Source organism: Marinobacter sp. EN3, assembly GCF_000475315.1.
GTDB lineage: Bacteria > Pseudomonadota > Gammaproteobacteria > Pseudomonadales > Oleiphilaceae > Marinobacter > Marinobacter nauticus.
The window spans coordinates 1-55,243 of sequence record NZ_AXCC01000024.1 but is presented as its reverse complement, the minus strand read 5'-3'; the positions used below and the strand labels follow the sequence as shown (position 1 = coordinate 55,243).

General features: G+C 58.8%; 58 protein-coding genes and 1 other RNA gene (1 of these 59 cut by a window edge). 25 read left to right on the top strand and 34 right to left on the bottom strand.

The window, feature by feature from the left end:
* The 9 genes from purH to Q675_RS28855 all read right to left on the bottom strand — a co-directional run.
* On the bottom strand, positions 1-930 hold the 5' portion of the coding sequence (purH, locus tag Q675_RS28895; protein ID WP_023011262.1) for a bifunctional phosphoribosylaminoimidazolecarboxamide formyltransferase/IMP cyclohydrolase. The gene continues 651 nt to the left of window position 1, outside the view; only the first 930 of its 1,581 coding nucleotides appear in the window; it begins with the start codon at positions 928-930; its stop codon lies off the left edge, out of view.
* Positions 931-1,034: 104 nt separating this feature from the next.
* On the bottom strand, positions 1,035-1,352 hold the full coding sequence (fis, locus tag Q675_RS28890) for a DNA-binding transcriptional regulator Fis (RefSeq protein WP_011786861.1): 318 nt from the start codon (positions 1,350-1,352) through the stop codon (positions 1,035-1,037).
* Positions 1,349-2,347 (bottom strand): tRNA dihydrouridine synthase DusB, encoded by a 999-nt coding sequence (gene dusB / locus Q675_RS28885; RefSeq protein ID WP_011786860.1) that lies wholly within the window; start codon positions 2,345-2,347, stop codon positions 1,349-1,351. Before dusB ends, fis begins: the two co-directional genes overlap by 4 nt.
* 208 nt (positions 2,348-2,555) lie before the next feature.
* Entirely contained in the window at positions 2,556-3,821 is a 1,266-nt protein-coding gene (locus tag Q675_RS28880) for a DUF3426 domain-containing protein (protein WP_023011261.1), read from the bottom strand.
* A gap of 73 nt (positions 3,822-3,894) precedes the next feature.
* Positions 3,895-4,791 carry a 50S ribosomal protein L11 methyltransferase gene (gene prmA / locus Q675_RS28875; RefSeq protein ID WP_023011260.1) on the bottom strand — a complete coding sequence of 299 codons (897 nt, stop codon included), beginning with the start codon at positions 4,789-4,791 and terminating at the stop codon, positions 3,895-3,897.
* A 2-nt stretch (positions 4,792-4,793) separates the two neighbouring features.
* Complete coding sequence (accC, locus tag Q675_RS28870; protein WP_011786857.1) at positions 4,794-6,140, bottom strand: acetyl-CoA carboxylase biotin carboxylase subunit; 1,347 nt, start codon at positions 6,138-6,140, stop codon at positions 4,794-4,796.
* Between the two features lie 18 nt (positions 6,141-6,158).
* A complete protein-coding gene (accB, locus tag Q675_RS28865; protein ID WP_023011259.1) occupies positions 6,159-6,629 on the bottom strand; it encodes an acetyl-CoA carboxylase biotin carboxyl carrier protein in 471 nt (156 codons plus the stop codon).
* A gap of 26 nt (positions 6,630-6,655) precedes the next feature.
* Positions 6,656-7,096 (bottom strand): type II 3-dehydroquinate dehydratase, encoded by a 441-nt coding sequence (gene aroQ / locus Q675_RS28860; RefSeq protein WP_011786855.1) that lies wholly within the window; start codon positions 7,094-7,096, stop codon positions 6,656-6,658.
* A gap of 255 nt (positions 7,097-7,351) precedes the next feature.
* The gene (locus Q675_RS28855) at positions 7,352-8,971 is read right to left on the bottom strand and encodes a diguanylate cyclase (protein WP_023011258.1); all 1,620 of its coding nucleotides are present in this window, start codon (positions 8,969-8,971) and stop codon (positions 7,352-7,354) included.
* A gap of 213 nt (positions 8,972-9,184) precedes the next feature.
* Here Q675_RS28855 and Q675_RS28850 point away from each other — a divergent pair, with 213 nt between their 5' ends.
* Positions 9,185-11,176 (top strand): EAL domain-containing protein, encoded by a 1,992-nt coding sequence (locus Q675_RS28850; RefSeq protein ID WP_023011257.1) that lies wholly within the window; start codon positions 9,185-9,187, stop codon positions 11,174-11,176.
* Positions 11,177-11,198: 22 nt separating this feature from the next.
* On the top strand, positions 11,199-12,251 hold the full coding sequence (locus Q675_RS28845) for a DUF2333 family protein (protein WP_011786852.1): 1,053 nt from the start codon (positions 11,199-11,201) through the stop codon (positions 12,249-12,251).
* 88 nt (positions 12,252-12,339) lie between these two features.
* On the opposite strand, the gene ppa is transcribed toward Q675_RS28845, so the two are convergent.
* From ppa to rpiA, 3 genes are all read right to left on the bottom strand, one after another.
* Positions 12,340-12,867, bottom strand: coding sequence for an inorganic diphosphatase (gene ppa / locus Q675_RS28840; protein WP_014422707.1), 528 nt, complete (start codon positions 12,865-12,867; stop codon positions 12,340-12,342).
* 97 nt (positions 12,868-12,964) lie between these two features.
* On the bottom strand, positions 12,965-14,104 hold the full coding sequence (locus tag Q675_RS28835) for an acyl-CoA dehydrogenase family protein (protein WP_014422706.1): 1,140 nt from the start codon (positions 14,102-14,104) through the stop codon (positions 12,965-12,967).
* Between the two features lie 146 nt (positions 14,105-14,250).
* Positions 14,251-14,928: a ribose-5-phosphate isomerase RpiA gene (gene rpiA, locus Q675_RS28830; RefSeq protein WP_011786849.1), complete on the bottom strand. Its 678-nt coding sequence runs from the start codon at positions 14,926-14,928 to the stop codon at positions 14,251-14,253.
* A gap of 134 nt (positions 14,929-15,062) precedes the next feature.
* Here rpiA and ilvA point away from each other — a divergent pair, with 134 nt between their 5' ends.
* Positions 15,063-16,598: a threonine ammonia-lyase, biosynthetic gene (ilvA, locus tag Q675_RS28825; protein ID WP_014422705.1), complete on the top strand. Its 1,536-nt coding sequence runs from the start codon at positions 15,063-15,065 to the stop codon at positions 16,596-16,598.
* Between the two features lie 150 nt (positions 16,599-16,748).
* On the top strand, positions 16,749-16,913 hold the full coding sequence (locus Q675_RS38305; RefSeq protein ID WP_022993092.1) for a hypothetical protein: 165 nt from the start codon (positions 16,749-16,751) through the stop codon (positions 16,911-16,913).
* Here the strand turns inward: Q675_RS38305 and Q675_RS28820 are convergent.
* The gene (locus Q675_RS28820; protein WP_023011256.1) at positions 16,895-17,530 is read right to left on the bottom strand and encodes a 5-formyltetrahydrofolate cyclo-ligase; all 636 of its coding nucleotides are present in this window, start codon (positions 17,528-17,530) and stop codon (positions 16,895-16,897) included. The genes Q675_RS38305 and Q675_RS28820 overlap by 19 nt on opposite strands.
* 117 nt (positions 17,531-17,647) lie before the next feature.
* Between Q675_RS28820 and Q675_RS28815 the strand changes: the two genes are divergently transcribed.
* Positions 17,648-19,432 (top strand): SEL1-like repeat protein, encoded by a 1,785-nt coding sequence (locus tag Q675_RS28815; protein WP_081698864.1) that lies wholly within the window; start codon positions 17,648-17,650, stop codon positions 19,430-19,432.
* A 7-nt stretch (positions 19,433-19,439) separates the two neighbouring features.
* On the opposite strand, the gene ssrS is transcribed toward Q675_RS28815, so the two are convergent.
* From ssrS to Q675_RS28800, 5 genes are all read right to left on the bottom strand, one after another.
* A non-coding RNA gene (gene ssrS, locus Q675_RS37875) (6S RNA) lies at positions 19,440-19,620 on the bottom strand.
* 61 nt (positions 19,621-19,681) lie between these two features.
* Positions 19,682-19,978, bottom strand: coding sequence for a cell division protein ZapA (locus tag Q675_RS28810; protein WP_011786846.1), 297 nt, complete (start codon positions 19,976-19,978; stop codon positions 19,682-19,684).
* A complete protein-coding gene (locus Q675_RS0119160) occupies positions 19,978-20,184 on the bottom strand; it encodes a TIGR02449 family protein (RefSeq protein WP_011786845.1) in 207 nt (68 codons plus the stop codon). Before Q675_RS0119160 ends, Q675_RS28810 begins: the two co-directional genes overlap by 1 nt.
* 118 nt (positions 20,185-20,302) lie before the next feature.
* Entirely contained in the window at positions 20,303-21,580 is a 1,278-nt protein-coding gene (locus Q675_RS28805) for an ABC transporter permease (RefSeq protein WP_022993088.1), read from the bottom strand.
* The gene (locus tag Q675_RS28800; protein WP_023011254.1) at positions 21,577-22,290 is read right to left on the bottom strand and encodes an ABC transporter ATP-binding protein; all 714 of its coding nucleotides are present in this window, start codon (positions 22,288-22,290) and stop codon (positions 21,577-21,579) included. Before Q675_RS28800 ends, Q675_RS28805 begins: the two co-directional genes overlap by 4 nt.
* Before the next feature lie 69 nt (positions 22,291-22,359).
* Here Q675_RS28800 and Q675_RS28795 point away from each other — a divergent pair, with 69 nt between their 5' ends.
* Positions 22,360-22,875 (top strand): DUF3299 domain-containing protein, encoded by a 516-nt coding sequence (locus tag Q675_RS28795; RefSeq protein WP_031211356.1) that lies wholly within the window; start codon positions 22,360-22,362, stop codon positions 22,873-22,875.
* A gap of 4 nt (positions 22,876-22,879) precedes the next feature.
* On the opposite strand, the gene Q675_RS28790 is transcribed toward Q675_RS28795, so the two are convergent.
* Positions 22,880-23,461, bottom strand: coding sequence for a ZrgA family zinc uptake protein (locus Q675_RS28790; RefSeq protein ID WP_023011252.1), 582 nt, complete (start codon positions 23,459-23,461; stop codon positions 22,880-22,882).
* 184 nt (positions 23,462-23,645) lie between these two features.
* Between Q675_RS28790 and Q675_RS28785 the strand changes: the two genes are divergently transcribed.
* From Q675_RS28785 to Q675_RS28765, 5 genes are all read left to right on the top strand, one after another.
* On the top strand, positions 23,646-24,242 hold the full coding sequence (locus tag Q675_RS28785) for a UPF0149 family protein (RefSeq protein ID WP_023011251.1): 597 nt from the start codon (positions 23,646-23,648) through the stop codon (positions 24,240-24,242).
* A gap of 12 nt (positions 24,243-24,254) precedes the next feature.
* Positions 24,255-25,574, top strand: coding sequence for a Xaa-Pro aminopeptidase (gene pepP, locus Q675_RS28780; protein ID WP_023011250.1), 1,320 nt, complete (start codon positions 24,255-24,257; stop codon positions 25,572-25,574).
* 4 nt (positions 25,575-25,578) lie between these two features.
* Entirely contained in the window at positions 25,579-26,865 is a 1,287-nt protein-coding gene (ubiH, locus tag Q675_RS28775) for a 2-octaprenyl-6-methoxyphenyl hydroxylase (protein ID WP_023011249.1), read from the top strand.
* The gene (locus Q675_RS28770) at positions 26,855-28,081 is read left to right on the top strand and encodes a UbiH/UbiF/VisC/COQ6 family ubiquinone biosynthesis hydroxylase (RefSeq protein WP_023011248.1); all 1,227 of its coding nucleotides are present in this window, start codon (positions 26,855-26,857) and stop codon (positions 28,079-28,081) included. Before ubiH ends, Q675_RS28770 begins: the two co-directional genes overlap by 11 nt.
* A 92-nt stretch (positions 28,082-28,173) precedes the next feature.
* The gene (locus Q675_RS28765) at positions 28,174-29,088 is read left to right on the top strand and encodes a DUF808 domain-containing protein (RefSeq protein ID WP_023011247.1); all 915 of its coding nucleotides are present in this window, start codon (positions 28,174-28,176) and stop codon (positions 29,086-29,088) included.
* Positions 29,089-29,109: 21 nt separating this feature from the next.
* Here the strand turns inward: Q675_RS28765 and Q675_RS28760 are convergent, their stop codons facing one another.
* The 9 genes from Q675_RS28760 to ubiE form a co-directional block, all read right to left on the bottom strand.
* Entirely contained in the window at positions 29,110-29,829 is a 720-nt protein-coding gene (locus Q675_RS28760; protein WP_023011246.1) for a 16S rRNA (uracil(1498)-N(3))-methyltransferase, read from the bottom strand.
* Positions 29,829-30,611: a twin-arginine translocase subunit TatC gene (gene tatC / locus Q675_RS28755; protein ID WP_023009606.1), complete on the bottom strand. Its 783-nt coding sequence runs from the start codon at positions 30,609-30,611 to the stop codon at positions 29,829-29,831. The genes Q675_RS28760 and tatC overlap by 1 nt, the downstream gene beginning before the upstream one ends.
* Positions 30,608-31,063, bottom strand: a complete 456-nt coding sequence (tatB, locus tag Q675_RS28750; RefSeq protein ID WP_023011245.1) for a Sec-independent protein translocase protein TatB — start codon at positions 31,061-31,063, stop codon at positions 30,608-30,610. Before tatB ends, tatC begins: the two co-directional genes overlap by 4 nt.
* An 11-nt stretch (positions 31,064-31,074) precedes the next feature.
* Positions 31,075-31,302: a Sec-independent protein translocase subunit TatA gene (gene tatA, locus Q675_RS28745; protein ID WP_011786832.1), complete on the bottom strand. Its 228-nt coding sequence runs from the start codon at positions 31,300-31,302 to the stop codon at positions 31,075-31,077.
* 86 nt (positions 31,303-31,388) lie between these two features.
* Positions 31,389-31,718, bottom strand: coding sequence for a phosphoribosyl-ATP diphosphatase (locus Q675_RS28740; protein WP_011786831.1), 330 nt, complete (start codon positions 31,716-31,718; stop codon positions 31,389-31,391).
* Between the two features lie 12 nt (positions 31,719-31,730).
* Positions 31,731-32,147: a phosphoribosyl-AMP cyclohydrolase gene (gene hisI, locus Q675_RS28735; RefSeq protein ID WP_023009608.1), complete on the bottom strand. Its 417-nt coding sequence runs from the start codon at positions 32,145-32,147 to the stop codon at positions 31,731-31,733.
* 27 nt (positions 32,148-32,174) lie between these two features.
* The gene (gene ubiB, locus Q675_RS28730) at positions 32,175-33,818 is read right to left on the bottom strand and encodes a ubiquinone biosynthesis regulatory protein kinase UbiB (protein WP_023011244.1); all 1,644 of its coding nucleotides are present in this window, start codon (positions 33,816-33,818) and stop codon (positions 32,175-32,177) included.
* Complete coding sequence (locus Q675_RS28725) at positions 33,815-34,456, bottom strand: SCP2 domain-containing protein (protein WP_023011243.1); 642 nt, start codon at positions 34,454-34,456, stop codon at positions 33,815-33,817. Before Q675_RS28725 ends, ubiB begins: the two co-directional genes overlap by 4 nt.
* Positions 34,456-35,238 (bottom strand): bifunctional demethylmenaquinone methyltransferase/2-methoxy-6-polyprenyl-1,4-benzoquinol methylase UbiE, encoded by a 783-nt coding sequence (gene ubiE, locus Q675_RS28720; RefSeq protein WP_014422685.1) that lies wholly within the window; start codon positions 35,236-35,238, stop codon positions 34,456-34,458. Before ubiE ends, Q675_RS28725 begins: the two co-directional genes overlap by 1 nt.
* A gap of 116 nt (positions 35,239-35,354) precedes the next feature.
* On the opposite strand from ubiE, the gene Q675_RS28715 reads away from it, so the two are divergent.
* Entirely contained in the window at positions 35,355-35,633 is a 279-nt protein-coding gene (locus Q675_RS28715; RefSeq protein WP_023011242.1) for a polyhydroxyalkanoic acid system family protein, read from the top strand.
* Between the two features lie 6 nt (positions 35,634-35,639).
* Here Q675_RS28715 and Q675_RS28710 read toward each other — a convergent pair whose 3' ends face one another.
* Complete coding sequence (locus Q675_RS28710; protein ID WP_023011241.1) at positions 35,640-36,389, bottom strand: FFLEELY motif protein; 750 nt, start codon at positions 36,387-36,389, stop codon at positions 35,640-35,642.
* 81 nt (positions 36,390-36,470) lie between these two features.
* A complete protein-coding gene (locus tag Q675_RS28705) occupies positions 36,471-37,394 on the bottom strand; it encodes a hypothetical protein (RefSeq protein ID WP_011786824.1) in 924 nt (307 codons plus the stop codon).
* Positions 37,395-37,741: 347 nt separating this feature from the next.
* Between Q675_RS28705 and Q675_RS28700 the strand changes: the two genes are divergently transcribed.
* The 8 genes from Q675_RS28700 (at position 37,742) to Q675_RS28665 (ending at position 45,507) form a co-directional block, all read left to right on the top strand.
* The gene (locus tag Q675_RS28700; protein ID WP_023011240.1) at positions 37,742-39,100 is read left to right on the top strand and encodes a WS/DGAT domain-containing protein; all 1,359 of its coding nucleotides are present in this window, start codon (positions 37,742-37,744) and stop codon (positions 39,098-39,100) included.
* A 130-nt stretch (positions 39,101-39,230) separates the two neighbouring features.
* Positions 39,231-40,751, top strand: a complete 1,521-nt coding sequence (locus Q675_RS28695) for an aldehyde dehydrogenase family protein (protein WP_011786822.1) — start codon at positions 39,231-39,233, stop codon at positions 40,749-40,751.
* Positions 40,752-40,896: 145 nt separating this feature from the next.
* On the top strand, positions 40,897-41,535 hold the full coding sequence (locus Q675_RS28690; RefSeq protein WP_023011239.1) for a TetR/AcrR family transcriptional regulator: 639 nt from the start codon (positions 40,897-40,899) through the stop codon (positions 41,533-41,535).
* Positions 41,536-41,577: 42 nt separating this feature from the next.
* On the top strand, positions 41,578-42,561 hold the full coding sequence (locus tag Q675_RS28685; protein WP_023011238.1) for an MDR family oxidoreductase: 984 nt from the start codon (positions 41,578-41,580) through the stop codon (positions 42,559-42,561).
* 45 nt (positions 42,562-42,606) lie between these two features.
* A complete protein-coding gene (locus tag Q675_RS28680) occupies positions 42,607-43,185 on the top strand; it encodes a peroxidase-related enzyme (protein ID WP_011786819.1) in 579 nt (192 codons plus the stop codon).
* A 100-nt stretch (positions 43,186-43,285) separates the two neighbouring features.
* Complete coding sequence (locus tag Q675_RS28675) at positions 43,286-43,573, top strand: hypothetical protein (RefSeq protein WP_011786818.1); 288 nt, start codon at positions 43,286-43,288, stop codon at positions 43,571-43,573.
* Between the two features lie 44 nt (positions 43,574-43,617).
* A complete protein-coding gene (locus Q675_RS28670; protein ID WP_023011237.1) occupies positions 43,618-44,994 on the top strand; it encodes a class II fumarate hydratase in 1,377 nt (458 codons plus the stop codon).
* A 30-nt stretch (positions 44,995-45,024) separates the two neighbouring features.
* The gene (locus Q675_RS28665; protein WP_023011236.1) at positions 45,025-45,507 is read left to right on the top strand and encodes a CDP-archaeol synthase; all 483 of its coding nucleotides are present in this window, start codon (positions 45,025-45,027) and stop codon (positions 45,505-45,507) included.
* 2 nt (positions 45,508-45,509) lie between these two features.
* Here the strand turns inward: Q675_RS28665 and Q675_RS28660 are convergent, their stop codons facing one another.
* Positions 45,510-46,481, bottom strand: coding sequence for a metallophosphoesterase (locus Q675_RS28660; protein ID WP_023011235.1), 972 nt, complete (start codon positions 46,479-46,481; stop codon positions 45,510-45,512).
* A gap of 161 nt (positions 46,482-46,642) precedes the next feature.
* On the opposite strand from Q675_RS28660, the gene msrA reads away from it, so the two are divergent.
* The 3 genes from msrA (at position 46,643) to Q675_RS28645 (ending at position 48,586) form a co-directional block, all read left to right on the top strand.
* On the top strand, positions 46,643-47,293 hold the full coding sequence (msrA, locus tag Q675_RS28655; protein ID WP_011786814.1) for a peptide-methionine (S)-S-oxide reductase MsrA: 651 nt from the start codon (positions 46,643-46,645) through the stop codon (positions 47,291-47,293).
* A gap of 10 nt (positions 47,294-47,303) precedes the next feature.
* The gene (msrB, locus tag Q675_RS28650; RefSeq protein WP_011786813.1) at positions 47,304-47,729 is read left to right on the top strand and encodes a peptide-methionine (R)-S-oxide reductase MsrB; all 426 of its coding nucleotides are present in this window, start codon (positions 47,304-47,306) and stop codon (positions 47,727-47,729) included.
* Positions 47,730-47,821: 92 nt separating this feature from the next.
* On the top strand, positions 47,822-48,586 hold the full coding sequence (locus Q675_RS28645) for a lysophospholipid acyltransferase family protein (RefSeq protein WP_011786812.1): 765 nt from the start codon (positions 47,822-47,824) through the stop codon (positions 48,584-48,586).
* 19 nt (positions 48,587-48,605) lie between these two features.
* On the opposite strand, the gene Q675_RS28640 is transcribed toward Q675_RS28645, so the two are convergent.
* Complete coding sequence (locus Q675_RS28640; protein WP_011786811.1) at positions 48,606-49,583, bottom strand: calcium/sodium antiporter; 978 nt, start codon at positions 49,581-49,583, stop codon at positions 48,606-48,608.
* A gap of 463 nt (positions 49,584-50,046) precedes the next feature.
* Here Q675_RS28640 and mqo point away from each other — a divergent pair, with 463 nt between their 5' ends.
* Positions 50,047-51,528, top strand: a complete 1,482-nt coding sequence (mqo, locus tag Q675_RS28635) for a malate dehydrogenase (quinone) (RefSeq protein WP_011786810.1) — start codon at positions 50,047-50,049, stop codon at positions 51,526-51,528.
* A gap of 44 nt (positions 51,529-51,572) precedes the next feature.
* Positions 51,573-53,243: an acetolactate synthase large subunit gene (locus Q675_RS28630; RefSeq protein ID WP_014422627.1), complete on the top strand. Its 1,671-nt coding sequence runs from the start codon at positions 51,573-51,575 to the stop codon at positions 53,241-53,243.
* Here Q675_RS28630 and Q675_RS28625 read toward each other — a convergent pair.
* Entirely contained in the window at positions 53,240-54,127 is an 888-nt protein-coding gene (locus Q675_RS28625) for a chemotaxis protein (protein ID WP_014422626.1), read from the bottom strand. The genes Q675_RS28630 and Q675_RS28625 overlap by 4 nt on opposite strands.
* Before the next feature lie 180 nt (positions 54,128-54,307).
* Entirely contained in the window at positions 54,308-54,904 is a 597-nt protein-coding gene (locus Q675_RS28620; RefSeq protein WP_023011234.1) for an exopolysaccharide biosynthesis protein, read from the bottom strand.
* Positions 54,905-55,243 lie beyond the last annotated feature (339 nt).

The window sequence follows — 55,243 nt, the reverse complement described above, 5'->3', positions numbered from 1 at the left end:
CGACGTCGGGTCGGTGGCAAAGGCCAGGTCATAGGCCTGCAGTATGTCGGTACCGATGGCCACGCCACAGGGGTTGGCGTGCTTGACGATGACACAGGCCGGGTCTGCGAAGGGTTTCACACATTCCAGCGCCGCATCGGTGTCGGCGACGTTGTTGTAGCTCAGTTCCTTGCCCTGAAGCTGTTTGGCGGTGGCGATACAGGCTTCCTTCGGGTAGCGCTCGGCGTAGAAGGCAGCGCGCTGATGCGGGTTTTCGCCATAGCGCATATCCTGAACCTTCACGAACTGGGCGTTGAAGGTGCGGGGGAAGTCGGCGTTGTCGTTATCCGGGGTACGCCCGCCCAGATAGTTGGCAATGGCACCGTCGTAGCCGGCGGTGTGCTCGAAGGCCTTCACGGCCAGGTCGAAGCGGGTGCTGTAGGTCAGCTCGCCGTCGTTGTCCGCCAGTTCTTTCAGAACGCGGTTGTAGTCGGAGGCGTTCACGACAATAGCAACATCGTTGTGGTTCTTGGCGGCGGAACGAACCATGGTGGGGCCGCCGATGTCGATGTTTTCAATGGCGGTGGCCAGGTCGCAGTCCGGGTTGGCCACGGTGTCCTCGAACGGGTACAGGTTCACCACCACCATGTCGATGGGATTGATTCCGTGCTTAGCCATGACGGCATCGTCGGTGCCACGCCGGCCCAGAATGCCGCCGTGGATTTTCGGGTGCAGGGTTTTGACCCGGCCATCCATCATTTCCGGGAAACCGGTGTAATCGGACACTTCGGTGACCGGTACGTTGTTTTCCTTGAGCAGGCGGAAGGTTCCGCCGGTGGAGAGCAGCTCGACGCCGCGTTCGGTGAGGGCACGGCCGAAATCGACGATGCCGGTTTTATCACTCACGCTGATCAGGGCGCGACGGACGGGGGTGTTTGCCTGGTTTGCCATGGGTCACTTTCTTCGCTGGTCAGATAAGCCGGATTGTAAGCCTGGGTGCAAATAACAAGGGCCTCGCGAACGCATCCGGGAGGCCCTTGTGGGGTCAGGTCTGATTATAGCAGACCGTATTGCTTGAGTTTCTTGCGCAGGGTGCCGCGATTCAGCCCGAGCATGGTGGAGGCCTTGGTCTGGTTGTTGCGGGTGTATTTCATCACCTGCTCCAGCAGCGGGGCTTCCACTTCTGACAGTACCAGTTGGTACACGTCGGTAACCGGCGCGCCATCGAGTTGCTCAAAGTAGTTCTTCAGGGCAACTTCTACGCTGTCACGCAGAGTGACGCTGTTGCCGCTGTGGTTTACCGTGTGCAACTGATGCAGATCATCGTTGGCCGGGGTGCTTAGGGATTGATTTGCCAAAGTCTCAGCGGTCATGCTGCGAATACCTCTCCATTTCGTAAGCCTGCAAAATACTGTGCGATGCTGTCTTTCTGCTCCAGCGCATCATCGATGGCGTTGAAGCGTTGTCGGAACTGTTTGCTGTCATCATGGGACTGCAGATACCAGCCCACGTGTTTTCTGGCGATACGCACGCCCATCAATTCGCCGTAGAAACGGTGCAGTTCTTCCAGGTGCCCGGCCAGAATCCGCTCCACTTCATCCATGGGCGGTTGTGGCAGGTGCTCTCCGGTTTCCAGATAATGAAGAATCTCCCGGAAAATCCAGGGCCGGCCCTGGGCACCCCGGCCAATCAGCAAGCCGTCGGCACCGGTATGGCTGAGTACCTGCCGGGCCTTCTCCGGCGTGGTAATGTCGCCGTTGGCGAATACCGGAATGCCAACGCTGGCCTTGACCTCTGCGATGGTGTCGTACTCCGCGTCGCCGTTGTATTTGTCTGCGCGGGTACGGCCGTGTACGGCCAGAGCCTGAATGCCGGCATCTTCCGCCATCCTGGCGATGACCGGAGCATTGCGGTTGTCTCTGTCCCAGCCGGTTCGCATTTTCAGGGTCACCGGCACATCCACCGCCTTCACCACGGCTTCCAGAATTTCCCGCACCAGCTTCTCGTCTTTCATCAGGGCCGAACCGGCGGCCTTGTTGCAGACTTTCTTGGCCGGACACCCCATGTTGATGTCGATGATCTGAGCGCCGAATTCAGCGTTTTGCCGGGCTGCATCGGCCAGCATCTCGGGGTCGCCGCCGGCGATCTGGACCGATCTGGGTTCCGGTTCGCCTTCGTGATTCAGGCGAGTCCGGGATTTACGCGTATGCCAGAGCTTGCTGTCCGCTATGACCATTTCCGATACCGCCAGCCCGGCCCCCATTCGCCGGCATAAAAGCCGGAAAGGGCGATCGGTTACACCGGCCATGGGTGCAACAATCAGCGGGTTGGGCAGGGTGTACGGCCCGATTTTTGCCGTTGGCAGCATGATCTGAGTCCGTGTCACAGCGGGTTAAGCAAAATTCGGCTGGAGCGGTTGTTTAATTTCTGACCGCTCCGGTCTCCGAAGGGCGGTAATGATACCGCCGGGGGCAAGCTGATTGAAGGGGCGAAAGCGTTAAAAAATTGATTATTTTTCGCGCTTTCTGGTTGACTTTTGCGCTGTCAACTGTCGGCCCGAAGGCTATTGATTCGCATCAAGGCGCCCAGGGACGAAAGCTCAGGTTGTAGTTGACGGCATCCCGTCCGGGGTCGCGTATCCGGATGGCGATCCGCACCGGCGTCTCTACCGGCATGCTGGCAAGTTCTGCGGCCTCACCGGCCAGGTACTCTTCTGGCGAAAAGGTGCTTTGGGCCACCACATCGCCATTGAGGTTGGAGAAGGTCAGAGCTATCGCCGGGAACGGCTGCTCAAAGCCGGCGCGGTTGAGAATCACGGCATCGACAATGAGTTGATCCCGGTTCTCCGGGTCGGTACGCACCACCAGTTTACGGCTCTGGATAGCCTCGACATTCACCAGGGGTTTGAGCTCGCATCCGGCAATCTCGCAGCCCTTCTCGTAGAACGGTCGGAGCTGGGGGATGGCAGAAAGCCGGTCAAACTGGTACCAGGTAACCTGGGCAATCAGTACGCCCAACAGGGACAGCACCGCCAGTGCCCAGAATACGGTTCTGAGCCGGCCTCTGCCGTTACCGACGGATACAGGATCCCGTCGCAGGTCATGGTAGAGGGTGTCTGGCGCCGCTTGCTTGCGGGTACGGCTGACAATCGGGTCGCCCACGCGATCGTCATCCGCCAGGCTGAGGTCCGTGATATCCGGTTCCGTGGACGGCTCCGCTGAAGAGGTCTCCTTGGCGGGTAGGGTTGTTTCATCGGACTCGCTGTCCTCACGGCGGAGCGGCTCCGGCCGTGTTTCGGCAGCAGGGGACGTCTGAGGCGATTCCTGTTCCGGTTCGGGCTGCGCCGGGGCAGGGCGCTGAGGCTTCGCTGATTCTGGCTGAGCCGATGGCTTCGCGGGCTCGTCGTCGTTGAGCATGGCTTCGGCCCAGCTCTCGTCGATATTCTGGTTTTCCGGCGTCAGGTCGTCGTCGCTGAAGCTGGATTCCTCGGGCTCGTCGAAATTGCGGAAGCTGTCGCTGAGCTCATCATCTGAGAACGTCAGTTTGCTGCCGGCATAGCGGCCTTCGGTGGCATCTTCCTCGGGGTTGTCCGCAAAGATCAGTTCCTCTTCATCGTCGAACCGGCCGGGCCTGGGTGCTCCGGTTTCAGAGCCAGATGATGAGGGCGACGGGCGGGCCCCGGCATTATCTTTGCCAGAGACCACCTGGTGTTCGACCGCATTGAAAATCTTCATGCAGTTCCCGCAGCGTACCTTGCCCCTGGCGACGCTCAGCTGTTCGTCTGTTACCCGAAAACGGGTCTCACAGTTGGGGCATTGGGTCTGCAGGCTGCTCTGGGTCATGCTTCGTTCCTGAAAGCTCGATCTCTGGTCGATCACTACGATGGAGGCAGTTTAGACATAAACGCCTGTGTCGTCATCCGTCCTTGCGCCGTCCTGTGAGGCGTATCCAGTCTTCTTTCTGTTCCGGTTCGTCCATGATGAACCAGGGCTCATAGGCTTCCATCACGTCACGGGCCTGATTGAACAGGATGCCGGACAGTACCAGATCCCCGCCGGGCTTGGTCAGTTCGGCCAGTCTCGGTGCCAGGCCGATCAGCGGCTGGGCAAGGATATTGGCCAACATGATATCGGCTCGGGTGTCCGGATCGTTGCCGGGCAGGTACAAATCCAGGCGGTTATCTTCAACGCCATTCCGGCGGGCGTTGTCACGGCTGGCTTCCAGGGCTTGGGGATCGGTATCGACGCCAACGACATGTTCTGCCCCCAGTAACAGGGCGGCCAGGCCCAGAATGCCGGAGCCACAACCGTAGTCGGTCACTTGCTTGCCCGCGACATCCTGGCCGTCAAGCCATTCCAGGCACAGCGCGGTGGTCGGGTGGGTGCCGGTGCCGAAAGCCAGGCCGGGGTCGAGCAACAGGTTGGCGGCGTCCGGGTCTGGCGCCTCGTGCCAGCTGGGCACAATCCACAGGCGTTCACCGAACTGCAGCGGGTGGAAGTCGTCCATCCAGGCCCGCTCCCAGTCCTTGTCTTCCACCAGGGTAACGTCAATGTCGGCCAAAGACTGTTGGGTCTGCTGGTGCCAGGCGTCGCGAATCTCCGCCAGTAACTGTTCGATATTGCGATCAGACTGGAACAGGCCAGTGACGGTGGTCTGGCTCCAGAGGGGGGTGGTGCCCGGGTCGGGCTCGTACAGCGGCTGGTCGGCGGCGTCTTCCATGGAAACGGCATCGGCGCCCATTTCCATTAACAGATCTTCCAGCTGATCCGCAGTGTCCGGATCAGCTGGAATCTGGAGTTGTATCCAGGGCATGGTTAATCCCGCATCAGTTTCTCAAGGTAGTGGATGGTGAAGTCTACCTGTTTAAAGCCACCATCGCGCACCAGTTTTCGATGCAGGGGTTGGTTGGTCTTGATGCCCTCGACCAGCATTTCGTCCAGCGCATTCTTCATGCGCCGGCGGGCGATCTCCCGGTCGTCGCCCCAGGTAATCAGTTTGGCCACCAGGGAATCGTAGTACGGCGGTACGGTGTAGCCGCTGTACAGGTGGGAATCCACGCGGATGCCGTTGCCGCCCGGAGCGTGGAAATGACTGATCTTGCCAGGGCTGGGCACGAAGGTTTTCGGGTCTTCGGCGTTGATCCGGCATTCAATGGCATGGCCGGAAATGTGGATCTGGTCCTGGCTGTATTGCAGTGGCAGACCGCTGGCAATACGCAGCTGCTCGCGCACAATGTCCACACCAGTGACCATCTCAGAGACTGGATGCTCAACCTGCACCCGGGTGTTCATTTCAATGAAGTAGAACTCGCCGTCCTGATACAGGAATTCGAAGGTGCCGGCGCCGACGTAGCCGATTTCCTTGCAGGCATCCACGCACGCCTTAAGCGTTCGCTCGCGGGATTCCTGGTTGATGTTCGGTGCCGGTGCTTCTTCAATGACCTTCTGGTTGCGGCGCTGCATGGAGCAGTCCCGGTCACCCAGATGGATGACGTTGCCGTGCATGTCGGCCAGAACCTGGACTTCCACGTGGCGTGGGGTTTCCAGGAACTTCTCCAGATACACGGTGGGATCGCCGAAGGCATTCTTGGCTTCGCTCTGGGTGATCTGTACTGCTTTCAGCAGGGCGGCTTCAGAGTGCACCACCTGCATGCCTCGGCCACCACCACCAGAGGCCGCCTTGATCATCACCGGGTAGCCAATCTGCTTCGCCAGCTTGAGGGTGCGTTCGTCGTCGTCCGTCAGCGGGCCGTCTGAGCCGGGAACGGTGGGTACCCCGGCCTTTTTCATGGCTTCGATGGCGGACACCTTGTTACCCATCAGGCGAATGGTCTCTGCCCGGGGGCCGATAAAGCGGAAACCGCTTTTCTCGACCTGCTCAGCGAAGTCGGCATTCTCGGCCAGGAAACCGTAACCCGGGTGGATACCCACCGAATCGGTCACTTCAGCGGCGCTGATGATGGTCGGGATATTGAGGTAGCTGTCTGTGGCACTGTTTGGGCCAATGCAGACAGATTCGTCGGCAAGGCGAACGTGCATCAGGTCGCGGTCTACCTGGGAATGTACCGCAACGGTCTTGATGCCCAGCTCCTTGCACGCGCGGAGAATACGCAGGGCGATTTCACCGCGGTTTGCGATCAGAACTTTTTCTAACATGGCCATGGTTAGCAATCACCGAATTCAGGAAATGACGACCAGGGGCTGGTCAAACTCAACCGGCTGGCCATTTTCGACCAGGATTTCGGTAACGGTACCGGCCTTGTCGGCTTCGATCTGGTTCATCATCTTCATGGCTTCAACAATACAGATCACGTCACCCACGTTCACTTTCTGGCCCACTTCAACAAAGGAGCTGGCGGTGGGGGACGGCGCACGGTAGAAGGTGCCAACCATCGGGGATTTCACGGCGTGCCCCGAGGGGGCAGCCGGAGCCGAGGATTCCGCAGACGGGGCGGCATCGGCCGCGGGGGCCGGAGCCGGCGCAGCGGCCTGGGGGGCTGGTGCCGCGTAATGGCTGACGTAATGTCCACCGGCGGCGGGCTCGCGACGGCGGGAAATGCGAACCGAATCGTCGCCTTCCTGGATCTCCAGTTCTTCGACGTCTGATTCCTCAAGGAGCTCAATGAGTTTCTTGATTTTGCGAATATCCATAACTATTCCAGTCCCGTTTCTGTGTTCTATCGGTGAATTCTTTGCAGGGCCGCTTTCAGGGCGAGATCGTAGCCCTGGCTGCCCAGCCCGCAGATAACGCCTTCGGCGATATCTGAAAAATAAGAGTGATGGCGGAAAGGTTCCCGCGCATGCACGTTTGAAAGATGCACTTCAATAAAGGGAATGCCCGACGCCAGCATGGCATCCCGAAGGGCCACGCTGGTGTGGGTGAAGGCGGCGGGATTGATGATGATGAAATCCACCCCTTCAGCCCTGGCTTCATGCACTCTTTCTATCAATTCATATTCCGCGTTTGACTGCAGGTGTAACAGATGATGGCCTTTCTCAGCTGCCTTGCTGCGCAGGCGGTCGTCTATATCGGCCAGGGTCTCGTGGCCATAGACCTCGGGCTCTCGGGTTCCGAGCATATTCAGGTTCGGGCCGTGGAGCACAAGAATGGTCGACATGGTTCTGTCTGCCTTGATGGTTTTTGAACAGGATCGCCGAAGATGACGGCACGTTACCCCAATGGTGCGTGCTTGTTATCCCCAGATCAACACTTTTTGACAATCCTGCCGGTTGTCCATTGCTCTGAAAAGGTTACACAGCAACCTGCTGTCACGCGATGACATTTCGTTGATGACAATCATTGTTGATCATGGCGGTGAATGTCGGTATTCGACATTGGTTTCATGGGCCGGGCGATTGCCCGGCCCGGAAGATCAGGTCTCGGCCAGGGTCACGCAGTTGCGGCCGTGCTCCTTGGAGGTATACAGGGCGCGGTCTGCGCGCTCGCACAGGGCCTGGGCGGTTTCACCCTGCCAGTCGGCAATACCGCAACTGAAGGTGACATTGAATTCCCGGTCGCCGGCCTGCTGGGTCAGCTCGGAGAAGCGCTCACGAATTTCGTTGAGGACATTGCGGGCATCGCCCGGGCGGGTGTTCGGCAGGATGATGGCGAACTCTTCTCCACCGTAGCGGCCAATATGATCGGTCTTGCGCAGACGTTGCTTCAGGAACATGGACAGGCTGCGCAGAATCCGGTCGCCAATCGGGTGGCCAAAGGTGTCGTTTACCTTCTTGAAGAAGTCGATATCGATCATGGCAAAGCACATGGGCTGATCTTTCTGGCGCGCACGCACGATTTCCTGCTCCAGCAGGTGCAGGGTGTGGGTGTGATTAAACAGGCCGGTCAGGCTGTCGCGGATCATCAGTGCCAGCAGTGAGCGGGCCCGCCGACCCCGGTTGTGCAGGGTCGCAATCAGGTGCTTGGGATCGATGGGCTTGGTCAGGAAGTCGTCACCGCCCAGGCTCATGGCGTGCAGCTGTTTGCTGACGTCCTCTTCCGCCGACAGGTAAATGATGGGAACACTGTGGAAACGATCCTGCTGGCGGATGACACGGGCAATCTCCATGCCGGTGCAGCCGGGCATGTACATGTCCAGGATGATGATTTCCGGCGAGAACTCCTCCAGGGCATGAATGATTTGCATCGGGTCGGTGATGATGTGAGCGGTCATTCCCGCCTTTTTCAATACCGTTTCCATGTATTTGGCCTGGGCCCGGGAATCGTCCAGGACCAGCACCTTGTAGGGCTCGACAGTGTTGCCGTGGGTATAGGTTTCGATCTTTTCTATCAGTTGGCCGGGGTCCACCGCCGGGTAGAAGAACTCCTCCCCGCCGCAGCGGGAGGCGCGCAGCCGGGTTTCGATGCTGCCGTCCTCGTCGCTGACGAAAATGATGGGAATCGGCGTGTCGTGTTGTTCTTGCAGCTGTTCAACGGTGGCTATGCCGGCATTATCTTTATCTTTGCCGCTGAAGTTCACGTCCATCAGGATGGTTTCCGGTTTGCTGAGCGCACAGGCCTCAATCAGGTCTGCTGATGCGCTGAAGGCGGAAGCGCGAAAACCGAAAAATTCCAGTTGCCGGATCAGTCGTGAGGCCATCTCTTCGTTCGACAGGGCAATATAAACTGGTGTTCGACGATACTGCTGGGGCGCGCTGGAGGTGTCCTGGTCGGTGCGACGCTGGGTGGATAGGCGCAGATTCTCGGTGGCATCTTCCAGTGCCTTGGCTTTGGCATCGTCCAGGGGGGTGTCCTGATGCCAGTCCGTCAACAGGGACAGGATCAGCTCGCCGGCAGCCGCGTGGCTGTCCATCTCGAAACGCCGGGCATAACGAACGAGTTTGTCGGCTGCGGCAATCAGATCGTCCCGATGGGCTGGCGCCTGACTGCGGTCGTCGCGGATTTTCTGCCAGGTATCAAGCACCACCCGGGCCTGGGTGGTGACACGGCGGGCGAAATGCTGCCTGAGTTTCTCTTTCTGGCTCTCGTCGTTCATGGTGCTCCGGCCTGTCTGTCCAATTGTTGATCGCGATATCCGTCTGCGCGAATTTTTGCCATTTATGAGTTATACAGAGGCTTTATGGTCCTTGTGTAGAGTCTATAGTGTTTAATGTTGTGGGCGTAGGTTGCGCTATGTAAATGTTTGTCAACTCTGCGGCCCGGGTCACAGGTAACCTGATACTCGTTTCTCTGATGGAGCCCCGATGTGATGGCAGGGATGCTCGACAACTCTTATAACCGCAGGCAGCGAGGGGAAATTACCTTGCAGACCTTGCTGTTGCTATTCGCCGGAACTCTGCTGACGCTCACGCTGGTGGTTGCGTTCGTGACCAGCTATGGCTATTTCCGGGACTATGTTGCCGATCAACTGGCCGCTCACGCCCGCGATGGTGCCACCGCAACCGGGCTTTCGCTGTCCAATGCCATTGACGGTTCTGATCCGGTGGCCTCGGCGTCACTGATTGATGCGGTATTCGACAGTGGTCGTTACCTGGCTGTTGAGTATCTGGGGCACGATGGCGAGATGATTGCCGGTCGGCGCATGCCGCTGCAGGCTAACCGCGCGCCAGAGTGGTTTGTTTCCCTGGCGGCATTGCCCCTGCCGGTGGCGGAGGCGGAGGTGGTCAGGGGCTGGAGCCGGTTGGGCAAGGTGCGGGTGGTGAGTCATCCCGGGCGGGCCTACGACGACCTCTGGCATATTTCCCTGGGGCTGCTGCTATCCGCCCTGGTGATCGCCACTGGTGGCTTGCTGGGGCTGTTTCTGTTACTCCGGAGGACTTTGAGGCCCCTGAAAGAGGTCGAGGCCCAGGCCCGGGCGCTTGGCCAGCGGGATTTCCGGAAGCGAGTGAGTATTCGCTCCACCCGGGAGCTGAACCGGGTGACAGAGGCTATGAACCAGATGGCGGATGACCTGGGTCAGTTGTTCGAGGGGCAGGGCAAGCTTATCCAGCACTTGCGGCGCGTGAACAATGAAGATCCGGTGACGGGGCTGGCGAGCCGCAGCGCGTTTGACCAACGCATGAAGGTGGAAGTGGAATCGGAAGAGAAGTCGGCGCCTGGCGTTCTGGTCATGCTGCAGCTGGCCTATTTTGCAGATTATAACCTGGCCTATGGCCGGGACGAGGGGGACCGGTTGTTGCGCCAGGTGGCCGGCGGCATCCGGGCGTTTGTCGCCCGACATGCCGAATCCTTTGCCGGGCGCAGAACCGGTGCAGAATTTGCGGTGTTTGTGCCCGGTGCCTCGGCAGCGGACGTGCGAATCTGGGCCGAGCAGCTGGTGCGGGAGCTGGATGGCATCTACTCTGACCTCTCCGCCCCGATGGACGCTCATGTTCATGCTGGCCTGGCTGTGGCCAGACCCGGTGATGGCATCAGGGTCTTGTTGGCCGCCGCCGATGAAGCTCTCAGGGCAGCTCAGCAAAGGGGGGACTCCTGCAGCCTGCTGCTACCCGATTCCGGTGTTGAGAGCCATCACAATATGGAGACCTGGCGCACGATCATTACCCAGGCGATTCGGGAAGATAAGCTGTCTCTCTGGCTCCAGCCCATGGTGCATGGTGAGGGGCAGACACTGGTCCATTATCAGGTGTTCTCCCGTATTGAGTCTGCAGAAGGGCCGCTGAAAGCCGGTTTGTTTGTGCCCATGGCCGAGCGATTGGGGCTGGTGAGCGATATCGACCGTATGCTGCTTACCCGGGCGCTGGAGTGTCTTGAACGCCACCCGGAACGACGGCTGGCGGTATCACTGGGTAGTAATTCGATCGCGTCTGATAGCTTCCGTGACGATCTGCTGAACATGGTTACCCGGGCGGGGCGCACAGCCGGGCGCTTGTGGGTCGGTATTGCCGAAGTGACCATTCAGCATCACCGCAAAGCCGTCAGCTCTCTGGTAAGAGAGTTGTCGCGGCTTGGTGTACCGGTGCTGGTTGACCGGTTCGGAGTGGGCGGCGTGCCATTCAGTTATCTCAAGCGGCTGCCGTTCAGGGCCGTTCGGATTGATCACAGCTTCATCCACAACCTGGACCGTCATGATGAAAACCGGTTCTGGCTGGAGTCGGTTGTGGGTATTGCCCATAGTCGGGGGGTGAAGGTGTACGCTACGGGAGTAGAAACCGCGGCGGAATACTCGGTACTCTGTAGACTGGGTATTGACGGCGCCATGGGCTACCATCTTGGCAGACCATTTGCCGCAGACACGTAATCAACAGGAGATCAGGAGTCTTATGCCTGGCAAGATCAGACAGTACTTCAGGGACAAGAAAGACGATGTGCAGGATTACACCGGCGGTAGCGGTGTTATTGGCAAGTTGGTGGTTGCCTTGCTGGTGGTCTACCTGCTGATTGCGATGGTTCTGGGTATCTACTGGAGCAGTGAGCCAGATACCTTTTCTGTACGTGATCACACCCGTACGCTGGCAAGCACCATGGATAGGGAGCCGGTGACCGGTTTTGCCACCACCGCCACCATGATCCGTATTGCCGAGACCCTGCTGGATAAGCCCGGCGGTTATATTTCCAACGATATCGCGCCTCCCGGTCTGTGGATGGACAATATGCCGAACTGGGAATATGGCGTGCTGGTCCAGTTGCGGGATCTTTCCCGGGCGATGCGTAAGGATATCAGTCGTTCCCAGAGCCAGTCAGCGGAAGACCCGGATCTGACCATTGCCGAGCCCCAGTTCCACTTCGACAGTGAAAGCTGGGCCATTCCATCGACCGAGAACGAGTACCGGCGTGGTATCAATGCGCTCAAGCGCTATCTGAATCGCCTGTCCGATCCGGCCCAGGCGGACGCCCAGTTTTTTGCCCGGGCGGATAACCTGAACAACTGGCTGGCGGATCTGGAAACCCGGTTGGGTAGCCTGTCCCGCACGCTCAGCGAAAGCGTGGGCAAGGCGTCGGTGTCGGATGCCGTCGCTAATCTGAATCCGGATGATCCTCTGGCGGAAGAGACCGGTGGCGAGGATGTCAAAACCTCGTGGACCAAAATTGATGATGTCTTTTACGAGGCGCGAGGCAGTGCCTGGGCGTTGCTGCATATTTTCCGGGCGGTGGAAGTGGATTTCCGGAAAGTGTTGCAGGACAAGAACGCCATGGCGAGCGTCAAGCAGATCATTATCGAACTGGAGGGCACTCAGGCCTCCATGTGGAGTCCGGTGATTCTCAATGGCAGTGGTTTCGGTGTGCTGGCCAACCATTCGTTGACCATGGCGGCTTATCTGTCACGGGCCAATGCCGCAATCAGTGATATGCGGGACCTGTTGTCGCGGGGCTGATAAGCGCCCTCGGCTGAGCTTTGGCACAGGCACAAAAAAAGCCGGGCAGTCGTTAGACTGGCCCGGCTTTTTTATGGTCGAGGCGCAATCAGCCCTTGTAGGCGTTGATGGCGTCTTCGATAGCTTTCTTGGCGGCTGCAGCGTTGTCCCAGCCCTGCACTTTCACCCACTTGCCGGGCTCCAGAGTCTTGTAGTTCTCGAAGAAGTGACGGATCTGATCACGCAGCAGTTCCGGCAGGTCTTCGATTTCACGAACGTTGTGGTAGGTCTGGGTCAGCTTGTCGTGGGGCACGGCCACCAGTTTGGCATCACCACCGGCTTCGTCTTCCATGTTCAGTACGCCTACCGGGCGGCAACGAATAACCGAGCCAGCCTGCACCGGGTACGGGGTGACCACCAGGACGTCCAGTGGGTCGCCGTCGTCGGCCAGGGTGTGGGGGATGAAGCCGTAGTTGGCCGGGTAGAACATCGGAGTGGCCATGAAACGGTCAACCAGCAGGGCGCCCATGTCCTTGTCCAGTTCGTACTTGACCGGAGAGCTGTTGGCCGGGATTTCGATGGCAACGTAGATGTCTTCTGGCGGGTTCTTGCCAGCGGGGATGTTGTCGAATTGCATGTGCGATCCTTCCTGGTACGTTAGGGTTCGTTTAACTGCGTTTAAAAAGTGGGCGCAATTATACGGAAGTCTCTTGCCATTCGAAACTAAACCTTGGTCACAGCCTGATCTGTTTGGCAATCAGCTCCTTCATGATTTCCGTGGTGCCGCCGCCAATGGACAGAATCTTGGCATCCCGGTACAGCCGCTCCACCACCGACTCCCGCATATAGCCCATACCACCAAACAGCTGTACCGCCTCGCGGGTGACTTTTTCGCACACGTCCACGGCGAAGTTCTTGGCCATAGCCACCTGTTTAATGGGGTTTTTCCCGGCCTGCATCAGTGCGGCACAGCGGTAGGTGTATTCCCGGGCGATGTCGATCTGGGTGGCCATGTCAACGAGTTTGTGGCGGGTGACCTGAAAGCCGGCAACGGGGCGGCCGAAGGCCTGGCGTTGTCTGGTGTAATCCAGAGCGGCTTCGTAGGCGATCTGGGCGGTCATGTAGGCCATGACGGACAGGCTCAGGCGTTCAGCCAGGAAGTTGCTCATGATGGCGATAAAGCCGGCGTTTTCGGCGCCGATCAGGCGGTCGGCCGGTACCCGGCAGTCCTCGAAGAAGAGCTCGGCGGTGTCGCTGGCCCACCAGCCCATTTTCCGGAGTTTGTTGCCGGTGGTGAAGCCTGGTGTGCCTTTGTCGATCAGCAACAGGCTGATGCCGCCGTGGCCTTCGCCCCCGGTGCGCACGGCGACGGTGTAATGGTCGGCGCGGATGCCGCTGGTGATGAAGGTTTTGCTCCCGTTGACGATGTAGTGGTCGCCGTCTTTTACGGCACGGGTTTTCAGGTTGGCGACGTCGGAGCCGCCACCGGGTTCGGTCACGGCCAGGGCGGCGATTTTGTCGCCGCGTAGGACGGGCGGCACGATCTGTTCGCGAATGTCTTGTTTTGCCCACTTGGCCACCGGCGGCAGGCCGATATCCAGGGAGCCGATACTGGCCACGAAGCCGCCAGAGGTGGATCGCATCAGTTCCTCGGAAACTGCGACTTTCATAAAGATATCGCCTTCACCGATGCCGCCCAGAGTTTCAGGGAAGCCGATGCCCAGGAGTCCGGCGTCGCCGGCGAGTTTATAGATTTCACGGGGGAATTCACCGGCTTCTTCCCAGTCGTCAATATGGGGCCGCACGTGGGTCTCGATGAATTTCCGGGCGGTTTGGCGCACCTGTTCATGGGTTTCGTTGAAGTAGTCAGACACGGATTGGCTCCCTGTGTTCTTGTTTTGCGATGAGGTGAGTGTCGCGCAATCCCGGCCACCAAGCAAGCGCTTGGTTTGGGTTTGTTCCGGCAATAAAAAAGCTGGCCCGAATGGCCAGCTTGTCAGGCGGAGTGCCTTACAGGGGTTTATGCACCGCGGGCAATGCTTTTCACCCCGTCACGTGTGCCGAGTAGCAGCAGGTCGGCCGGGCGGCGGGCGAACAGTCCGTTGGTGACCACGCCGACAATGTTATTGAGCTTTTCTTCCACCACCAGCGGGCGGGAGATATCCATGTTGTGGATGTCGATGATGATGTTGCCGTTGTCGGTGACAAAGCCATCCCGGTAAACCGGATCGCCCCCGAGTTTTACAATCTCGCGGCCGACATGGCTGCGGGCCATGGGGATAACTTCCACGGGCAGCGGGAATTCGCCCAGGATGCCGACTTGCTTGGACTCATCGGCGATGCAGATAAAGGTCTTGGCGACGGCGGCCACAATCTTTTCCCGGGTCAGGGCACCGCCACCGCCCTTGATCAGTTCCAGGCTCTCGTTGGTTTCGTCGGCACCGTCGACGTAAAACTCGATTTCGTTAACGGCGTTGAGGTCGTATACCGGGATGCCGTGCTTTTTCAGTCGTTCGGCGGTTGCCTCGGAGCTTGCGACGGCGCCGTCGAAGTCGTTGCGGTATTCCGCCAGGTAGTCGATGAAAAAGTTGGCGGTGCTGCCGGTGCCCACCCCGACAATGCTGCTCGGTTCCAGGTGAGGGGCGATGTGATCCACTGCAGCTTTGGCAACGGCTTGTTTCAGTTCGTCCTGGGTCATGGGGGGCTCCCGGAGGTTTGCGTTGAATTTGGGCGCTATTATACGCCTGCAGCAACTCTGCTTATAGACGGCAAGCGTGCAAACTTTCTACACTGTGGGTTTTTCCTGATCACTCACCAGCAACCGGAACCATCATGCCGCAACGCTATATCAAGAAGATACTCGATGCGCGCGTCTACGACGTGGCCATCGAAACACCCCTGACTGAAGCCCGTAGTCTTTCCAAGCGCTTTGGCAACAATATTATGCTCAAGCGTGAAGACCTTCAGCCGGTGTTTTCCTTCAAGATTCGCGGCGCCTACAACCGGATTGCTCAGTTGTCGGAAGAACAAAAGGCCAAGGGGGTTATCTGCGCTTCTGCCGGCAATCATGCCCAGGGCGTGGCTCTGGCCGCAAAGAAGCTGGGCATCAAAGCCGTTATTGTGATGCCTCAGACGACGCCGGAGATCAAGGTACGCTCAGTTCGTGACCACGGCGCCAGAGTGGTTCTCAAGGGCGATGCTTTTGATGAGGCGGCAGCCCACGCACAGGAGCTGATCCAGAAACACGGCTACACCTACATCCCTCCCTACGACGACCCGGATGTGATCGCCGGTCAGGGCACTGTAGCCATGGAAATCATGTGGCAGTTCAGCAAGCCGATTCATGCCATCTTCATCTGTGTCGGTGGCGGCGGGCTGATTGCCGGCATGGCGGCCTATATCAAGTATCTGCGCCCGGAAATCAAAGTGATTGGTGTGGAGCCGGAAGACTCCAACTGTCTGCAGGCGGCCATGAAGGCCGGTGAGCGTGTGGTGCTGGATGAGGTGGGCATCTTCGCCGATGGCGTGGCGGTCAAACAGATCGGTGAGTATCCCTGGGAAATCTGCAAGGATCACGTGGATGAAGTGATCACAGTGTCCACGGATGAGATCTGTGCGGCCATCAAGGATGTGTTTGAAGATACTCGCTCCATTGCCGAACCGGCAGGTGCTCTGGGTGTAGCGGGTATCAAGAAGTACATCGCGAGGGAAAAGATCGAGGATGAAAACCTGATTGCCACCCTCAGTGGTGCCAACATGAACTTCGACCGACTGCGCTATGTGTCCGAGCGCACCGAAGTGGGAGAGAAGCGCGAGGCGATTCTGGCGGTAACGATCCCGGAGAAGCCGGGCGCGTTCAAAACGTTCATCAATGCGCTGCACAAGCGTAGCATCACCGAGTTTAATTACCGCTATGCGGATGCTCAGAACGCCACCATTTTCGTGGGAATCCAGATTGCCGCTGGCGGACATGGCCGGGAAGAACTGGTGCAGGATCTTCGGGAAAGCGGGTACTCGGTGGTTGACCTTACCGACAGCGACCTGGCCAAGCAGCATATTCGTCATATGGTCGGGGGCCATGCACCGACGATTACCAATGAAAAGGTGTTCCAGTTTGAATTTCCCGAGCGCCCGGGAGCTTTGCTGAAGTTCCTGATGTCGCTGGGAACGCGCTGGAATATTTCCATGTTCCACTACCGCAATCATGGTGCGGCCTACAGCCGGGTGCTATTGGGCGCGCAGGTTGAGGACAATGAGGTGGCGGACTTTGAGGGCATGCTCGACAAGGTCGGTTTTCGTTATGAAAACATGACTGACAACGAGGCCTATCGGCTGTTTTTGGGAGCAGGCAACGGGCGTTCCACCTGAGGGTGGAACGCTACAACTCTTACATAACGGTAATCTGTCAAAAATTGTAAAAATCAAGTTACGTGTTAGTCTTTCGTCTAATTCTGCGAATCAGTAATAGTTGTCTGATTTTCCTGCCAATTGAATGAAAGAATAACGGGAATCCAAGAAATGGGGAGCAAGCCTGACATCATTCGTGCCATTGTGCTCATCTTTGCTGTCGGCCTTGTGATTACGGGTTTTACGTCCATTCAGGCGTCTGAGGACAAGCGTGCCGACCGCGAAGCATCTGCAGTAGGCTATGTTCTGTCTGCCAATCAGGGTCTGAAACGGTAACAACGCTTATCCGTTACCACACCGTGTAAAGGCACATCCCAGGGCTCAATTGGCAACTGTTCCACGCGCTGAAAATCGTGGGCCAGGCCAACCAGCTTTGGTGCCATGCAGGGCCTGATTCGGCTGAACGCGAAGGTTCGGTCGTAGAAGCCGCCGCCCATACCCAGTCGCCCTCCGGTTTCGTCAAACCCTACCAATGGAAACAGCACTGCATCCAGTGCCCAGGCCGGCTTGCGTCTTGAGCGCGGGAACGGGGGTTCTGGAATGCCGAAGCGGTTTGCCGTCAGTTGCACTCCATCATAATAGGGGCTGAAAACCAGCTTGCCCGGGTAGATCGGGTGCAGAATGGGCAGGTAGAACCGGATGCCTTTTTTGCGAGCCAGATCAATGTACAGGGACGGGTCAATTTCGCCGTCGTTGGCCAGGTAGATGCCAATGTGGCGGGCTCGGTGCAGGTCGGGGTGCCTCAGCAGGTTAAGGGCGAGACGTTCGGAAGCTTGCCGCTGTTCTTCAAACGACAGGCTTCTCCGTTTCTGGCGAAGAGTTTGGCGGAGCTGGCGGCGTGAGGCCCGATCATTGCCGGCGTCAAACGTCCTTGCTTGATGATGCGGATTCAAGATGGCGATTACCTGCTGCTGCGTCGTGAATTTGGCCTATGTTGTATCACATCAATAACGCCCCGTTAAAATTCTGCTAGTCTGCAGTCCGTTGTTTTTCAGAGGCTGTATTCTGCCATGGATTTCCCCCGATACGCTCGCCTGTTGCTTCCTGCGGTTTTGATTGTTGCTTTGTCTGGTTGCGCGACCGGATCCCCCGAGGTTTACCAAGTGGGTGTTCGTGCGTTGGCTTCTGCTGAATATTCCGGTGCCCGCCACCATCTCCAGAGTTACCTTGACGCTGAGACCGAGAGTTATGAAAGCAGTCGGGCGCGCTATGAACTGGCTCGCTTGACGTATCTTGGCCTGGGCGGGCCAGCGGATGAGCGGGTAGCTGCCGAGTTGCTGGAGCGAGAGCTTCAGAAACCGTTTTCGGTCTACGAGCGCGAAGCGCGGCATTTGTTGGCCGAGATCTATCGGCGAGGGCAGGCAGAGAACCGTGATGTGTCCAGGTCGTTAGTGCTTCTCCGTGCGGCGGACTATCCGCGAGCCTTGATTGATCTCGCGATGATCTATTGGTCCGGGGAGCTGGCCGAGCAGGATCGCAAACAGGCGGTGGCACTGATTCCCGAAATCGGTGAGGTAGATAATGCTTCGAATCTGTTTCATCACCGGGCTCTGGCTGAATACTGCGGCCCCGACACCCGGGACAGGGTGCCTGCCTGGGCCTGTCTGGATGAGGAGGCCGAGTTTATTCTCCAGAGTGCAGACGAGGTATGGCGTGCAAGTCGTCCGGACAACGATGCAGGCACCATGCGCTTCCTGGCTACATTGTATCCGGCCCTGGTGGATCCCAGTGCGCAACGCCGGGTAGCGTGGTACCGGTATGCCGGAGATAAAGGCAGCGCCCGCGCCCAGTACATGATAGCCCAAATATACGGAGCGCCAGATTCACCTTGGTTTAACCCTGCCGAAGCAGAGCAATGGCTGCAACGGTCGGCCGATCAGAACTACCCGAAAGCACTGCTGGCCCGAGGTGTGGCACTGGCTCGCGGACAGCAGCGTTCCGAGGCTGATTATCTTGAGGCGCTGGATCAACTGGAGCGTGCGGCCGACCGGGGCGAGAAAGAGGCGAATCTCTGGTTGGCTCACCTGTATCTGAATCCCGAAGACGGGCGCTCGATGCAGGTGGGTCTGGCCGTTGCGCGTCTTGAACAGATAGAGCGAGAAGACGATCGGGCCAAGCACTTGCTGGCCGATATCTATCTCTCGAGCCTGCCGGGTATGGCCGAAGAACAGCATCGCCGAGCCTTGGATCTGTTGGAAAGCATGGCTTACCGGGATGCGGAGGCGGCCTACAAACTTGGTGCGATCTACAGTCAGGGGCTGGCCAGTATTCCGCCCAGTCTGGTGGATGCTGTAGGTTGGTTGAGGCGCGCCGCTGATAAGGGCCACCTGCCCGCACAGCTGCTTTTGGCGCGAGAGTTGCAGCAGGATGGCCGGGATGAGAGCGCTGCGAAAGCTCGCGAGCGGTTTGTATTTATGCCGGTTGCCGATGTGCCGAATAATCTGCGTCAAGCTGTCTCAAATGCGCGCTATAGACAGGCAATGTATTACGCCGGTCAGGCTGATGTTCATGCAGAAGAAGTTCGACAGCTTCTGGAGAGGGCGGCGGAGGAGGAGAACATGGCCGCCCTGGCGTACCTCGGGCTGATGTACTACCGGGGTGAGCAGGTGGCCCCGGATGATGAGCTGGCCTATCAGTACCTGGAACGCTGGGATTCGCTGTATCAGCAACGAAAGGATCAGGCCAGGTCGGACGACTCAGTGTGGTCTGGACTGTTGTTCGATGAGCGGTTCGGTAACCAGGAGGTTCAGGACGCTTTGCTGCACTTGAGATTCAGGAAGTCGCAATCGGAGTAACGGTGAAAAGCTTCCCGGGCTGCCGTTATCGGATGTAGCCCTTGAACCCAGAAGTTCAAGGTCGGTGGCCGCTGTGACATATTAGGCTTTCCCCCTTGGGGGACATGCTCACAATGCCCTGAAGTAGCCACCTGGGTAATGCGCATCGGCTCGAGGACGTACCCGACCAGCGAACAGCCCAGGAAGTTGGTTCCATTATACGGGCAGGGCCGGGGAGGATTGCAACCCCGTTTCCGGATTCTTTCCGGATCAGTTGCCCGAAGGCTCTCCCAGTGCTTCATCAAGCCGGTTATCCATGGCACGCAGGATGCTGCTGGTGGCGTCCGACATGGTGTCGCGCTCCAGCAGTTCATGGGTGATGTTCAGGGCGGCCATTACGGCAATGCGCTCGGTACCGAATACCTTGCCGCTGGAGCGGATTTCACGCATTTTGGTGTCCAGATGCCGGGCCGCACGCAGCAGGGCTTCCTGCTCTTCCTGCGGACAGGCCACCAGGTATTCCTTGTCGAGAATCCTGACTTCCACGGTGGTTGGGGTCTGTGACATCAGTGGTGCTCCAGTGCCCGAAGACGGCCGATCATGGCTTCAATCTTGTTTTTGGCAAGATCGTTTTTGTGCATTAGCTGGGCCCGTTCCCGGTTCCAGTCGTCCTGCAGCTCCCTTAGCAGGGCGTTGTCTTTCTCCAGCTTGTCGCAGCGCTCGATCAGCTTGTCCAGCTTGTCCGCTAATGCCTGTACTTCGGACTGTTCCATGACCTGCCCAACATCGGTGATTTTGATGAGAGTTACTATAAGTGCGCGCGCCAGACCGGTCAATTTACCGCATTGTCATGGCGTGCCCGCCGTGAGGCCTGTCACCTTTTGCGTCAGTTCAGCTGGAATCCTGTGCCCCGAACCCCTGTTGTCGGCCTGCTCGCCAGGTGTTCAGTGCGGGCAGGGCGGACACTGCCAACGCAGAGAGCGGCACTGCCATCAGTAACAGCCACTCCTCCCGGGCCAGCGGCCGAAGCCGGATTTGCAGTCCGTAGTGTTCCAGTAGCCAGGGGCTGAGGCCGGCGATGGCGGCAGCGCCGAGCAGCAGGGCGAACAGGCAACTGGCCAGGGCAAGCCCGACGCACTCCAGGCTGTACAGGCCGGCAATCAGCCCCGGTGAAGCTCCGGTCGCTCGCAAAACGGCAATCTCCCGTTGCCGCTGGGCTTGCAGGGTGAGCAAAACCGCAATCAGTCCCACCAGGCTGGTGATCACGACAAAGCCGCTGATGCCCAGCAGGGCTTTTTCAAATTGCCCCATCATCCGCCAGAGCTCGCTCAGGGCCACACCCGGCAGGATGGCCGACAGAGGTTCCTCGCGGGCCTGGTTCAGCTCCCGTTGAACCTGGAAGGTGAGGATCGGGCGGTCCAGGCCAATGAACACGGCGGTGATGGTGTCCGGTGTGTAGTCCCGGTTGCGTGCCTGGTCGGCCGACAGGGTCCGGCCCGGGATGGCCACGCCGGATTCCCAGCCCACATGCATGGCTTCCATGGCTTCAAGGCTGATGTAAACCGCCTGGTCGACGGGCGTGCCGGTTGGCGCGAGAATGCCGGATACCCTGAATGGCAGGTCCTTGTGATTCGAGAAGCTGGTGCGGCCACCGCCATGGGAAAGGACCAGGTCGTCGTTCAGTTTATGGTCAAGCTGCCGTGCCACGCCGGCGCCGATCACCACGTCAAACAGGTCAGAAAACCAGTCTCCGCTCGCCAGTGTCAGCGGTTGGTCGTTGCCATAGCGGAAGCGGGCCAGGAACTGCTCGTTGGTGCTGACAACCCGAAAGCCGCGGTAGCTGTCGCCCAGGGAAATAGGTATCAGCCAGTCGATGCGGCTGTCCTCAGTCATGGACTGATAGGTGGACCAGCGAATGTTGTTGGTGGCATCACCGATGTGGAACACCGTGTAAAGCAGCAGATTCAGTTGGCCACTGCGGGCCCCTACGATAAGGTCGGTGCCGCTGATGGTGCTGGTGAATGACTGTCGGATTTCTGTGCGCAGGTACTGGATGCCAAGCAGCAGGGTTACGCTCAGGGTCAGGGTCAGGCAAACGAGGGCCAGTACACGGCGCCGGTACCACAGGCTGGCGGCGGACAGGAAGATGGTGAGCTTGAGCTTGTTCATGGCGCCACCTCCAGGGCCATGCGATGATGAAAGTGCCCGGCCAGTGACTGATCATGGCTGACAAATACAACCGAGCTGTTACTGCACTCGGCCAGCGTTAGCAGTAGTTCAAGAAAGCGGTCCCGGTTGTCGCTATCCAGCGCGGACGTGGGCTCATCTGCAAGAATGATCTCCGGAGCACCGATCAGCGCGCGGGCGGCAGCCACCCTCTGCTGCTGGCCGATCGATAGCCGGGTCACTCCCTGGTGCCAGTGGCTTTGCGGAATGCCCAGTTGTGTCAGCAGGTGTTGGGCAGCTTCGGTGGCGGAGGGTAACGCGCGCGAATGGCGCAGATTTGATAGCCGGCAAGGCAAAAGTGCATTGGCCATAGCGCTCAGATAGGGCACCAGGTTGAACTGCTGGAAGATGACGCCCATATGATCGGCGCGCAGTCGATCCCGGGCGCCGGCCTTCATGGTGGTCAGTTCCTGATTCAGCAGCTGAAGGCTGCCACGGCTGGGCGTGTGCATGCCTGCGAGCAGTCCCAACAGCGTACTTTTACCAGTACCACTGGGGCCGTGCAGGAACAGGTGTTCACCGCGTGTCAGCTGAATATCGGGGAAGGCCAGTTCCCGAGCCTGGTTTTGCCATCGGAAGTGCAGATTCCGGGTTCGGATGGCCAGAGTGTCCGGGCGGGAACTGTCCGGCGGTTGTCGTGTCTCGCTGTTCATATCCGTATCGTGCTCGCCGTTGTATGATGGCGCCGGTTGCTGATCTGGTTTTTTGGAGAATCCGTGTTGATGTTCACTGATGTTCTGTTCCGCAAGTCGCTTGCCTGCCTTGGACTGGGCTTGTTGTTATTGGTTTCCCTGGCGGTCCGTGCCGAGCCCCGGGAGATCGACTGGCTTGAGTTAATGCCTGCGGAAGATCTGGCGCTGCTCGAGACTATGCCGGAAATCGAACATGAGGGCGATGGCCCGCCCCTGTTGCCGGACGAAATCATGACCGGGCGGGTGGTTCCGGAAATGGGCAACGTCGAGGGCCGGATTCCGGGCTTCGTGGTACCGCTGAAAACCACGGAGGATATGCGCATTCTCGAGTTCTTCCTGGTGCCCTACTACGGCGCCTGCATCCATGTGCCACCACCACCCCCAAACCAGATCATCCACGTAAAATACCATGAAGGGTTTACCCTGGAGGCTCTATACGACCCTGTCTGGATCGAGGGGGAGCTGGTGATTGAGCGAACCGAGAATGATCTCGGCACCTCCTCCTATTCCATGGTGGCGCAGTCGGTAGAACCTTACACCGAGTAACGGGTCAGCGGCCAACCCGGAATTGCTGGTCGCCGGCTTCCAGTCTTGTGGCGCCCTGGCCTTCAGGGCCGATCCACTGAACATCCAGGTGTTCCAGTGCCGGAAAGTGCTTCACCAGCGGTGTGGTCAGTGTCTGGTGTTCGGCAAGTCCGTCGCAGGTCAGTGATTGGGTAATCTCGATATCGCTGTGGTTGTTTGCTTGCCCGTGATCGTGATCGTGGTCATGGTGTTCGTGCGCATGGTCACTGTGATGACGGGTCGCCTCGGGCCACGAGCTGTGAAAGCTGGCATCTTCCACGTTGCAGTTGCCATCCTCAGTGTTAATCAGAGGGGTCGACATCAGCCACTGCTCCAGATCCGCCAGTTGCTGATGCTGTTGCTCTGTGCGTGGCTCGTGCTCGAAGCCAAGCAGATTGTATGCGGGTGAGCGAACAAAGACATCGGCGGTGTTGGCGTCTATGGCTACCTGGAGTTCCGCGTGGCCATGTTGATGGGCGCTGGGGTTGTTGGCCGCGCCCGCGGTCAGCGGAGCCAGTACGGCGCTTGCCAGTGCCACGGTCATGAGAGGCATAACGTTTCTGCGCATCGGGTCATCCTGTCCATATTTGATATGTTATAACATTTTTGTCTGGTGTGAAGATAAAAGCAACCCCGTGTGCCCGGGTATTCGTGCCAGGATTTCCCCAGAATGCTAGGATACGGTATTCGTCGGGGCACCGCCCCAGCGCGTATCTGAACGTACACCACCGATTTAAGGAAACGGCAGCTTCATGTCCGAAACCGATACCTCCGCCGCCCGTGCGGCTGAATTTGAACGCTGGGCCAACGTGTTTACCGCGCACAAGGCGTTCAGCCACCCCTCTGAGCTGCATGGCGTGCTCTGTGGCCGGCTGGCGGCAGGCTCCCGTATTGACGAGCCCGAGTGGCTGGCTATGGTTTGCGAACACATGGGGCTGGCTGATGAAGCGGCTGAAGAGTCGGATGACCTCGCCCCCTTTATGAACAGCGCCTACGGTAAAACGCTCAAGCAATTGCAGTCCACCGACATGAGTTTTCAGCCGTTGTTGCCAGATGACGACTATGCCATCGAACAACGACTGGAAGCCCTGGTGGCCTGGGTTCGAGGATTTCTGGAAGGCATGGCGCTGGCGGCCGGCGCTTCCCTTGGCCAGGCTCCGGATGAGATCCGGGAGCTGATCGAGGATATGGTGGCCATCAGCCAGCTGTCGGAGGACGAAGAACCCGACGACGAAAGTGAACAGCAACTGCTTGAAATTACCGAGTACGTGCGCCTTGGCGCGCTGGCGGTGTTCACCGAGTTCAATGAGCCGGAGAAGCCGGCAGGCGATTCGCCCACCCTGCACTGATCAGGAGCTATCATGGCTGTGACCATTCCCGTGAAAGAGTTTGCCGAGCGCCGTCGCAAGTTGATGGACCGGATGGCCCCGGACAGCATCGCCATTCTGCCTGCGGCGCCGGAGCGGGTGCGTAACCGCGATGTGTTACACCCGTTTCGCCAGGACAGCGATTTCCAGTATCTGACCGGCTTCGGCGAGCCCGAAGCGGTGTTGGCCCTGATTCCAGGCCGCGAGCATGGTGAAGCGGTTCTGTTCTGCAAGGAGCGGAATCCGGAGAAAGAGCTCTGGGATGGTTTTCTGGTGGGCCCTGAGGGCGCCATCGAACGTTACGGCTTCGACGATGCTTTCCCCATTGCGGATATCGACGATATTCTGCCCGGCATGATTGAAGGCCGCAGCCGGGTCTACTATCCGCTGGGCAAGGATCCGGCATTCGATAACCGGGTGATGGACTGGCTCAAGGTGATTCGCAGCAAGGTTCGTTCCGGAGCGCACCCCCCTGGGGAACTGGTGGCGCTGGAGCACCTGCTGCATGATATGCGGCTGTACAAGAGTGCTGCCGAAATCAAAGTGATGGCAAAGGCCGGCCAGATCAGTGCCGAGGCCCACTGCCGGGCCATGAAGCGGGCTCGTCAGGGCGGGTATGAGTACAATCTTGAAGCTGAACTGATTCATACCTTTATGGAGCATGGTGCGCGCTCTACCGCTTATCCCTCCATCGTAGGTGGTGGTGCCAACGGCTGCATCCTGCACTACATCGAAAATGCGGCACCGCTGAAAGACGGCGACCTGGTACTGATAGACGCGGGTTGTGAGCTGGAATGCTACGCCTCGGACATCACCCGCACCTTCCCGGTCAGCGGCAAGTTCAGCCCGGAACAGAAGGCGCTTTACGAAGTGGTGTTGGCGGCCCAGTACGCGGCGATCGATGCGGTGAAGCCGGACAATCACTGGAACCAGCCCCATGAAGCGGCGCTGAGGGTGCTGACCCAGGGCCTGATCGATCTGGGCCTGCTCGCAGGCACCCTGGACGATGCTCTGGCCAACGAATCCTACAAACCTTTCTTTATGCACCGCACTGGTCACTGGCTGGGGCTGGATGTCCATGATGTTGGTGATTACAAGGTCGGCGATGCCTGGCGGGTACTGGAGCCGGGGATGGCGTTGACCGTTGAGCCAGGGCTGTATATTGCGCCCGACAATGCCGACGTCGAGCCGCGCTGGCGGGGTATTGGCATCCGTATTGAAGACGATGTGGTGGTCACCAAAGAGGGTTGCCGAAACCTGACCGAGGGCGTGCCGAAGACCATTGCCGATATTGAAGCTCTGATGGCGGACTGATTCAGTGAATACCGAGCGCGTGGATACTGACCTGATCATTGCCGGTGGCGGCCTGGCCGGGGCAACTCTGGCCCTGGCCCTGTCGCGCCTGGTGCCGGAACTGAAGGTAACGGTAGTTGAGGCGTTTCCGCTGTCGCCAGAGGCGTTGCCGGAGGATTACCAGCCCAGCTATGACAGCCGGTCGACGGCACTGGCCTGGGGCTCGCGCCTGATCTTTGATCACTTGGGGCTGTGGCCACAGTTGTCTGAGCACGCCACCCCGATCCGCCACATTCATGTCTCTGACCGGGGTCGTTTTGGCGCTACCCGTCTGCATGCCAACGAACACGGCCAGGATGCCCTGGGTTATGTGGCAGACAACCGCTGGATGGGCCTGTGCCTGATGCGGGCTTTGCTTGATACCAGAGTAAGCTGGCAGGCGCCGGCTCAGGTGGAAGGCATGAAGCCCGTGGCTGGCGGTGTCCGGGTGGCCATCCGTAAGGATGGCGCTCAGAAGGAACTGACCGCTCGTTGTCTGGTGATCGCCGATGGCGGGCGTTCCGGGCTGCGGGAGAAGCTGGGCTTCGTTGCCCGCACCGAAGCCTATGGTCAGAACGCGCTGATTGCCAATGTCTCCACCAGCGACAGCCACCAGTTTACGGCTTATGAACGTTTTACCGAGGCCGGCCCCATGGCGCTGTTGCCCCATGGTTCACCGGAGCGGGCGGGGCATCAATCGGCCCTGGTCTGGACCCTGAAAGACGAGGCACTGGCCGAGACCCTGTCACTGTCGGATGAAAAGAAATGCCAGAAACTACAGGAACGGTTCGGTTGGCGCCTTGGGCGTTTTACCCACATTGGCCAGTGCCATCATTATCCCCTGAATCTGACCACGATAGATGAACCCGCCCGCCCGGGGGTTGTGCTGGTTGGTAATGCCGCTCATGCCCTGCACCCGGTGGCTGGCCAGGGCTTTAACCTGGCACTCAGAGGATTGATGACCCTGGTGGAACAGTTTCGTCGGGCGGTTGATGAAGGGATTTCCATTGGTGAACTTTCGGTACTGGGGCGTTACCAGCAACTGCATCGGCAGGACTGGCAGCAGACAGTGCAGTTCTCCGATTCCCTGATCCGGATATTTGGGCAGCCGCTGGCGCCCGTTGCCGCGGCCCGGGATGCAGGGCTGGTGGGGCTGGATTTGTTGCCGGGGGCCAAGCGCTGGTTCGCCCGCAAAGCCATGGGCACCGGTGGGCGCAAGCCGCTGGTAGGCTCCGGATTGTCATCTTTCGAGGCGGAAAAACATGACAGGTGAGTCGGTGGGTGCGGCGTGTTTTGACATTCTGGTGGTTGGTGGCGGAATGGTCGGCTCGGCCCTGGCTCTGGGGTTGTCTCGGCAAGGCTGGAATACCGGGCTGGTGGAAGGAGCCCGGGTTCAGGATCTGTTGGCCCCGGGAGAGACCGCCAGTCATACCGATGACTTCGAGCCCCGGGTCAGCGCCATCTCCCTGGCCAGTGAGCAGCTGCTGGATCGTCTAGGGGCCTGGCGTCATGTCCACGCTGGCAGGCATTGCGGCTATCGTGGCATGACGGTCTGGGATGCCGACGGCACCGGTCGCATTCACTTCGATGCGGCTGAACTTCATGCTGATACCCTGGGTACCATTGTTGAGAACCGGTCGATTGTCCGCGCTTTGTTTACCGAGCTGGCGGACAGTAACGTTACGGTGATGGATGGTGTGCGTGTGCAGGGCTGGAGTGCCGGAGCCGGCATCCAGTTGGACGATGGCCGAACGCTGTCCGCCAAACTGGTGGTCGGGGCCGATGGTGCCCAGTCGCGGCTGCGCCAGTGGTCGGGACTGGCTACCCGGGAATGGGATTACGATCAGCAAGCCATTGTGTGCACCGTCCGTACCCGGCAGCCGCACCAGTACACTGCGTGGCAGCGTTTTTCGCCCACCGGGCCGCTGGCGTTTTTGCCGTTGTTGACGGAGTCTGGAGACGAGCACTATTGCTCTATCGTCTGGTCACAGGATACGGCGGAAGCCCGCCGCCTGATGGCGTTGGAGACCGAGCAATTCCGGTTGGAGCTGGAGCGGGCGATTGAGCAGCAGCTCGGGGTTATCGAATCCGTTTCGCGCCGCTTTGCGTTTCCGCTGCGTCAGCGTCATGCCAAGGAGTATGTTGCCGACGGCCTGGCACTGGTGGGCGATGCTGCCCACACCATTCACCCGCTCGCCGGCCAGGGTGCAAACCTCGGCTATGGCGATGTGTCGGCCCTCCTGGACGAGCTGGGACGGGCCAAAGAACTGGCACTTTCGCCGGCAGACCAGACCGTATTGGCTCGTTATCAGCGCCGCCGTAAAGGCGAGAACCTGGCGATGATGGCGGCCATGGAGGGCTTCAAGCAGTTGTTTGCCAGGGATGAGCTGGCCATCCGGTGGTTGCGCAATACCGGTATGCGCTGGCTGGACAACCTGGCGCCGCTGAAGAACCGCATTGCCGCCGAGGCTATGGGTATAAAACGCTAACGGTTGTCCATTCTGAGTCGCCGGAACTGTTTTCCGGCGGCCTGTTTTCGTAAACTCCTCGCCTTCGTGTTCAATTTGCAAAGGAACTGTCTATGGCCGGCTCCAGCCTGCTCGTATTACTTGATGACATTGCTGCCGTACTGGATGACGTGGCGGTGATGACCAAAGCTGCTACCAAGAAAACCGCCGGTGTGCTGGGCGATGACCTGGCGTTGAATGCGCAGCAGGTCACCGGTGTTCGACCTGCCCGGGAAATCCCGGTGGTGTGGGCGGTCGCCAAGGGTTCGCTTATTAACAAGGCCATTCTGGTGCCGGCGGCACTGGCCATCAGCTTTTTTGTACCCTGGCTCATTACCCCGCTGTTGATGCTCGGTGGTGCCTTCCTTTGCTTTGAGGGGGCCGAGAAGCTGGTTCACAAGTTCCTGCACAAAGAGCAGGAAGAAAAGCACCGGCAAGAGCTGCGGGAGGCTCTGAAAAAGCCGGAGGTGGACCTTAAAGCGGTTGAGAAAGACAAGATCAAGGGCGCTGTCAGGACCGACTTTATTCTCTCCGCCGAAATCATCGCCATCACGTTAGGAACCGTGGCAGACAAGAGCTTCGGAATGCAGTTTGCGGTGCTGACCGTCGTGGCGTTGATGGTGACCGTCGGTGTGTATGGGCTGGTGGCGGGTATTGTGAAGCTGGACGACGCCGGCCTTTACCTTAGCCAGAAAGCCAGTGCCTTCGCTCAGAAGCTGGGGCAGGGCATTCTGTGGCTGGCGCCCTGGATGATGAAAACTCTGTCGGTACTGGGCACCATTGCAATGTTCCTGGTGGGCGGAGGTATTCTGACCCATGGTATACCGGCGGTGTACGGGGCCATTCACCATGCGGCCGGAATGATTTCTTCAGTGCCGGAAGTGCTGGTCACCACGGTCGGGGATGGCCTGTTTGGCCTGCTGGCCGGTGCTATTCTGGTTCTTGTTATTACGCCCGTTGCGAAGCTTTGGGAGCGCCGGGCGGCGTAATCCGTGGCGGGGCCGGCCTGTTCACAGGCAGGCGTCAAACAGCCGGCTGATCAGCACTGGTACTGCGGTTTCAACCCGAAGAATCCTCGGGCCCAGATGCACGCTCTGGCAGCCGGCTTCCTCCAGCTTGCCGACTTCGTAATCGGTAAAGCCCCCTTCCGGACCAATGCACAGGGCGGCCGGCTCATTGAGGTGGGTGGGGCACGGCGCCGCCATGCCCGGATGCGCCACCAGTGCCCGTTTGCCCTCTAGCAGTGTCGGTAGTTCATCCTCGACAAAGGGTTTAAACAGCTTGCGGATATGGACCTGAGGCATCAACGTGTCTTTGGCCTGTTCCAAGCCCAGGGTCAGGTTCTCTCTCAGATGATCCTCGGTGAGCCAGGGCGTTTGCCAGAAACTCTTTTCCACCTTGTAGCTGTTGATCAGCCAAAGATCCTTCACACCCAGAGAAGCGCAGGTCTGCAGTACCCGCCGGAACATCTTGGGCCGGGGCATAGCCAGTATCAGCGTGAGCGGTAAGGGGGCAGGGGGTTGCTGATCCAGGGTTACCAGCAATTCGGCCTCGGTCTCTGTCATTGACAGCACTTCACCATGGCCCATCAGGCCGTTTACCCGGCCAGCCGGTATGCGATGGCCGGTGCCGGCTTTAAGCACCGTTTTCAGGTGCTCCAGCCGACGGCCGCGGAGACGCACCCGGTCCGGGGCGACGAAGTCTTCCTCAAACAGCAGGGCCAGATTCATCAGGCTTCGGGCTCTTCTCCGTCGGCCTCTTCCCGTTCCCGGTAGGCAAGGCGACCAAAGATGATGCCGAACTCGAACAGAATCCACATGGGCACGGCCAGGAGCGTCTGGGAGATGATATCTGGTGGGGTCAGCAGCATGCCGATGATGAAACAGGCCACGACCACATAGGGGCGCTTGGCGGCCAGGTCTTGCGGCGTGGTGGCGCCGGTCAGAATCAGCAGTACCGTCGCAATGGGGATTTCAAACGCAATACCGAAGGCAAAAAACATCTTGAGCACGAAGTTCAGATAACTGCTGATGTCAGGCAGTTCGACAATGCCCTCCGGGCCGATGGCGGTAAAGAAACCGAACACCAGCGGAAAGACCACGAAATAGGCGAAAGCCGCGCCAGCGTAGAACAACAGCACGGAAGTAAACAACAGCGGGAAGGCCAGGCGCTTTTCATGGGCATAGAGCCCGGGCGCCACAAAACTCCAGAGCTGGTAGAGAATGATCGGAATGGCGACAAATACCGCCAGAACCAGCGCCAGCTTCAGGGGCGCAAAGAAAGGCGAGGTGATGTCGGTGGCGATCATGGTCTGGCCGACCGGCAAAAGTTCGCGCAACGGCTGGGATAACAGCAGGTAGAGCTCGTTGGCAAATGGATAGATGACGGCGAAACAGATAATCACCGCCAACACCATTTTCAGTAGCCGGTTGCGTAGCTCGAGCAAATGCTCGATCAGGGGCATTTCCTGCTGTTCAGACGATGTCTGCTGGCCGTCTTGGGTGGCGCTCATGAATGCTTGTCCGAGGGGCTGGTCGGTGAGGATTCACTGGGTTGATCGCTGGCCGCCGTCTCATCCCTGACGGGTTCATGCGGAGGTTCGGGCTGTTCGCCCGCCTCCGGAGAGGGGGGCGTAACCCGCCGGGTTGCCGGTGCCGGCCTGGGCTTGCGGGTCTGATCGTCCGGCAGGATCATGTGCTCGTACTTTTTCGCCTCATCCAGGGCGCCGCGCACGGTCTTCTCCACATCGTCCAGGCCCACATCACCCGCCTTGCGCAGCTCCTCCCGGAGTTCTTCGGCCTTCAACTGCCGGTCCAGTTCACTGGTGAACTGGCTGACCATGCGCCGGGCGCCACCGATCCAGCGGCCAGCCGCCCGCGCCGCTGTCGGCAAACGCTCCGGGCCCAGCACGAGCAATGCAATCACGCCGCAGATCAGCAGCTCTAGAAAGCCGATGTCGAACATTCAGGGGGTGCTCAGCCTTGCTTTTCTTTGGGCTTGTCTTCCGCCTGGGCTTGTTGCTCGGCGTTCTGTTTTTCCAGCGGTTGCTGTTCGGCGTTCTTCTCTTCCTCGTCGCTCATGGATTTTTTGAATCCACGGATGGCGCCGCCGAGATCGCTGCCGATGTTCCGGAGTTTCTTGGTTCCGAATAACAGGATGACGATGCCAAGTACGATAAGAAGTTGCCAGATGCTGATACCCATGAGGGTTCCTCGTTCAAATGTTGCTGTTGCATGACATTGTACGCCAACCGCTACCCCTTGCGGAAATACCCCTTGGGGGTACTCCTTTACGGATTCCGGGAGGCTTTTTCTTCCAGGCCTGACAGGTCGAAGCGACTGGCCAGTTCATCCAGAACATCCTTCGGCCCCAGGCCTAACCGTGACAGCATCACCAGGCTGTGAAACCAGAGGTCGGCCGTCTCGTACACCAGGTCCCGGGTTTCGCCGGAATGCTCTGCATCCTTGGCGGCCAGCAGCGTCTCGGTGCACTCTTCGCCCACCTTCTCCAGTATCTTGTTCAGCCCCTTGGCATGCAGGCTGGCGACGTAGGACGTGTCGGGATCCGCGTCTTTGCGGGCTTCCAGTACCTGTGCCAGTCGTTCCAGTACATCACTCACGGTGTCTGCTCCTCAGTTGCTGCCGTAGATGGTATTCGGGTCTTTGAGAACCGGATCGGCGCTCACCCACTGACCATCTTTCAGGGTTCGGTAAAAACAGCTTCGCCGGCCAGTATGGCAGGCAATGCCGCCTTTTTGTTCCACTTTCAGCAGCACCACATCGGCATCGCAATCGAGCCTGATATCCCGGAGCACCTGCTGGTGCCCGGAGCTCTCGCCCTTGCGCCAGAGTTTGCCACGGGAACGGGACCAGTAAACCGCCTGACCTTCCTCAACCGTGAGCCGGAGAGATTCCCGGTTCATCCAGGCCATCATCAGGATATCGCCATTATTGGCGTCCTGGGCAATGGCCGGCACCAGACCGTCTTCTGTCCATTGGATCTCGTCGAGCCAGTCAGGCTGTACGACGTTAGCGGGAGAATCTTGCATTTTTATGAATCCTGAATCTTTGATGGTTCAGCGACTGCCCCGGAGCATGACGCCTGCCGCTCCGGCAAGCAAGACCCAGCTCCAGAACGGCAGATCGGCCAGCCACTGCCCGGCGTGGGGCTGGCTGCCCACCAGGGCCGCGCCTGCCAGAACCAGGGCGATGAAGCCCCGGCGCCAACGGCGTTCGCTGCGCATTTGCTGCTCTTTCATCAGCGCCAGGGTTGCCCGGTTTTGCGCTTCGATGGGGCCGCTGGAGCGTATCTGTAGTAGTGCGTCGTGAACCAACTGGGGCATCTCTGGCGATTGCTCGAGCCATGATGGCAGGTGGTTCTGCAGAGACTTGATCAGGCCGGACGGACCGATGCGTTTACGCATCCAGTCTTCCAGAAACGGCTGGGCGGTACTCCACAGATCCAGGTCCGGATAGAGCTGGCGGCCAAGGCCTTCGACATTGAGCAGGGTTTTCTGTAACAGCACAAGTTGTGGCTGCACTTCCATGTTGAAGCGCCGAGCGGTCTGGAACAGGCGTAACAGGAAGTGACCAAAGGAAATATCCTTCAGGGGGCGCTCGAAGATGGGTTCGCACACCGTCCGAATGGCGGCCTCAAACTCGTTGACGCGGGTTTCCGGCGGAACCCAGCCAGACTGGATGTGCAGTTGCGCTACCTGGCGGTAATCCCGGCGGAAGAAGGCCAACAGGTTACGGGCGAGATAGCTCTGGTCGTCGGGGGCCAGAGTGCCGACGATACCGAAGTCGATGGCAATGTACTTCGGGTCGGCGGGATTGCTGACATCGACAAAGATATTGCCCGGATGCATGTCAGCATGGAAAAAGCTGTCACGGAATACCTGGGTAAAGAAGATCTCCACCCCTTTTTCCGCCAGCACCCTCATGTTGACGCCCGCCTTTTCAAGGGCGGGTACATCGGCAATGGGAATGCCATGAATGCGTTCCATCACCAGCACCGATTTGCGGGTGTAGTCCCAGTCGATAAAGGGGATGTAGATCAGCGGGGAGTTCTCAAAATTCCGGCGCAACTGGCTGGCGTTGGCGGCTTCCCGTTGCAGATCCAGTTCGTCGTGGATGGTGGAGTCATAGTCTGCCACCACCTCCACGGGGTGCAGGCGCTTACCCTCAGACCAGTACTTTTCGAGCAGGCCGGCCATCAGGTACATCAGGCCCAGATCCTGGCGGATGACTTTTTCGATGCCGGGGCGCAAAACCTTGACCACCACCTTCTGGCCGTTGGGTAGGGTTGCGGCGTGCACTTGAGCCACCGACGCCGAGGCCATGGGGTCTGGACTGAACTCGGCAAACAGTTCCGAGACGGGCGCACCCAACGATTTCTCGATAATGCCTCGGGCCTGTTCACTGGGGAACGGTGGAACCCGATCCTGTAGCTGTTTCAGGGATTCGGCCATGTCATCCGGCAATAGATCCCGGCGCGTGGAGAGAATCTGTCCGAACTTGACGAAAACCGGGCCCAGCTCTTCCAGGGCCAGGCGCAGGCGGTCGCCCCGGCTCAGTTTTGGCTGCGGGAACAGGTGCCAGGGTGCCAGCAGAAAAAAGATTTTCAGCGGTGTGGGCAGTTCAGACAAGGGCAGAAACGTGTCCAGCCGGTAGCGGCAGAATACCCAGGCAATTCGGAACAGGCGTTGCAGGCGGGTCACAGGGTCTCCGTATTGTTATCGCTGCCGGGTGCTTGCAGTTGCTTCAGCCGAGCCTCCAGGCGTTCGGTGCGCAGGCTCAGCTCATCGATATCCTGAAAGGTGGCCTCCAGCTCCCGCCGGCCGGGCAGAGTGCGGCTCTCTTCGTGGACATATTCCTCCACATTGGCGTTCATGGTGCTGAACGCCTGGCGGCTCCATTTGACCGCCTGGCGGATGCGTTTGCCGATGAAATGGGCCGGCACATCGCCCAGGTGGTTTGCCATGGCCGCTTCCCAATCCGGTTGCAGCTGGTTCAGGGCGCGCTGTAGCTGGTGGGCCAGGGCGGTGTCGCCCTCCACCGTCAGGCGTTCGTCGGCAAATACCCGGTCATCGCCCAGTGCCAGGGCGGCAAAGGCGACCGGTCGCCCGGTGATGATTAACACCGGTTGCGGATCCGGCTGGCTGCGAACCTGCACCCGTTCGCCAACGCGATTCAGGGTCCAGTGCATGGTGACCGGGGCCGTAACGGTGAACTGAACCGGCCCGCCCAAGGCACCCAGCAAGGCGCGCTGGCCCGCCGGGTCCAGTGTCAGCGCCCGGTTCAGGGCGCCCTCTATAATGGCGCCTGTCGCAGACAGCAGGGTCGGGCCGGGGAACATCAGGGCTTGATTCCCACGTGCAGGGCCACGATGCCGCCGGTCATGTTGTAGTACTTGCAGTTCACCAGGCCGGCGGTTTCCATCATGCCCTTCAGGGTTTCCTGATCCGGATGCATGCGGATGGACTCGGCCAGGTACTTATAGCTCTCGCTGTCCCCGGCAATCAGCTGGCCCATCAGGGGCAGGGCGGTGAAAGAATAGGTGTCGTAGGCCTTGCTCAGCAGCGGGTTGGTGGGCTTGGAGAATTCCAGCACCATCAGCTTGCCGCCCGGCTTAAGTACCCGGGCCATATCCCGCAGGGCCTGATCCTTGTCGGTCACATTGCGCAGGCCGAAAGCAATAGACACCGCCTGGAAACTGTTGTCCGGGAACGGCAGGTGTTCGGCATCGGCCTGTACGTATTCGATGTTGCCGGCGTAACCCCGGTCGGTCAGGCGGCTGCGACCCACCTGCAGCATGGAGGCGTTGATATCGGCCAGCACCACTTTGCCGGACGGGCCCACCAGATCGGAAAACTTCATGGTCAGGTCGCCGGTACCGCCGGCAATGTCCAACACCTGATGGCCCGGGCGTACGCCGCTCAATTCAATAGTAAAGCGCTTCCACAGGCGGTGAATGCCCATGGACATCAGGTCGTTCATGAGGTCGTACTTGCCGGCGACACTGTGGAAAACCTGGGCCACCTGACCGGCCTTCTGGCTTTTCGGCACATTGCGAAAGCCGAAGTGGGTAACGTCGTCCTGGCCGTTGCCTTGGGTGCCCGGTGCTTGCTGCTCGCTCATGGAAGTTGGTCCTGTCAGAATCTAAGCCCTGTATTCTAACCTTTGAGGGGTTGGCTACAAGTTTATTGCCGGCTTACACTGTAAAACCGTTTCCAAATCACTGAGAAAACTGATTCATGTCTGTTATCGATATCCATCGCGCCCATTCCCTGGACAAGGAGCACGCCCGCGAGGCGGCCGAAACCCTGGCCAAGGACTTGTCCAAACAATTCGATGTCAATTACCAGTGGGAAGGCGATCTGCTGAAGTTCAAACGCAGCGGTGTCAAAGGGCAACTGGATATTTCCGAGAACGACCTGCATATCCGACTGGAGCTGGGGTTGATGCTTCGGCCCTTCAAATCCCGCATTGAGCAGGAGATTCACTCCCAGCTGGACCAGCTCATCCAGGCCTGAATCCCGCTACAGGTCATCCGGCAGGGAGAAAGGGGTCGGGTGGCCCGCCAGAATGTTGTCCATCACTCGTTGTTCCCGGCTGAGCAGGCGATCAATCAGCCGATCGACCCGATTCATTTTCCGAAAGGCGCTGTAGCCCCGGTGCAGAAAGCTGTGCAGATCACCCAGGTCGGCCATCTCGGCCGGACCGCGGGTCATGGACAGTAGCCAACCGAGGGTGCGGTTGCGAACGTAGCGATCCAGTTCCTGTCCGGTTTCCGCTACCAGAGCCAGTTGTCGCTCGCGAATTGCAAGCTGTTTGCTGGCGCGATAAGCCTCGCAGTAACGCTCATCATCAAGACCTGTTGCCGAAAAGCCCTGCTGCGCAAGTATCTCTGCCAGCTCAAGATCGAGGCTCTGGGTAATCAGGTTGAGCTCGACCAGGCCGGCAAAGGTGGCCAGCAGGTGGTCGGGAAGCCATTTCACCATTTTCGGGAACACCCGGTCGATGTTGTCATCACGGCGGGTCATGCCGGCAGGGGCATAGAGGTCGGTCAGCAGAAATTCCAGGCCGGTGTGGTAGCCCGGGTGACGGTATAAATCCTGGTGCGTGTTTTTCAGCCGCTCTGCCTGCCAGTCTGCCACCTGGTGGGCCTCGTCCCGCAGGGGGTGCCCGGCCTTGTGTTGGCGGAAATCGTGGTATTCCAGCAGCAGGCGTTTCAGGCGGTGGGCGTTCTCCGTGTGCACATCCGTGGCAACCAGCCGCTCACGATACATTAAAGGCTCCAATCAACCGGGCAGAAAAGCGCCAGTTTAACGAAGCCTTGGGTGTGACGCACCTGCCCGTTTGCGTTGAATTCAGCCTTGGGCCGCAGCCTCGAGGGTTTCCAGGCCTGGCACCCATTCCTTGCTGTCCAGCGTGATGAAGTGGCTGGGGGCTTCGGTTTCGACAATGCGCATGGTGGTGGGGCTGGTGCGAGCGCTGGCCAGCATGGCCTGGCGATCCAGTATTCGGTCGGTGGCCGGTATCAGGAAAGTCCCATGGCGTACATGGCGATACACCGAGGTGTCGGTACGCGCCATCCACTCCATGATGTTCTCTATGTTGCGAACAATGGTCAGGTGGTCTTTGGTGGCGTAGAACAGTTTGCTCAACAATTGGCGTTTGCGCGGATTCATCTTGCCAAAGAAGGTCTGACCATAGGCCGACTGGGGGGCGCTGTTGATCAGACGAATCAACCAGGGCCACATGCCATGGCTGACCGGCTCCAGCAATGTGGTTACCAGCGCATGCAGTTTGCCCTGGGGTAAAACCGGCGCTTCCAGTACCACTTCCACGTTTTCGTAAAGCTCCGGCCACTGCCGGATGGCCTCCAGAATAACCGCACCACCCCGGGAGTGGCCATGGATCCGGATATTCTCGGTGCTGGGCAGGTTCTGCAACGACTGATTCAGGATACAGGCATCGTATTCGATGGTGCCTTCCAGGTGCTTGATGGGCACTTCCCAGGCCGGATTCTCAGGTGTCACACCGTTCACCGGGATGTGATAGTTGCTGCAGGTGAGCAGAATCAGTTCGGTGGTGGGGCCATCGTAGGCCTGGGTGAAGTAACAGTGATTTTCTAGAAAACCATGTACGCCAATCACGGTGTGCGCTGCTGTGCCACTGTGATTTCGAACAGACACCGCACCCCGGCCCACGCGGTAAACCCGGCCGGAAAACATTTCGGAATAGGCGCTTTCGATCGGTTTGATCAGCTTGCGAACATGACTGGCTTTCATGATTCTTCTCCCTCCGGCCGCTTTTCGTTGTGTTATTGGTTTTGCTGAGCCGGTATGACATTTGTACCGTGAATGCCGAACGGGTTTAGTGGCGCCAGTGCCTTAAAAAATGGTGTGTTGGGGCCAATTGGCCGATCCGGGACACGGTTTTATAACCATGGCACTGGGCCATATAACCAGTATAGGACCGAACAGTTACTCACGTGTAATTTTTTGTAACTGCGCGCGGGGCGTCCGAGGATGGAGCCGCTATCCGGACTCTGGCACAATGCCGGATTGGTTTTCTTTCATACAGGCACGCTATTGATCGGGGATAATCGGGTTTGAGCCAGGAGCAATCGCATCTCATGCTGCCTTCGGATTCAGCCTGGCTGGCTCTGGAACGGCCCGAAAACCCGATGACCATCACCATCATGCTGAGGGTCGACGGGCTGACGCCGACCCGTTTCCGGGAGTTTCTGGAGGTATACTGGCTGGCCTGGGAGCGGTTCCGTTGTCGCCCGGTATGGCGTGCCCCCGCCTGGTATTGGGAAAAAGACCTGACCTTCTCCGCGCCCCAGCATCTTGACGTGGCGCTGGACCGGTTCGAGCCGGAACAGTTGCAGGACTGGGTCTCGGAGCGCCTGAACGAGCCCTTACCGCTGTATCGTCCACGCTGGAAATTCTGGTTGGCCCCCAACGCACAGGGTGGTGCCGCGTTAGTCTTGAGACTGCATCACTGTTACGCCGATGGTTTGTCCCTGCTGGGTATTTTTGACCGCCTGTGCCCGGCATCGCCGCGCCAGTACCCGGCCGTTTATGGATCAACGGAGGAGCCCCGCGCAGGAGCCTGGATGGCGGCTGCCCAAAGCTGGCTGGAAGCCCGGATGGCAGAGGCGCTTCCGGCTGTCTCAGGTTCTGTCGATGCGCCATCAACGCCAGGCACTGGCAAGAGCATGGCAGGCCGTGCTCTGGAAAACAGTCTGCGCTTGGTGCACGAATTCAGTGAGTTTCTGGTGACCCCAGAGGACTCTCCATCTGAGTTGAAACGCTCGCTACTCGGCCGACGCAGCTGCCGCTGGTCCTCCCCGATACCTCTGTCCCGCTTCCGCACCATTGCCCGGGCAACCAGTACAACCATCAACGATGTCCTGCTCGCCTGCGTGGCGGCGGCAGTCAAGCCCCGACTGGGTATGACCCCGGAGCAACTGGATGAGACGGTGATGCACGCGGCCGTGCCGGTCGACATCCGGGCTCGCCTGCCCGACGGCGTGCGGCCGGAAGAGGGCGAGCCCGGTAACTGCTTCGGCACGGTGTTCGTGCCTTTGCCGGTGGATGGAGAGAGTGCCCTGGAGCGGTTGTTCCGGATCAAGCATGAAACCCGGAAACTGAAGAAAAGCTGGCAGCCTGGCCTGGCCTGGGGCCTCACTGCCTGCGCCTCCCTGCTGCCGGATGTCGGCCGCAAACCCCTGGCCGACCTGTTCTTCCGCAAGGCCTCGGCCGTGGTTTCCAACGTACCGGGCACCCCGGAAACCCGTTACCTGGCCGGTTGCCCCATTACCGAGCAGATGTTCTGGGTACCCCAGGCCGGGGATATCGGCCTGGGTGTGAGCATTGTCAGCTATGCCGGGCAGGTGCAGTTTGGTGTGGTTGCAGATGAGGCGGTGATGGCGGATCCTGCGGCATTTCTGGAGGATTGCCTGGCGGAACTGGATCAGCTGGACTGACCATACGACCATTGGCTTAGCCGATTCTTGCTGCGACTGTCTGCAAACCTTCCGGATTGGGTCTACCTTTGTTGTGTTAACGCAAAAGGCTGCGTTGCCCTGCGACAAACACAACAAAGAGGCAGAAGTCATGATCTATGCACAACCCGGACAAGAAGGCTCCGTTGTTTCCTTTAAATCCCGTTATGAAAACTACATTGGCGGCGAGTGGGTGGCGCCTGTAAAAGGCCAGTACTTCGACAACATCACCCCGGTCACCGGCGCTGTGTTCTGTGAAGTACCCCGTTCGACTGCCGAGGATATTGACCTGGCACTGGACGCCGCCCACAAGGCTGCACCGGCCTGGGGCAAGACATCCCCTACAGAACGATCCAACATCCTGCTGAAAATTGCTGATCGCATCGAGGCCAATCTCGAAAAGCTGGCCGTGGCGGAGACCTGGGACAACGGCAAAGCGGTTCGTGAAACATTGAATGCCGATGTCCCGCTGGCGGCCGACCACTTACGGTATTTCGCTGGTTGTATCCGGGCGCAGGAAGGGCACATGAGTGAGATTGATCACAACACCGTTGCTTATCATTTCCACGAGCCGCTGGGTGTTGTCGGTCAGATTATTCCCTGGAACTTTCCGCTGCTGATGGCCGCCTGGAAACTGGGTCCGTGTCTGGCCTCCGGTAACTGCACGGTGCTTAAGCCAGCCGAGCAAACACCGGCCAGTATTCTGGTGTTGATGGACATTATCGGTGATTTGCTGCCACCGGGTGTGATCAACATTGTGAACGGCTACGGCATTGAAGCGGGACAGGCTTTGGCGACCAGCAAGCGCATTGCCAAAATCGCCTTTACCGGGTCAACGCCAGTGGGTTCCCACATTCTTAAGTGCGCGGCGGAAAACATCATTCCTTCGACGGTTGAGCTGGGCGGTAAGTCCCCGAATATTTACTTCTCGGACGTTATGAAAGCGGAGCCGGAGTTCGTCGACAAATGTGTTGAAGGTCTGGTGTTGGCCTTCTTCAACCAGGGTGAGATCTGCACCTGTCCGTCCCGAGCTCTGGTTCAGGAGGATATGTTCGAAGAGTTCATGCAAAAAGTGGTTGAACGCACTAAATCCATCAAACGCGGCAACCCTCTGGATACCGACGTTCAGGTGGGGGCTCAGGCTTCCAAAGAGCAGTTCGATAAAATCATGTCGTATATGGAAATCGGTCGCCAGGAGGGCGCGGTGGTGCTGACCGGCGGTGACCGTGAGCATCTGGAAGGCGAGTTCAACAACGGCTTCTACATCCAGCCGACCTTGTTCAAGGGCGACAACAAGATGCGTGTGTTCCAGGAAGAAATCTTTGGGCCGGTGGTGGGTGTCACCACCTTCAAGACCGAGGAAGAAGCCCTGGCCATTGCCAACGACACCGAGTTCGGCCTGGGTGCCGGCGTGTGGACCCGCGATACCAACCTGGCCTACCGCATGGGCCGCAACATCCAGGCCGGCCGGGTCTGGATGAACTGTTACCACGCTTACCCGGCTCACGCCGCGTTCGGTGGTTACAAGAAATCCGGTATTGGCCGGGAAAACCACAAGATGGCGCTGGAGCACTACCAGCAGACCAAGTGTATGTTGACCAGCTACGACACCAACCCTCTCGGGTTCTTCTGAATAAAGTAGGTGCGCGGCCGCGGGTTTCCGTGGCCGCTTTGTTCGTCCAACTTTATATTTTGTAGACACCTGGTTTATATTTTGTAGACACCTGGTCTAATTTTTGGGATGTTAATTAGACGATCGGTCTAATTAAGGGTGATGGATGAATCAGCTACCAGTAAAGCGCCGACGGGGCAGACCGCCCAAATTCTCGGCAGCGAGTTATCAGAACACCCGGGATGCCTTGATTCAGGTGGGCCTGGGGGTGCTGACAGAGAAGGGCTACTCCTACACCGGCATAGACGAAATCCTGCGCCAGGCGGGCGTGCCCAAGGGCTCCTTCTATCATTACTTCGACAACAAGGAAGCCTTCGGCAGGGCCCTGATTGAGGCTTACGGCCAGTTCTTTGCGAAGAAGCTGGAGCGCTCGTTGTCCGATGCGTCCCTCAGCCCCCTGGCGCGGATTCAGGCCTTTGTGGATGGCGCCAAAGCGGGCATGCAGAAGTTCGATTATCGCCGGGGATGCCTGATTGGCAATCTCGGTCAGGAAATGGCGGCTTTGCCAGAGAGCTTTCGGAGTTTGTTGTGCGCCGTTTTCCGGGACTGGGAGTCGCGGGTTGAGCGGGTTCTCGAAGAAGCTCGCAAGCTTGGTGAAGTGTCCCAGAGTCTGTCCTGCGACCAGATGGCACAATTCTTCTGGACAGGGTGGGAAGGTGCGGTGCTAAGGGCCAAGCTGGAACAATCCCCGGAACCGCTTGACCGATTTGCCCAGGGCTTTATGGCGCTGGTGCGCGGTTCCTGATGACAACCGATCTACTCACGTTCACGAAACAGTGGAGGCAACATGTTCAAAGCAATCCTGATAGAAGGCAGCCGTGGCGACCAGCAGGTGGCGCTGAAATCCGTTGATGAGTCCCAGTTGCCCGAAGGCGATGTGACCGTTGAGGTGGCCTACACCACCCTGAACTACAAAGATGGACTGGCCATTACCGGCCGCGCGCCCATCGCGAAAACCTATCCGATGGTGCCGGGCATTGACCTGGCTGGCGTGGTGACGGAATCGTCCAACCCTGAGTTCAAGGCCGGAGACGAAGTGGTTCTTAATGGCTGGGGCGTGGGCGAGAAGCACTGGGGTGGTCTGGCCCAGAAAGCACGACTGTCCGGGGACTGGCTGATCCCGCTGCAGGCGCCATTCACGGCCCGTCAGGCCATGGCCATAGGTACCGCGGGGTATACCGCAATGTTGTGCGTGATTGCGCTGGAGAAGCACGGCGTCACACCGGATTCCGGCGACATTCTGGTGACCGGGGCCACTGGCGGAGTCGGCAGCGTAGCCGTCGCCATCCTGGCCAAGCTGGGTTATTCGGTAACGGCAGTGACCGGCCGGCCCGAAGAAGAAGCCTACCTGAAATCTCTGGGTGCCAAACAGATTCTGGATCGGGCCGAGCTGAGCGAGCCCGGTAAGCCGCTGGCTCGTGAAACCTGGGCCGGGGCGGTGGATGTGGCCGGTGGCCAGGTGCTGGCAAACGTCTGTGCCGGCATGAAATACCACGGTGTGGTGGCGGCTTGCGGGCTGGCAGCGGGCATGGATTTCCCGGCGACAGTGGCGCCTTTCATTCTGCGTGGCGTGACCTTGTGTGGCATCGACAGTGTGATGGCGCCGAAAGCAGACCGTTTGCACGCCTGGAAGCGTCTGTCTGAGGATCTGTCCCCTGAGTTGCTGGACAGCATGATCACCGAAGTGGCCTTTGACGACGTCATCGACGCCGCCAGCCGGCTGATGGACGGCAAGATCCGGGGTCGGATTGTGATTCCCGTGGCCGGGTAATTCCGGCCCGTCTCCCTAACGATACAAAGAAACAGAGGACGTACCATGCCAGCACAGAACGAATTGCCCATCAGCCGCTTCCCGGTGCCCGAGCTGGATGCTTTGCCGGAGGATATCCGCAGCCGCATTCTCAAGGTTCAGGAGAAGTCCGGTTTCATCCCCAATGTGTTCCTGGCGTTGGCGCACCGGCCAGCGGAGTTTCGGGCGTTCTTCGATTACCACGATGCCTTGATGGAAAAAGACAGCAACCTCACCAAGGGGGAGCGTGAAATGATTGTGGTGGCTACCAGCAACCTGAACCAGTGCCAGTATTGTGTGGTGGCCCACGGGGCGATTTTGCGGATCCGGGAAAAGAACCCGCTGGTGGCCGATCAGGTGGCCGTGAATTATCGCAAAGCCGATATCACCGAGCGTCAGAAGGCCATGCTGGATTTCGCCGTGAAGGTTTCCCAATCAGCGTACGAAGTCAACGACAGCGATTTTCAAACGCTGCACGAGCATGGCTTCACCGATGAGGATGCCTGGGATATTGCCGGCATCGCGGCCTTCTTCGGCCTGTCCAACCGCATGGCCAATGTCACCAGTATGCGCGCAAACCCCGAGTTCTACTCTCTGGGACGATAGGTGTTAATGGCGCTCTCCCCCGATGCTCTGTAATTTGTAGACGCTCGGGCCTTCGGAGTGTCTACACTTACTGGCAGGCCAACCAGTAGGGAGAGCGTCCATGTCTTCATCAGATAACAGTCTCACTAACCACGAAGTCACCATCTGCCTTGCCGGTGGCGCCGTGCTGGGTCCGTTCAATGCCACTTGGAGCCAGGACTCCGGCGGTGATGTACGAGAGCTGGTGCGCGAGTACGATGCCTTTCTGCAGGGCGAGAAGCAGAGCCGCTTCAAGTTTCACCTGCACGACACCTACACCAATACCGTGCACACACTGATTCTGAATTTTGAGCAGGTGACCGGTATCTGCGACCATGTCCGCCTGAAATCCCATGGTAACGGCACCTGAGGGCCGCTGTGGGAAGCTATCGAGCGTGACGTAAGGAGGATGTGATGACCGAGTTCAGAACTGAAAAAGACAGCCTGGGTGAGGTCCGGGTACCGGACAGTGCGCTCTGGGGCGCGCAGACCCAGCGTGCGGTGGACAATTTTCCGGTCAGCGGGCAGCCGATGCCGCCCGAATTCATTGCCTCTGTGGTTCAGGTTAAACGTGCGGCGGCCCAGGCCAACGCGTCACTGGGCTTGCTGGAGCCGGAGCTGCGTGATGCCATTTGTGACGCCTGCGACCGGTTGCTGAAAGGGGAACATGCGGATCAGTTTCCGGTGGACCGTTACCAGACCGGCTCCGGTACCAGCACCAACATGAACGTGAACGAGGTGATCTCGGCTCTGGCGCGCGAGCAGGGCGTGGAGGTAAATCCCAATGATCACGTCAACATGAGCCAGAGTTCCAACGACGTGATCCCGACTGCGATCCATGTCAGCGCAGTGCTGGCAGTGAAAAGCCGGCTGCTGCCGGCGCTGTCGCATCTCCGGGGAGTGATCTACGGCCGGGAGGCTGAACTGTCCGGGCAGGTGAAGACCGGGCGCACCCATCTGATGGATGCCATGCCGGTGACACTTGGCCAGGAGCTCAGAACCTGGCGGGAGCAGGTCGCGGCGACCGAGCTTCGCCTTGAGCGGGCCATGGAGGACCTGGCGGCACTACCCCAGGGCGGTACCGCGGTAGGTACCGGGGTGAATGCGGCCTCTGAGTTTGCTGGCCAGTTTGTGAAGTTTCTGAAGCAGAATACGGGCTATCCGTTCCGGTCGCTGGAGCACAAGTTTCTGGGGCAGAGTGCGGTTGATGCGCCTGTGGCACTGTCTGCCCAGTTCCGCGGTGTGGCCGTGGTCTTCACCAAGATCGCCAATGATCTGCGCTGGATGAACAGTGGTCCGATCCATGGTCTGGCTGAAATCAGCCTGCCGGCCTTGCAGCCGGGCAGCAGCATCATGCCTGGCAAGGTGAACCCGGTGATACCGGAATCGGTGGCGATGGTGAGTGCCCAGGTGACCGGGCTGGATGCGGCTGTCGCCATGGCGGGCCAGTCCGGCAACTTCCAGTTGAATGTGATGCTGCCACTGGTGGGCGCAAATCTGCTGGATATGTGCGGATTGCTGACCAATGCCTCGAACCTGCTGGCAGACAAGGCCCTGCAAGGGTTCACCGTTAATACCGAAAACCTGAATGCGGGGGTGGGTCGAAACCCGGTTCTGGTGACGGCATTGAACCCTGAAATCGGCTACGCCCTGGCCGCGGATATTGCCAAAGAGGCATACCGTAGCGGGCGCCCGGTTATCGACGTTGCCGAGGAGCGGAGCGGATTGAGCCGCAAACGGCTTGAGGAACTGATGGACCCGCTCAAGCTGACCCGAGGCGGACTGACCTGATCTGGCCGGCTGTTAACAGGGGAAAGCAGAGTGCTGTTGTCGCTTGAGTTGTTTGTCATGCTGGTGCTGGCCAACGGGTCTCCGGTGGTTGTGGCGCGGTTGTTTCATCGGCATGGCAGCTGGCCCCTCGATGGTGGCCGGCTGTGGCGCGATGGCCGACCGCTGCTGGGGCCCAGCAAAACCTGGCGTGGGCTGGTATCCGGCGTTCTGACCTGCGCGCTGTTCGCCCTGTGGGTGGGTCTGGGCTGGTTGTTCGGAGCGCTGTTTGCTTTCCTGTCGCTGTGGGGCGATATGCTCAGCAGTTTCACCAAGCGCCGTATGGGATTGGCTTCCAGCGCCAGGGCGGTCTGGTTGGATCAGCTGCCCGAGGCGCTGTTACCTATGGTGATGGCCTGGTACTGGCTGCCGCTGCCACTGTGGGAGGCGGTCGCCGTTGCCCTTCTGTTCGCATTGTCCAATATGTTGTTCTCTCCGCTGTTTTACCGCCTCGGTATACGTAAACAGCCACACTGAACTCAGGGCCCGCGAGTGAGGGTGTGAATGGTCACTTCCGGAGGGCAGTTCAGACGCACATTCAGGACCGAAGTGCCGGCTCCCGGTGAGGTGTAGCCTTGCATGCCGTTTACCTGCCAGAGCCCGCGGCCAAGGCGCCTCGGGCAATCGGAGTCGAGCGTCAGCGGGATGCCGCCAGGCAAACAGAGTTGCCCACCGTGGGTGTGGCCGCAGAGAAACAGGTCGTAACCGGCATGGGCGGCTTCCCGCCAGATTTCCGGCGTATGACTGAGCAACAGGCTGATTCCCCCTGCGGGTATATCGTCGCCGGCCCGGTGCAGGTTGTGAACCTTGTAGTAGTGGGCATCGTCCACACCGGCCAGGTACAGGCGGCTGTCGCCGCGCTCCAGCGGCACCATTTCATTCATCAGCAGGCGATAGCCCATGTCTTCAAGAGCCGGCACCATTCGTACACTGTCGTGGTTGCCCAGCACGGCATAGGCGTCGCCGTGAATGGCCAGGCGCAGTCTGGCCATACCGTCCAAAGCATCGTCTACAGGGCCCCAGGTGCGTTGGCGGTAATCGCCGGTCAGAACGCACAGATCGTAATCCAGCGGGGCGATTTGCCGTATAACTGCCTGCAGGTTCGCTTCGTCCATATCGACATGCAGGTCGGTCAGGTGAAGGATGCGGAAGCCTTCGAAGGCCGATGGGAGATCGGGCAACACGAAGGTGTTGTGCTCGGTGGTCAGTTTCAAACTGTTGGCCTGAGCCCGGCGTAGCAGGCCCACGGCCTTCAGGCAGAAACGAATCAGTCCCGGAGCGTTGGTCAGGTTTTCCAGATGGAACGAGCGCTTGTCCCGCCCGAACACCCGGGCTTCGGTTTCCCGCTCAATGCCGAGGCGTTGACGGGCATGGACGGGCCCGAGCCTCAGGCTCAGGCGGTAGTGGAGCAGCTCATCCTGATTTTCCGATACGCGAACCCTTGCGGTCATGCTGTTATCCCTGATGCCGAGCGGAACCTTATCAGTGGTTCCTGTCTTAATTATGGTTGTTGCCCTGGGTAGTGCAAATTACAGGTGCTGATTTGGCTTTTCAGTATTGAGACGCCACAATCAGTGATACATTCGACGATGTATAGTGTACGGAGTGGCCCATGACCGATGCATGTAATCTGCCCGGCCTAAGTGTTCCCAGGAGTCGTTTCCCGGACCCTGAACAGGATCTGCCTGAAGCGGCCGGTGAGTCCCGGCTGGTGTTGGCGGGGGGCTGTTTCTGGTGTGTGGAAGCGGTCTTTCTGGCGGTTGACGGTGTTCAACGTGTGACCTCTGGTTATGCCGGCGGTGAAGCCAGTACCGCGAATTACGAGGCGGTCTGTACCGGGAAAACCGGGCACGCCGAAGTCATCGAGGTGCATTATGATCCGGCACGGGTCAGCTTCGGCCAACTGTTGAAGCTGTTCTTCTCGGTGGCCCATGATCCCACCCAGCTCAACCGACAGGGTAACGATGTCGGCAGCCAGTATCGCTCCGCGATATTCTATGAGACCCCAGAGCAGCACGATGTAGCCGAGGCGTATATCCGCCAGCTGGATGCCGCCGGCGTGTATCAGGATCGCATCGTGACCACCCTGGAGCCCTTGGAAGCCTTTTATCCGGCTGAGGAGCACCACCAGAACTTTGCCGCCCGTAATCCCTGGCAACCATACATCATGGCGGTAGCGGCACCGAAGATGGAAAAGCTGGTCAACACCTGGCCCGAACAGCTGAAGCCTGAATTCAGCAAAGACGACCCGGACCAGGCTTGAGGAGGCACCGATGTCTGTATCTGCAGCAGGCTATGACCTGACACCGTTAACCCGGGCAGAAGTGGAAGCCCGGGCTGAGCATCTTTCTGAGGAAGAACGCCGGGTGCTGCTCGATCACGGCACCGAGCGTCCCTTCTGTGGCACGTTGCTGGATAACAAAAAGCCCGGCACCTATCATTGCCGGTTGTGTGATCTGCCGCTGTTCAGCTCCGATTCCAAGTTTGATTCCGGCACTGGTTGGCCAAGTTTTTTCCAGCCCTTCGACCCGGAGCATATCCGATACCTGGAGGACTCCAGTCTTGGAATGACCCGTATCGAAATTCGTTGCCCCCGTTGCGACAGTCACCTGGGCCACGTGTTCCCTGATGGGCCGCCACCTACCGGGCAGCGTTATTGTCTGAACTCCATTGCCATGGTGTTCTCTGAATCGAACTAGAGTCTGAATATCGCGAGCTCTTTGTTGCGGCTATAATGCGCCTTTCTTTTTAGGGCCGACCATCTGAAATCGGCTCTGGTGAAAGGTGATCGATGGTCAGACTGAAATTAAACCCGCTCACTGAATCGGCTACCCTGCTGCGTCGTGCCGGCGTCGTGATTGGCTCCGTGGGGCTGACGGCGCTGTATTCGCTCTTGATCCTGTTGCGGGCGCTTTTCGGACGCCTGAACCGGCCGATTGTCGACAAATATTGCCGGGAATGGTCGGCGGCGTTGTTGCGGCTGGTTCGGGCGAGCCTGGTTGTTCGCGGAGAAGTGCCGGACTTCAACGATGGTCGGCGCTACATCATCATGAGCACCCATGCCAGCCACTACGACATCCCGGTCAGTTTCGTGTCGCTGCCAGGTTCAATCCGCATGCTCGCCAAAAAGGAGCTGTTCAGCATTCCTCTGCTGGGGCAGGCCATGAGGGCGGCCGAGTTTCCATCTATTGACCGTTCCCGTCGAAACCGGGCGGTAAAGGATCTGGAGAAAGCCCGTCAGATGATGGAAAGTGGCATTGTGTTGTGGGCAGCCCCGGAAGGCACCCGCTCTCCGGACGGTCAGCTGTTACCCTTCAAGAAAGGCTGCTTTCACCTGGCGCTGGACACCCAGGCTGTGATTGTACCGGTGGCGATTCGGGGGATTCATCGGGTGCTGCCCGCGCGCACCTGGCAGATTAACCTTGGGCAGCCGGTGGATGTGCGCGTGGGCACCCCCATCGACACGGTAGGAAAAAGCAAGGACGACATTGCGGAGATTATGGCGGGCGTGCGGGAGAATCTGGAGGAATTACTGGGCAACGGCGAGGCAGAATAAGCTGCCCCGCCGGCGATGCTCAGGCGGCGGAGACCACGGTAGAGAACAGATAGCCGGTGTAACCGATATAAACGGCCAGCAGCAGGGCACCGTCAACCCTCGATACGAGTTTGCGCCAACCGGTCAGGCCGAAGCCCATGACCAGAAGCGCCAGGGTCAGGCCCAGCATTAATGTCCAGTCCCGGTACAGCACCTCAGGGTCTACCGACAACGGTTGAATCGCCGCGGCGAGCCCCACCACGGCCAGGGTGTTGAAGATGCCTGAGCCCAGGATGTTGCCCAGAATCAGGTCGTGCTCGTTCTTCTTCACGGCGGCAATAGCTGAGGCCAGCTCCGGCAGTGATGTGCCGATAGCGACAATGGTCAGGCCTATGATCAGATCACTCACACCCAGGCTCTGGGCAATAGCGACCGCACCCCAAACCAGAAGCCTTGAACTGACAATCAGCAGAATCAGCCCGATTACCAGCCAGATAATTGCGGTTTTCAGGGGCATGGGGTGGGCAACGATTTCGGACTCAGCATCCCCTCCAAGCGGGTCAGCTTTGCCACGTATCCCCTGATAGATGGACCAACCCATTACCGCGGCAAAGACGCCCAGAAGCACCCAGCCATCCAGTCGGCTCAGCTCTCCGTCGATCAGTTGCGCACCGGCAATCAGAGTGAGTACGACCAGTAGTGGCAGTTCTTTGCGGATGACCTGTGAGTGCACGGCGATCGGCGCGATGATGGCGGTCAGGCCAACAATCAGGGCGATGTTGGTGATATTGGAGCCGTACCCGTTTCCGAGAGCCAGGCCGGGGTTGCCGTCAGACGCAGCCATGGCAGAGACCGCAAGTTCCGGAGCAGAGGTGCCGAAGCCGATAATGACCATGCCGATCAGTAGCGTAGGCATGCCCAGGTGTTTCGCGGTGGCGGCGGCTCCTTCCACAAATTTGTCCGCGCTCCAGACCAGCAGGATCAGGCCGGCAATAACGGCACCGATGGCCATCAACATAGAGAAACCTCAAAAAGATTAACGTCGGAAACTCCGGCCCATGGCCCGGAGGAAAGTGTTTGGCGCACAAGATACCGTATTAGGGGGCGATTGGTCAGCACTGAGATGCGCGCCGTTGCAGGTAACTACGGATGATCCAATGGTTGGGCGACGGGGTATCAGACTAAAGTGGCGCTGATATTGTTAACAAAACACGAGACAATCCCGGCAAAACGATAAGATGACGGGCAATGTGCCAACACACCGGTAATCGCACCACTGGTGCCAGCCGTGCCCGCAACCGACACGCATCAATTGATAATCGCAATTTATTCTTTCGGCGAAAATCGGGATAATTGCGCGCAATTTCAGACCGGAAGCTCACGGCAGCGCCGTCTACCTCGCGCCAGGCCGGCTTCCGACAGGCCACTTTGCTGATCGTGGAGTGGCAGCAGGCTTCAACACTAAGCTAGGGTGAAAACCAATGGCCGTTAGACAGGCAGATGTAGTGCTGGTCGGTGGGGGCGTCATGAGCGCGACCCTCGGCATGATGCTCAGGCAGCTGGATCCGTCCCTGGACATCGTCATGGTGGAACGTCTTGACCACGTTGCCCATGAGAGCACCGACGGATGGAACAATGCAGGTACCGGGCATGCCGGTTACTGCGAGCTGAACTACACCCCCGAAACCGATGATGGCGATGTCGAGATTGAGCGGGCGTTGAAAATCAATGCCCAGTTCGAGGTGTCGTTGCAGTTCTGGTCTTACCTGGTGGAGCAGGGCATCCTGCCGGAGCCGACTTCTTTCATTAATCGTACGCCACACCAGAGTTTCGTCTGGGGCGAGAAAGACGTGGCGTTTCTAAAGCGCCGTTACGAGCGTCTGAGCGGGCACCACCTGTTCCAGGAAATGGAATACACGGAAAGCCCGGAGGATCTCGAAGAGTGGATGCCGCTCGTAGTTCGCCACCGTGATCCTATGCAGCGTGTGGCCGCGACCCGAATCAAACATGGTTCCGACGTGGATTTTGGTTCACTGACCCGAAGCATGGTGAAATGGCTGGAAACCCAGCCCAACTTTGAACTGATGCTCAGCAGCCCGGTGCACTACATTGACCAGCGCGACAATGGCCGCTGGAAACTGCGGGTGAAAAACCAGAAAACCGGTGAACTGACCAAGCTGGAAGCCGGCTTCGTGTTCCTCGGTGCTGGTGGTGGCGCGCTGCCGTTGCTGCAGAAGTCTGGCATTGATGAGGCCCGCGGTTACGGTGGCTTCCCGGTCAGTGGTCAGTGGCTGGTGTGCCAGAAGCCGGACATCGTCAAGGAGCACCATTCCAAAGTGTACGGTAAGGCACCGATTGGCGCGCCGCCGATGTCTGTCCCTCACCTGGATACCCGCATCATCAATGGCGAACCTGCCCTGCTGTTCGGACCGTTTGCAGGCTTCACCACCCGCTTCCTGAAGCAGGGCTCCATCTTCGATCTGATTGGTTCGGTGCGGGCTACCAACCTGCGCCCGATGCTGTCAGTCAGCAAGAGCAATATGGACCTCACCCGTTATCTGATCGGCGAAGTGTTCCAATCCCATGCCGACCGTGTGAATTCCCTGCGCAACTTCTTCCCGGATGCCCGTGAAGATGACTGGAAGTTGCAGATGGCTGGCCAGCGGGTGCAGATTATCAAGCAGACCGAAGAGGGTGGTGGCAAGCTTGAGTTCGGCACCGAGATTGTCGCAGCTAAAGACGGCACCCTCGCCGCCTTGCTGGGTGCCTCTCCCGGGGCTTCTACTGCGGCTAACGCCATGATCAATGTGCTTGAGCGCTGCTTCCCGGAGAAGATCAAGAGCGAGCAGTGGCAGTCCCGCATGAAGGAGCTGGTGCCATCCTATGGCCAGTCTCTGGTGGATAATGAGGAGCTGCTCAACAGCGTTCGTGAACGGACCCTGTCAACGCTCAAGCTCAGGTAATGCTATCCTCTTGATTTGAGAATTCTCAGATCAAGAGGACAGTTATGGCCAATGATCATCGTCAGGCGCTTAACGGCGCCGAAGTGTTTATCCGGGCACTTGAGAATGAAGGCGTAAAATACATTTTCGCCGTGCCCGGCGAAGAGAATCTCGCCTTCCTGGAAGCGTTACGCAATTCCAGTATCCGCCTGGTGCTGAACCGGCATGAACAGGCTGCCGGCTTTATGGCGGCGACCTATGGGCGACTGACTGGCCAGGTGGGAGTTTGCCTGTCCACGCTTGGGCCGGGCGCCACCAACCTGGTGACGGCTGCCGCCTACGCCCAGCTGGGCGGCATGCCCATGATGATGATTTCCGGCCAGAAGCCCATCAAGTCCTCCAAGCAGGGGCTGTTCCAGATTCTGGATGTGGTAGATCTGATGCGGCCGCTTACCAAATACACTCGCCAGATCAGCAACGCCAACACCATTCCCGCCAAGGTTCGTGAAGCGGTTCGCCTTGCCTCGGAAGAGCGCCCCGGCGCTGTGCACCTGGAGTTGCCCGAGGACATTGCCGAGGAGTCCGCCGAAGCGGGCATTCATATCTTTAATCCCAGTGATGCCCGTCGGCCAACGGCCAGTGAGAAGAGCCTGGAGATGGCCTGCGACATGCTGCGCAGGGCCCATCATCCACTGATCATGATTGGCGCCGGCGCCAACCGTAAACGGGTGTCCAAAGCCTTGCTGCACCTGGTGGATGTGACGGGCATTCCGTTTTTCACCACTCAGATGGGTAAGGGTGTGATTGATGAGCGTCATCCCCGTTACATGGGCAATGCAGCCCTGTCCGCCGGCGATTTCGTTCACTGCGCCATCGACCGGGCGGATCTGGTGATCAACGTCGGCCACGATGTAGTGGAGAAGCCGCCCTTCTTTATGACTCCGGGCGGTAAAAAAGTCATCCATGTGAATTTCAGCGGGGCCGATGTCGACCCGGTGTATTTTCCGCAGCATGAGGTGGTGGGTGACATTGCCAACAGTGTGGAGTACATGGCCGAGCACTGCGGACAATGTGCCAACCACGATTTCACCGGCCTGATGGAAGTGAAGCAGGCGGTCGACAAACATCTTCAGGAGCGGGCCACTGATGACCGTTTTCCGGTGATTCCCCAGCGCATTGTCCACGATGTCCGATCGGTGATGCCGGATGATGGCATCATTGCGCTGGATAACGGCATGTACAAACTCTGGTTTGCCCGCAACTACCCGGCTTACGACAACAACACCGTGCTACTGGACAATTCTCTGGCCTCCATGGGCGCGGGCCTGCCCAGCGGCATGATGGCGGCCATGCTTTATCCGGAGCTGAAGGTTATGTCGATCTGCGGCGATGGCGGCTTCATGATGAACAGCCAGGAGCTGGAGACTGCTGTTCGCCTTGGGCTGAACCTGGTCGTGCTCATCATCAACGACAGCGCGTACGGCATGATCAAATGGAAGCAGGGGCAGGATGGCTATGAAGATTTCGGGCTGGATTACCGCAACCCGGATTTCGTGAAATACGCGGATTCCTACGGTGCCGTTGGCCACAGGGTTAACCGTACCGAAGAATTGCGCCCGACTCTTGAGCGCGCACTGGAGGCCGGGGGTGTTCACCTGGTGGATGTGCCGGTGGATTACAGCGAGAACCGGCGAGTCTTTGATGAAGAGCTGGCGGAGCTCACCTGCCGGCTTTAGCCGGCCTGGGCAGCTCCGCGCAGCATGGCCTGTAACAGTTCCTCTGCGTCAAACTTGGTCAGGGCCTCGTTGGCCCCGACCTGATTGGCGTAGCTCAGGCTCATCTCACTGTTCAGTGAGGTGTGCAGGATGATGTAGGGTTGCTGGAGGCTGGCATTATCCCGGATATCGAAAGTAAGCTCGTAGCCATCCAGGCCCGGCATCTCAATGTCACTCACCAGGATGTCGATCGGGTGCCCTAACTCATGCTCCCGGAGAAGAACCTGCAGAGCTTCGTCGCCATTGGCGGTCACGTGATAGCTGATGTCTTTGCTGTCGAGGACGTCAGACAGCTGCTTTCGGGCCACCTGAGAGTCATCCACCAAGAGGATGTTCAGGGATTTGAGTGTCTCGCTCTGTACATCCGTAAGAGCCACGGTCTGGGCGTCGAGCGATTCCGGGTAGACCTTGGCGAGGAGTAGCTCGACATCCAGCAACTGGATAATGTCGCCATCCACATCCAGCAGGCCGGTAATAAAGGCGTTGGCGCCCAGGGCCTTGGGCGGCGGCATCACGCTCTTCCAGTCTGTCTCGATGATCTGCTGAACACTGCGCACCAGAAAGCCGATTTCCTGGCGCTGAATGTCAGTAACAATGATGGACGCTTTCGCCTGCTCTTCGCGGGTGAGGGCCGGGTAGCCCACGGCTGCGGACATATCGATGACCGGCACGGCCGAGCCTCGGAAGGTTGCGGTTCCGATCACGGCGTGATGGCTATGGGGTAGCTTGGTTAGCCGCTGAAACGGGAGAATTTCCCGGATTTTCAGGGTGCCAATGCCAAACAGCCGCGATCCGAACAGGCGGAACAGAAGGAGTTTCTGGGACTGCTTCGCTTTGCTGGACATAAACCGATCCTTGCAAAAAAGATGAAAGCTCCTTGCTGAGCTTGCTGTCACGATTGGTGCTCTGAGAAATGAAACAAGGCGCCAGCGATCAAAAGGTTATGTAGCAATAATAGCAGCTTTATGCTCAGCGATTCGTCATCAGCTTTGTATCAAATGGTGACAGGTCTTTTGACAGTTCGCCTACCAGGGCAGGTTTGTAATCACCAACCAGCCAGTGCCAACGCTAGTGGCGATGGCAACCAGAGCCAGCAGCCCGTCCCGGGCGACAATGGACAGCCCGAACGCCATCAGTGCCAGGCCACCGCCATTGGCACTGAAGGGGATAAGTTCCATCATCGGCATGGCAGCGGCCACCGCCATGCAAATCAGTGCCATCAGATACTGGCCAGCCCCGGAAACCAACCAGGGCAAGCGCCGCCGGGTCCAGTGATCGACAAATGCCGCAGGTTTGTTTGCCCATTGCAGGCCTTTAAACAGTGTCTGTTTGGAAATATGGCGGTTCGATAAACGGGAGGGAATCCAGACTGAGCGACGCTGGAACAGCAACTGCCCCAAGGTAAGCAGAACCAGCAAGCCCAGTAAGGTGGGTACGCCGGGAATGTCGCCAATTAGCGGCGCCACCGTTACCAGGCCGGCCAGCAGGACCAGCGGGCCAAAAGAGCGCTCACCCACTGCGGTCATCAGATCCCCGACTGATACCCGATCCTGATTCCGCGTATGGTCCCGTATTCTGGCGACCAGCTCTGTCAGGCTTTCCGGGTCGTTTGGCTGGTTCATGGTTGGCTTCCTTTTCCAGAGTGCTGCGAAGGTGCTGCAGGAATTGAGTCATTCCAGAAACGAAAAAAGCCTCTGAAATCAGGGGCTTTTCTCTTGCAAGGTGGTGGAGACGGCGGGAATTGAACCCGATGCCGCACCTATTCCCTGCCCCACAGAAAACCACAATAGCCCATAAAACAGCCACTTACAAAAGCGGCATTCCACACAGAACCACTCAAAACCGCAGTTTCATTGACACTTTGTGGACACTTTCAGTCGCTATAGCATAGCGGCGCTATTGCGCGAGAATTGCAATCTCAGGGTGTCAATGGTTCACCATGCATATTCCGGCCCATCGTG

Bases quoted from the DNA above. Each gene is read 5' to 3' on its own strand.
- fis (WP_011786861.1), bottom strand. From the start codon at position 1,352: ATGACCGCTGAGACTTTGGCAAATCAATCCCTAAGCACCCCGGCCAAC.
- dusB (WP_011786860.1), bottom strand. From the start codon at position 2,347: ATGCTGCCAACGGCAAAAATCGGGCCGTACACCCTGCCCAACCCGCTG.
- Q675_RS28880 (WP_023011261.1), bottom strand. From the start codon at position 3,821: ATGACCCAGAGCAGCCTGCAGACCCAATGCCCCAACTGTGAGACCCGT.
- prmA (WP_023011260.1), bottom strand. From the start codon at position 4,791: ATGCCCTGGATACAACTCCAGATTCCAGCTGATCCGGACACTGCGGAT.
- accC (WP_011786857.1), bottom strand. From the start codon at position 6,140: ATGGCCATGTTAGAAAAAGTTCTGATCGCAAACCGCGGTGAAATCGCC.
- accB (WP_023011259.1), bottom strand. From the start codon at position 6,629: ATGGATATTCGCAAAATCAAGAAACTCATTGAGCTCCTTGAGGAATCA.
- aroQ (WP_011786855.1), bottom strand. From the start codon at position 7,096: ATGTCGACCATTCTTGTGCTCCACGGCCCGAACCTGAATATGCTCGGA.
- Q675_RS28855 (WP_023011258.1), bottom strand. From the start codon at position 8,971: ATGAACGACGAGAGCCAGAAAGAGAAACTCAGGCAGCATTTCGCCCGC.
- Q675_RS28850 (WP_023011257.1), top strand. From the start codon at position 9,185: ATGGCAGGGATGCTCGACAACTCTTATAACCGCAGGCAGCGAGGGGAA.
- Q675_RS28845 (WP_011786852.1), top strand. From the start codon at position 11,199: ATGCCTGGCAAGATCAGACAGTACTTCAGGGACAAGAAAGACGATGTG.
- ppa (WP_014422707.1), bottom strand. From the start codon at position 12,867: ATGCAATTCGACAACATCCCCGCTGGCAAGAACCCGCCAGAAGACATC.
- rpiA (WP_011786849.1), bottom strand. From the start codon at position 14,928: ATGACCCAGGACGAACTGAAACAAGCCGTTGCCAAAGCTGCAGTGGAT.
- ilvA (WP_014422705.1), top strand. From the start codon at position 15,063: ATGCCGCAACGCTATATCAAGAAGATACTCGATGCGCGCGTCTACGAC.
- Q675_RS38305 (WP_022993092.1), top strand. From the start codon at position 16,749: ATGGGGAGCAAGCCTGACATCATTCGTGCCATTGTGCTCATCTTTGCT.
- Q675_RS28815 (WP_081698864.1), top strand. From the start codon at position 17,648: ATGGATTTCCCCCGATACGCTCGCCTGTTGCTTCCTGCGGTTTTGATT.
- Q675_RS28810 (WP_011786846.1), bottom strand. From the start codon at position 19,978: ATGTCACAGACCCCAACCACCGTGGAAGTCAGGATTCTCGACAAGGAA.
- Q675_RS0119160 (WP_011786845.1), bottom strand. From the start codon at position 20,184: ATGGAACAGTCCGAAGTACAGGCATTAGCGGACAAGCTGGACAAGCTG.
- Q675_RS28805 (WP_022993088.1), bottom strand. From the start codon at position 21,580: ATGAACAAGCTCAAGCTCACCATCTTCCTGTCCGCCGCCAGCCTGTGG.
- Q675_RS28800 (WP_023011254.1), bottom strand. From the start codon at position 22,290: ATGAACAGCGAGACACGACAACCGCCGGACAGTTCCCGCCCGGACACT.
- Q675_RS28795 (WP_031211356.1), top strand. From the start codon at position 22,360: ATGTTCACTGATGTTCTGTTCCGCAAGTCGCTTGCCTGCCTTGGACTG.
- Q675_RS28790 (WP_023011252.1), bottom strand. From the start codon at position 23,461: ATGCGCAGAAACGTTATGCCTCTCATGACCGTGGCACTGGCAAGCGCC.
- Q675_RS28785 (WP_023011251.1), top strand. From the start codon at position 23,646: ATGTCCGAAACCGATACCTCCGCCGCCCGTGCGGCTGAATTTGAACGC.
- pepP (WP_023011250.1), top strand. From the start codon at position 24,255: ATGGCTGTGACCATTCCCGTGAAAGAGTTTGCCGAGCGCCGTCGCAAG.
- Q675_RS28770 (WP_023011248.1), top strand. From the start codon at position 26,855: ATGACAGGTGAGTCGGTGGGTGCGGCGTGTTTTGACATTCTGGTGGTT.
- Q675_RS28765 (WP_023011247.1), top strand. From the start codon at position 28,174: ATGGCCGGCTCCAGCCTGCTCGTATTACTTGATGACATTGCTGCCGTA.
- Q675_RS28760 (WP_023011246.1), bottom strand. From the start codon at position 29,829: ATGAATCTGGCCCTGCTGTTTGAGGAAGACTTCGTCGCCCCGGACCGG.
- tatC (WP_023009606.1), bottom strand. From the start codon at position 30,611: ATGAGCGCCACCCAAGACGGCCAGCAGACATCGTCTGAACAGCAGGAA.
- tatB (WP_023011245.1), bottom strand. From the start codon at position 31,063: ATGTTCGACATCGGCTTTCTAGAGCTGCTGATCTGCGGCGTGATTGCA.
- tatA (WP_011786832.1), bottom strand. From the start codon at position 31,302: ATGGGTATCAGCATCTGGCAACTTCTTATCGTACTTGGCATCGTCATC.
- hisI (WP_023009608.1), bottom strand. From the start codon at position 32,147: ATGCAAGATTCTCCCGCTAACGTCGTACAGCCTGACTGGCTCGACGAG.
- Q675_RS28725 (WP_023011243.1), bottom strand. From the start codon at position 34,456: ATGTTCCCCGGCCCGACCCTGCTGTCTGCGACAGGCGCCATTATAGAG.
- ubiE (WP_014422685.1), bottom strand. From the start codon at position 35,238: ATGAGCGAGCAGCAAGCACCGGGCACCCAAGGCAACGGCCAGGACGAC.
- Q675_RS28715 (WP_023011242.1), top strand. From the start codon at position 35,355: ATGTCTGTTATCGATATCCATCGCGCCCATTCCCTGGACAAGGAGCAC.
- Q675_RS28710 (WP_023011241.1), bottom strand. From the start codon at position 36,389: ATGTATCGTGAGCGGCTGGTTGCCACGGATGTGCACACGGAGAACGCC.
- Q675_RS28705 (WP_011786824.1), bottom strand. From the start codon at position 37,394: ATGAAAGCCAGTCATGTTCGCAAGCTGATCAAACCGATCGAAAGCGCC.
- Q675_RS28700 (WP_023011240.1), top strand. From the start codon at position 37,742: ATGCTGCCTTCGGATTCAGCCTGGCTGGCTCTGGAACGGCCCGAAAAC.
- Q675_RS28695 (WP_011786822.1), top strand. From the start codon at position 39,231: ATGATCTATGCACAACCCGGACAAGAAGGCTCCGTTGTTTCCTTTAAA.
- Q675_RS28690 (WP_023011239.1), top strand. From the start codon at position 40,897: ATGAATCAGCTACCAGTAAAGCGCCGACGGGGCAGACCGCCCAAATTC.
- Q675_RS28685 (WP_023011238.1), top strand. From the start codon at position 41,578: ATGTTCAAAGCAATCCTGATAGAAGGCAGCCGTGGCGACCAGCAGGTG.
- Q675_RS28680 (WP_011786819.1), top strand. From the start codon at position 42,607: ATGCCAGCACAGAACGAATTGCCCATCAGCCGCTTCCCGGTGCCCGAG.
- Q675_RS28675 (WP_011786818.1), top strand. From the start codon at position 43,286: ATGTCTTCATCAGATAACAGTCTCACTAACCACGAAGTCACCATCTGC.
- Q675_RS28670 (WP_023011237.1), top strand. From the start codon at position 43,618: ATGACCGAGTTCAGAACTGAAAAAGACAGCCTGGGTGAGGTCCGGGTA.
- Q675_RS28660 (WP_023011235.1), bottom strand. From the start codon at position 46,481: ATGACCGCAAGGGTTCGCGTATCGGAAAATCAGGATGAGCTGCTCCAC.
- msrA (WP_011786814.1), top strand. From the start codon at position 46,643: ATGACCGATGCATGTAATCTGCCCGGCCTAAGTGTTCCCAGGAGTCGT.
- msrB (WP_011786813.1), top strand. From the start codon at position 47,304: ATGTCTGTATCTGCAGCAGGCTATGACCTGACACCGTTAACCCGGGCA.
- Q675_RS28645 (WP_011786812.1), top strand. From the start codon at position 47,822: ATGGTCAGACTGAAATTAAACCCGCTCACTGAATCGGCTACCCTGCTG.
- Q675_RS28640 (WP_011786811.1), bottom strand. From the start codon at position 49,583: ATGTTGATGGCCATCGGTGCCGTTATTGCCGGCCTGATCCTGCTGGTC.
- mqo (WP_011786810.1), top strand. From the start codon at position 50,047: ATGGCCGTTAGACAGGCAGATGTAGTGCTGGTCGGTGGGGGCGTCATG.
- Q675_RS28630 (WP_014422627.1), top strand. From the start codon at position 51,573: ATGGCCAATGATCATCGTCAGGCGCTTAACGGCGCCGAAGTGTTTATC.
- Q675_RS28625 (WP_014422626.1), bottom strand. From the start codon at position 54,127: ATGTCCAGCAAAGCGAAGCAGTCCCAGAAACTCCTTCTGTTCCGCCTG.
- Q675_RS28620 (WP_023011234.1), bottom strand. From the start codon at position 54,904: ATGAACCAGCCAAACGACCCGGAAAGCCTGACAGAGCTGGTCGCCAGA.